Below are 57671 nucleotides of genomic sequence, written 5' to 3'. Positions count from 1 at the left end.
CTACTTAGAGCCGAAACGACCGCTGTATTCCAGCTAGAGTCGCGTGGTATGAAAGACTTAGTACGCCGCCTTAAGCCCGACTGCTTTGAAGATATGATTGCACTTGTGGCTTTGTTCCGACCAGGTCCACTGCAATCAGGCATGGTAGATAACTTTATCGACCGAAAACTGGGCCGCGAAGAAATCTCATACCCAGATGCGCAGTATCAGCACGAAAGCTTAAAACCAATACTTGATCCTACGTACGGCATTATTTTGTATCAAGAACAAGTAATGCAAATTGCGCAAGTACTAGCAGGTTACACGCTAGGTGGCGCCGACATGCTGCGTCGTGCAATGGGTAAGAAAAAACCCGAAGAAATGGCAAAGCAGCGTTCAACATTTGAAGATGGCGCAAGAAATAACGGCATTGACGGCGAGCTTGCGATAAAAATCTTCGACTTGGTAGAAAAGTTCGCAGGTTACGGTTTTAACAAATCTCACTCAGCAGCTTACGCACTCGTATCGTATCAAACATTGTGGATGAAAACGCATCATCCTGCAGAGTTTATGGCTGCTGTAATGTCGGCCGATATGGATAACACCGACAAAATAGTTATTTTGGTGGATGAATGTGAAAACATGAAGCTCACCTTATTACCACCAGACGTAAATGCAGGTGAGTTTAAGTTTACAGTAAACCTTGAAGGTGAAATTGTTTACGGCATTGGCGCGATAAAAGGCGTAGGTGAGGCTCCGGTTGAAGCAATTTTAGAAGCGCGTGCAAAAGGCGGCCCATTTAAAGATTTATTTGATTTTTGTGCCCGTGTTGATTTAAAACGCTTAAATAAACGTGTTACTGAAAAATTAATTTACGCAGGTGCTTTGGATCAATTAGGACCAGAAAAAACCCAATCTGGGCGTGCTACATTACTAGCCAGTTTAAAAGATGCTATGCGTGCGGCCGATCAACACAACAAAGCTGAGCAATTAGGACAAAGTGACTTATTTGGTTTATTAGCCACTGAGCCTGATGAAGTTGAACAAGCTTTTATTAAAGCCACAGGGCTTACTGATAACGAGTGGTTAGATGGCGAAAAAGAGACGCTAGGCCTTTATTTAACTGGGCATCCAATAAATCAGTACCGCCGTGAGCTTAGGCATTACACTAGCGGAAAAATAGTTGATTTACAGCCAACTAATCGTGATGTGTTTGCAACGGCCGCTGGTTTAGTTATTGCTTCTAGAGTATTAATTAATAAAAAAGGAAATCGTTGGGCCTTAGTAACTTTAGATGACAAGAGTGCACGGATTGATGTACGCTTGTATTCAGACGAGTTTGAAAAGTACCAAGATATGCTCCAAGTTAACAATATCTTGGTAATATCTGGACAGGTCAGCTTTGATAACTTCTCCGGTGGTATTACAATGACCGCCAGAGAAATAAACACCATTGCTCAAGCGCGTGAAAAGCGTATTAAAGCGATTAAAATGACGCTGAACATGGTGCAAATCGAGGCAGGTTTCTTCGATAAATTACAAAAAGTACTCGAACCCTATAAAATGGGAACGTGTCCGATCAAGGTTTATTACCAACGTCCAGATGCGTTGGCGCAATTAACTCTTGGAATCGAATGGTGTGTTACGCCAAGTGACGACTTAATCCATAAGTTATCACTAATGGCTGCGCAAGATGTAGAACTAGAATTTAACTAATTAGGTAGTTTAGAGCATGAGCCTCAATTATCTTGATTTTGAGCTTCCAATTGCAGAATTAGAAGCAAAAATTGAAGAATTACAAAGTATCAGCCGCGCTGGCGAATTAGACCTTGAGTTAGAAGAGGAAGTCAGCAAATTAAAAGAAAAAAGTGCCAAACAAAAACAGGAGATTTTTTCTAATTTAGGCGCTTGGCAAGTATCACAGTTAGCACGTCATCCGTTGCGTCCTTACACTCGAGATTATATCGAGCGCATTTTCACGGAATTTGACGAGTTTGCTGGCGATCGTACTTTTGCTAACGATCCAGCTATTTTAGGTGGCATTGCGCGTTTAGATGGCGAGCCAGTAATGGTTATTGGCCAACAAAAAGGTCGTGATACTGCTGAAAAAATTAAACGTAACTTTGGTATGCCAAAGCCAGAAGGTTACCGTAAAGCATTACGCTTAATGGAAATGGCTGAGCGTTTTAAAATGCCAATCATGACCTTTATTGACACACCAGGTGCATACCCAGGTGTTGGCGCTGAAGAACGTGGTCAATCTGAAGCAATCGCACGTAACTTAAAAGTAATGGCGTCACTTAAAGTGCCGACAATATGTACGGTTATTGGTGAAGGCGGTTCAGGTGGTGCATTAGCGATTGGTGTTGGCGACAGAGTTAACATGTTGCAGTACAGCACTTATTCTGTAATTTCGCCTGAAGGTTGTGCGTCTATTCTTTGGAAAAGCGCTGACAAAGCACCGCTTGCAGCAGAAGCAATGGGTGTAACTGCAGAGCGCGTTAAAGAGCTAGACTTAATCAACAACTTAGTTGATGAGCCACTAGGTGGTGCACATCGTAATTACGATGCTATGGCACGTAACTTAAAAGTACGCCTTAAGCGTGACCTAGCAGACTTACAAGCGCTTACGCTTGAAGAAATGCTTGATCAACGTTACAAACGTTTAATGTCGTTTGGTTATTGCTAAACACATTAATTGTTAAAAAAAGCCGCTTATGCGGCTTTTTTGCTTTAAAATGTTCAGAGTTTTTATATAAAAGTGCGTCCATATGCATACATCAGTAATTTATCAGCAGTTAAAAAAATCACTAAATAGCTATATTGAGCAAGGTAACACTGTTTTTACAGTGGCGCTTTCTGGTGGCGTTGATTCTGTGGTGTTGCTGCATTTAATGCGTACTTTAAGAGCTGATAACCCTGCAATTGATGTATCGGCTATTTATGTTCACCATGGCTTGAGCCAGTATGGCGATGACTGGCAACGCTTTTGTAAAAATGTGTGTATTGATCTTGATGTGCCTTTTAAAGCCGCAAAAGTTGTAATTGAGCAGCAGTCGCGTACGAGCCTTGAAGCCCAAGCTCGCGATGCACGTTATAAAGCACTTGATGAGCTAAGCCCACAAGGCAGCATTATTTTACTGGGCCAACATTTAAACGACCAAGTAGAAACGTTTTTACTGCGCTTAAAGCGAGGTTCGGGTTTAAAAGGGCTTGGCGCCATGCAACAAGTGCGTTTGCTGCAAAGTGGCCGTGTATGTTTTAGGCCATTGTTAAACGTCAAGCGAAGCGATATAGAAGCGTTTGCGGCGCGCTTTAGTATTAACCACATAACTGATGACTCAAATACAGATGAAAGTTTTGACCGTAACTTTTTACGCTCAAAAATAGTACCTGTGTTAGCCGAGCGATTTGCTGGGTTTGAACAATGTACAGCACGAAGTATTGAGCTGCTACAACAACAGCAAACATTGCTCGATGAATATACACAGCTTGATTTAAATAAGTGTATTAACGAGCACCAAGCACTGTGCATTAGCCAAATAAGCGAATACAGTGCAGCGCGTATTGCAAATATAGTACGTGCGTGGCTTGCATTATTTACACAACTCATGCCATCGCTAAAGCAGCTTGAGCAAATTATTAATCAAGCAATGCACGCAAAAAACGATACACAAATGCGTATTGATTTGCTCGATGGGCAAATACGTCGCCATCAAGGTTATTTGTATTTTGTAATACCAAGTGAAGTATTAACAGATAGTGAGCTGAATCATTCACAGCTAAAACTTGCTGACGGGCGCTTATTAATTAAAAGCACCGGTTTTGGAGTAAGACCTCCACACTCAAATGAGCAAGTAATAGTGCGCTTTAATTGCAATAGCGCACGTATTAAACCATTTAAAAAGCCTGGTAGTAATACAGTTAAGCATTGGTTTAAAGATGCAAAAATAGCGCCGTGGCTACGCGCCAGTGTGCCACTTATTTTTTATAATGATGAATTAGTTCAAGTGGTTGGTTGTTTTATAAGCGCTAAGCATGTTGATGAAAATGGTATTTTTTGGGAGTGTAAATAAATGAGTAAACAGCCGCATGTTGGCTTATCGTTAGTAACAAAAGCACCAATGGGTATGCTAATAACAGCGCTTATTGCTGTTATCGCTAATGTTTTACTTGAGTTAAATATAGTCACGTTAGGTTATGCGGTCGCTGGTGGGATTGCATCTGCAGTACTTTTATTAGCTTATTGGTTAGGTAAAGGTGGATTATTTTTTATTTCAGGCGTGAGCCTGCCACTGCTTTTAGTATTATTTACACCGCTTGCTACTATTACTGCATTACTTAATTTAATTAGCGGATTCTTTTTTGGATTCTGTGCTGCGTTGTTTATTTATAAATTGGTAAGTGCAAAGCCTAGCGGGGGAAGCTAGGCTTTTTTATTTAATGCAGTTAACTAAAGGCTAATATGCTTTTGCGCAGTTTCTACCTGATGCCTTTGCTTTGTATAAACCTTTATCGGCTCGAGCAAATATCTCAGTTTCGCAATCTTGGCTGTTAGCTAAAGTAAAACCAATACTGGTTGTTACTTTATATTTAGACATTAATGGCGATTTTCTTACTAGGCACATTATTCGCTCAGCAATTACTTTATTAGTAGTAAACTCTGGGTCTTCAATAAGTAAAGCAAACTCATCACCACCAAATCTAAATACCGAATCAGTGCCGCGTATGCTGCTACACAGTACTTTTGAAAACTCTTTAAGTGTATCGTCACCAATTTTATGACCGAAATTGTCGTTAACTTGTTTAAAGTTATCTAAATCAAGCAACATTAAACTAAATGGACGTTGGTAACGGCGACAGTTTTCGAGCTTTTGAAGCAAAAAGTCATTAAATTGACTACGATTATTTAAACCGGTTAACGCATCCTTTGTAGCAAGCTTTAGTACGCGGCTATACATCATCGCATTACGAAGTGGATAAACCAGCGCAGTATGTAATGTATGTAACTTTTTCTCAATTGCGTGACCAAGCGGGAATCTACTAAAGTAAATTAGCTGTCCTAGGTGTTCTTTGCCGATCGTCAAATCAAAAATATAGGGTGTACTATTTGTATCACTCTGTGATGTTTGAGCAGTACCTAAGGTAGACTGAAATTGCAATCCAGAAAAATTGAGCAATTGTTTTGCAAATTTAGCATAAATAGCAAGCACATCCTCGATTACTAAGCTTGTTTGTAGCTCTGCAACGAGTTCGTGCGTTTCTGTTATTTCATTTGTAGGTGAGTGTTCAGCCGAAAACGGCAAAAAATCACCGCGACCAGACACACGCTGCGTCAAAATATGGACGTTTTCCATTAAATTCTCCCCCGAGGGTGTTACTTTGCAATAACTAAGCTATTTTTGTGCCATATTTTAAAATTGCATGAAAAACATATGGTTGTTATATTTACTTACAAGCGACTAGTTTAATTTAAACGCGAGGCTGCATTTGCAAAGTATTAATGCTCAAATTTTTGGCTTATTAGTCGCGGCAGTTCTTTTTGTGTGGTTTTTTAAGCGCATTGGCTTGCCGCCTATTTTAGCGTACCTAGCAACTGGGGTTTTAGCTGGTAGTCATGGTATTGGTTGGCTTACACAATCTCACGAAATAGAGTTTGTGGCTGAATTGGGCATTGTATTTTTGTTATTTAGTTTAGGGCTAGAATTTTCTATTTCTCGGCTAATGGCAATGCGAAATCTAGTATTTGGTTTGGGCTCATTACAAGTAGGTATAACCAGTTTACTCTTCATTATTATTCTATATTGCTTAAACTTTTCATTACTCACCAGCTTTACCATTGGCACAATTATGGCGCTTTCTTCAACTGCTGTGGTTGTTAAGCTATTAAAAGAAACGGGTGAGCTTAATCAGCGCCGTGGGCAATTGGCTGTTGGTGTTCTACTTTTTCAAGATATTGCTGTCGTTCCTCTATTAATAATACTTCCTTTATTTGCATCAAGTGACTCTCAAAGTATTGGCTGGGCTTTAGCATTTGCCCTAAGTAAAGGCGCATTTGTATGTGTGCTTCTTTGGGCAATTGGTAAATGGGTATTGCCCATTGTATTTAAAGAAATAGCGCAAGTACGAACCGATGAGTTATTTGTGCTTACCACCATATTAGTCGCTTTATTTGCAGGCTTTTTAACGTATATGTTTGGCTTGTCTATGGCGCTAGGTGCTTTTTTAGCCGGAATGATGTTAGGTGAGAGTCATTACAGGCATCAGTTAGAGGCCGATATACGTCCATTTCGCGATATTTTAATGGGGTTGTTTTTTGTAACCGTTGGTATGCAGCTAGATATTTTATTTGTACTGGGGCATATCGTAGTAATTATTGGCGCCTTGCTGGGTTTACTGGTATTAAAAATTACAGTAGTAGCCTTTAGTGCGCGGCTAATGCATGAGCGAAACCAAGACTCACTCGCCTGTGGCATTATGCTGTGGCAAATGGGGGAGTTTGGCTTTGTACTTATTGCACTTGCTGGTCAGCATCAGTTATTAAATTCAGAGCAAGCTTCATTTTTAATTGCCCTTGGTGTGCTTTCAATGGCATTTACTCCATTTTTGATTGATAAAACGCCAGTAATTTTAAAGCGTTTAGGCATACTCGATCGCCCAAGTTTAGCGCTCGAGAGTGAGCCACAAAGCAGCACGCTTTATAGCGACCATGTTGTTATTTGTGGTTTTTCGCGTGTTGGACAAACTATAGCGCGGTTTTTAAAGCCCGAAGCAATAGACTATGTTGCGATTGAAAGTAACCCTATTTTGGTTCAAGAAGGTAAAGCCGCCGGTGAGCCTGTCATATTTGGCTATGTTAAACAAAAAGATATTTTAAAATGCGCAGGAGTAGAGCGAGCTCGCTTGGTTATTATTACTTTTACAGAGCTTGACCACGCACAAATTGTGATTGATGCCATAAAGCAAATAGCACCCAATGTTAAAATACTCATTCGTACCCGTGACGATAGCCAGCTAGATTATTTAAAAGCGCTAGGTGTAACCGAAGTAGTACCTGAGTCGTTAGAGGCAAGCTTAATGCTCGTGTCGCATGTGTTGTCTATGTCGGGCGTACCGATGATGCGTATTGTTCGCCGAGTAAGTAAAGAGCGACGTAATCGTTATCCATTAATGCAAAGTTTTTACGCGGGGTATTTTAAAGATAGCGAAGATGCCTCAACCGACCGATTAGAATATTTACACGTTGTAGTATTGCCTAAGCAAGCTTATGCCGTGAATAAAACAATTGAAGATCTAAATTTAGAAAAGCGGCGAGTACTGGTAAAAGCACTGCGCAGAGAAGGGGCCGAAATAGACACGCCATCAGCACAAACAACCTTATTGGCTAATGACGTTTTAGTGTTACAAGGTAAACCAAGGCGTGTTGAGCGGGTAGAGCACTACCTGCTCGACGGAATAGAATAACGTTTCTGTTTGGGCTTAATCTAGTTCTAAAAACTTGCGTATCTCCGGTAATTTTTTCATACCGTCTTCATAGCCAATTTGCATTAAATGCTGGGTGTAGCGTTTTTCAAACAATAGATAACTGGTTAAGCTCGATTGCGAATGTTTTTTAACACCTATGGTACGTAGCAATACTTTAATAGCCCATGGCATATCGTCGTAATACTGCGCTGCAATTGCGTTAAAGTTTTGCGATGGGTTAATTACAAAGGTATCTATTTGTTTAAGTTCTTGATGTTTATCACGAGCGGGTAATAGCCCTAATGTTCGGTTAACACGAGCCAAACGCTCTAAATCCGATTGCATAGTGTCGGTAAATACACTGTCTAGTAAATGCCCCGCAACAGCAGAGAGTCCAGGATAATGTGGCGAATAACCCGGCGGGTGTAATTCTTTAGGTTGGTCTACCCCAATAATAAATATTTTTTCAGCGCCTAAATGAATCGACGGACTCAGCGGAGAAAGTTGATGTATAGAGCCATCACCAAAGTAATGGTTATAAATATTTACACTTGGAAACACCATAGGAATGGCACTTGATGCCATTAAGTGCTCAACATTAATACGAGTTGCGCGGCCTTCGCGTTTAGCACGTTGCCAAGATGTTTGTGTATTAGATTGAAAAAATGCAACCGAGTCACCCGTTGTATAACTTGAGGCTGTAATAGACAGCGCATCTAAATAATTACGGTGTAAATTGCGCTCAATGCGGTGTAAATCTAAAATCTCGTTTAATAAACTACGCAGAGGGCGGTTATTTAGCAGACTCGCTGGCGGGTGGTTAATATGCTCTGACTGAAAGCTCGTTAAGATATTGCGAGCAATATGACCAAACACGCTTAAAAAGTCACTTTTATAGACCATAGAGGTTGAAAAGTTTTTCCAAACTGATTCGAGCTTTCGTACAGCCAAATGCGCACAAGAAGCGTAACATGCCAATGCAGCTGAGTTAATAGCGCCAGCGGAGGTGCCATTTATTACTCTAAATGGCAATGGAGCAGTACGAGGCATACTATGAGCTAGCGCTTTTAGCACACCGACTTGATAAGCTGCTCGTGCGCCACCACCTGTAAGTAATAAGGCAATTTTAGGTTTTTGTGGATCAACTTGCTTGATTTTCATATTGGTGGTTAAACTGTTCTACGTCTTTACTTTATTTATTAACTGTAAGTCTTTAAGCTAGAAGAATCAAAGGATAACTGCCCTAATGCTTATTACATTATTTAATCACCCAATTTAGTAGGTAACTTACTTTGCTATAATTGCCGTATTATAAAATGTCATAGTATTTGTGTAAGAATGAATTTAATCCACTTAGCGTACTCTAAGTGATATCGCATTTTAATTTTTATGGAGTTCGTATGTCAGATAAACCAGAAGCATCAGATGTTCAAAAACGTCCACCTAATAACAATATTCTTTTCGCCGTTATTATTTTAATAGTCGTAGCATGTGCGGCCGCCTTCGTATTGCTCACACCAAGTGACGAGCAAGAAACACGCACTGAGGTAGAGCCCGTAGTTAAAGAGCAACCTATGATGGAGCTTAAACCCGAGAACGACCCAGTGGTAGACGCGCCATCTGTAATGCCAGAAAAACCAGCCGAGCTTGAAGTACCAGTACAAAGCCCGAGTGAGCCGGAGCCTGAAGTAGAGCCACTACCAACACTTAACGAAAGTGATGCAGTTGTGGTTGCTAAAATGGATGAGTACCTAAGCGACTCAGTAATGAGCCTAATGGTGACCGACGATGTAATTCGCCGTGGTGTTGTATTTGTAGATAACCTAGCTAAAGGTAAGGTAGCTAAAAAGCACACGCCTGTTGTACAGCCAGAAGAGAAATTTAGCGTTAATGAAGGGGATATTCTCACAATTAACCCTAACAGCTACGAGCGTTATACCCCGTATGTGAAAATATTTACCAGTATGAGTGCAGCGCAAGCCGTTCGCATGTACGAAGAGTACAAGCCACTTATAAATAATGCATACAGTGAAATTGGTTATGGAGATGATGAGTTTAATCAAACGCTAACCGATGCAATCGATTTATTACTTGATACGCCAGAGCCTGAAGGTGACTTGCCGTTACTTCGCGATTCAGTGACGTATCAGTATGCGTTTTCGGAGTGGGAGCAATTACCTGCTGCGCAAAAACAGCTTTTACGTATGGGTCCAGAAAACATGAAAAAAGTAAAAGCAGCACTTCGTAATATAAAAGCGCAGTTAGAGAACAATTAATACGCACTAAAACAGCTAAATACACCGCGATTGTATATGAAGTATGCAATCGCACTTTCTTTTTAGATTATCCCTTGAATAACAGAGCAAAAGTAGAGATAATCCCTCCCGCGCCAACCAAGGCCCTCAATGGTAGTCTTATTGGTCCTCTCGCAACACTAGCAGGCGAACCTGGTCAGGCCCGGAAGGGAGCAGCCACAGTTTGTGACGTGTGTGCCGAGATGTGGCTGGTAAGACTGCCACCCAAATTCCTCATTTGGGTGTTTGAACTAATAAACTTAATTCCTCAAAAATAATTCCTCTAATTAAATAATACTATTTATTTATAGATTACTTTATAAATTACTTTATAGATTATTATGTTATTTTTGTTAAAAATATTACTAATAACTACATGATAGTATTAATTAAAAGTAAATTAACCTCCCTTTTAAACATGTTGCTCATCCTCGATTCGTAAATACGACTTAAGTCTAGATTGTGTCGTACGAAGTTAGGATTAGAATAATGTCAAATTTAGAGAGGAGCTCAGTATGCACTTGGAACGTATTCGCAATAGTAACCTGCACGACAAGGTGATGCCGGCAGAACAAGCAAGCCAATTTATTAAAGATGGAATGACTGTAGGGATGAGTGGTTTCACTCGCGCCGGAGAAGCTAAAGCAGTACCCAGAGCATTAATTGAGCAAGTCAAAAAAAATCCAATCAAAATAAATTTAATGACGGGTGCGTCATTAGGTAATGATCTCGACAAGCTATTAACAGAAGCGGGTATTTTAGCGCGTCGTATGCCTTTTCAAGTAGATAGTACTTTGCGTAAAGCGATTAATAACGGCGAAGTTATGTTTATTGATCAGCATTTATCTGAAACGGTTGAGCATCTACGAAATCATCAATTAACCATGCCTGATGTAGCTGTTATTGAAGCCGTCGCTATTACCGAAGAAGGGCATATTGTGCCTACTACATCGGTTGGTAACTCAGCCAGTTTTGCTATTTTTGCCAAACAAGTCATCGTTGAAATTAATATGCTGCATAACCCGAATCTTGAAGGTTTGCATGACATATACATTCCTTCGTATCGTCCTACTCGCCAACCAATGCCGTTAGTTAAAGTGGATGACCGAATTGGTAGTACTGCAATTCCTATCGATCCTGCAAAAATTGTTGGTATTGTTTTTACTAACCAAAGCGACTCGTTTTCTACCGTTACCGACCCAGATGAAGACACCGCATCTATTGCGCGCCATTTAGTTAACTTTTTTAAAGACGAAGTGGCTCAAAATAAATTGCCAGCTAATTTAGGTCCGCTACAAGCAGGCATTGGTAACATTGCTAATGCTGTAATGATGGGACTACTCGACTCTGACTTTAAAGACCTAACAATGTACTCTGAAGTACTACAAGATTCGACGTTTGACCTAATTGACGCAGGTAAGCTGAGCTTTGCATCGGGCAGCTCAATTGTGTTGTCTGAGCGTTGTAATGCGCAAGTATTTAATAACTTAGAGCAATACAAAGACAAGCTAGTGTTACGCCCTCAAGAAATTTCGAACCATCCTGAAATAGTGCGCCGTTTAGGGATTATTGCAATAAACACCGCGCTTGAGTTTGATATGTATGGCAACGTAAATTCAACACATGTGTGTGGCACACGAATGATGAATGGTATTGGTGGCTCTGGTGATTTTGCTCGTAATGCTCATTTAGCAATATTTGTGACTAAATCGATTGCTAAAAATGGCGCTATTTCAAGCGTAGTGCCTATGGCGAGTCATGTTGATCATAACGAACACGATGTTGATATTTTAGTAACCGAGCAAGGCTTAGCTGATTTACGCGGTTTAGCGCCGCGTGAGCGTGCTGTACAAGTTATTAAGCACTGCGTGCACCCAGATTACAGCGACGACATGTTAGATTACTACAATCGCGCTTGTGAGCGTGGTGGGCATACCCCTCATTTACTTGAAGAAGCATTTAGTTGGCATATTCGCCTTGAACAACAAGGCAGCATGAAAAAAGTATTTGCAGCAGATGCTCCAGTGCAACTTTCTGCATAAGCATTTTGGTTTATTAAAATTAAATTAATTAGCTTTATACTTACTTTTGAACCGCACTAGTGACAGCTCAATCAGCTTTGATTAGTGCGGTTTGGTATAAACTGTAAGTCCAAAATAATTTTATACCTACTCTTTGCATACCTTTCTTAATCACCTTCATTACTGTTATTTTATTTACTTAGGTTTAAGTGCTACTACCATTATTAGGTGTGTGATGTGCTTATTAAAAATACAGGTACTAAATGGCATTTTATAGAGGACTAGAAGAGTAACCTTACAGTAAAACCATTTAAGTGCTTGGTTTATATTTTACCTGAAGGTTTTGGGTCTGATTTAGCATATTGGGTAAATACGTGCGTTAACTTTGTAGAGTCTTTGCCGCCCAAACCTTTTAAAAAACGACCCGCACTTAAGTAAATTAGCGAAGTATCACCTTAATTAAAATAAGCACTGCAATCAAATTACTGGCGCTATGAGTATGAATACCGCATAATTGAGCGACTGCTCACTTATGTGTTTTTTACTTATGTATGATTCATACTGTTTCAAAAGACGCTTTAAATTTTTTAGTAAATAAAAGAGAGAATGTAATGATTAAAGTAAGCGTACTATACCCTAATAATGAAAGTGCTACTTTCGATATGGACTACTACTGTAAAACACATTTACCCCTAGTTGCAGAGTTAGTTGGTAAAGCGCTTATATCAAGTAGTGCAGATGCAGGTTTAGCTGGTGGCGCACCGGGCGAAGCGCCAACTTATATTGCTATGGGGCATTTAGTGTTTGAATCGGTAGAATCTTTTCAGCAAGCCTTTGCACCTCATCAAGAAGTAATAGCGGCTGATTTAGTTAATTTTACTAACGTGTCTCCAGTAATTCAAATTAGCAATATTGCTGGGTAAATTACACGCTAAAACTAATTTAAGAATTACTTAATAACCCCTACTGTATTTAATACAGTAGGGGTTTTATTTTAACTGCAATAAAAGGGCTAGCGCTCTGTTTTAACTAATATTAGTTCTAATATTTAGATGTATTAAATCCGCTCCTGTGTTGATTATGAAAATGATAAAAGTTATCATTTAGGTTGTTAGCTATCTACACTTCTCCCAGGAATTATCATGTTTAACCCTAATTATTTGGCATTAAGTATTGCTGCGTCTTTATCTGTTTTTTCTAATATAGCTTTTTCACAACAAAACGACGACATTGAAACTATTGAAGTAACTGGCCGTGCCCAGCAATTTTACTTAGAGACCGAAAGTAAAATTGGTACTAAAACTAATTTAGATCTTATTAAGCTTCCGCAATCGGCTCAGGTATTAACCGAGCAACTTATTATTGACCAAGCAGCGCGTGACATTACCGATTTGTACCGATCTATTGCGGGAGTGAGCGAATATAGCTACTCAGGCGTAACTTTTCGTGGTTTTAGAGATGACGCAAATGTATTTTACGATGGTGTGCGTGGCGACCCATATTCGGGCTTTGGTGTACCGCAGTTATTTAATGTAGAACGTGTTGAAGTATTAAAGGGGCCAGCCTCTGCTTTGTATGGCGGTGGCGAACCTGGTGGGATGATTAATTACGTAACCAAAAAACCAAGCTACTTAGAAAAGCGCGAATTAAAGCTCACCTTGGGTAACTACAATACGCGTGGCGCATCACTCGATATGACAGGTGGTTTAAGCGATACAATGGCTTATAGGTTGGGTGGTTTTTATGAAGAGCAAGACAGCTTTCGTAACAATGCAGACTCAAAAAACACCGAGCTAACAGGTGGATTGTTATTTGATTTAACAGATTCAACAACCCTAACCACAAGTGTTGACTACATTAAACAAGACCTAGGCGGTAACCGCTTACGGGGCGTACCGGTAGATGACAACGGCAACTTTTTAGTTGACCCAAGTTATAACGCTAATGAAGCGGTTGATTATCAAGATATGGAAGCGTTGGTGCTTCAAGCCGAGATAAGTCATTACTTTAGTGATGATTTTTCTGTAAGTAGCACACTGCGTTACATGGATAACGAACGCGATCAAGGCTACCATGAGTCGCAAAGTTGGGTAGATGTAAATGGTGATGGCGAAGCAAACATTGATGACGAAACCATCAAACGAGAATACCGTAAGCAATTTCGTGCCAATAAAGAAGCAAGTATAACCACCGACTTTGTTTATAACTTTGGAAAAGGACAATTAACCCATCAGTTTTTATTTGGTGGTGATTACCACACCGTTGATACCGAATATGACTACTTTCGTGCCCGATATGAGGCCGATGGCGTCGCTAATTTAAATATTTTTAATTTAAACTACGGTGAAACCGACCCAAGCACTTATAACCTCACCGACATGAACCGCGATGGCGTTGATACTGACCGATTTGGTGTATATGCACAAGACGTAATTAGCATAGGCGAGCAGTGGACAATAATTGCAGGTTTACGCTATGACCATTTTAAAGAGTTTAATCAAGAAACTGGTTTTAGTTACTCAGATAACGATATAACGCCGCGCGTTGCTGTTACTTATCAGCCAGTAGAAAACACATCGGTATATATTAACTACTCAGAGAGCTTTAACCCTACATCGTCAGCCGACCAAGAAGATGTAGAAGGCGAAGGTAATTTAGAACCAGAAACCGGCAAGCAAACAGAGCTGGGTATGAAAAACCAATGGCTCGACGGCAAAATAATGAGCACCTTTGCAATTTATCAAATTAATAAAGAAAACGTGGTAATGAGCAACCCTGACGATACGGGAGCTGGAGATGGCATTGCTGCACTTTTAAATATAGGTGAAGTAGAAAGCCGAGGGTTTGAAACAACTTTAGTCGGCGATTTATCAGCGCACTGGACCGTAACGGCTAACTACGCATACAACGATACGCAAGTGGTAGACGGCGTAACGGGTGATACGCTTTCAAATACATTTGGAGATGGTTCGCGCTTTGCTAATGCGCCACGCCACCAGGCAGGTTTATGGACTCGCTACGCTATTGATTCAATTGACTCATCAATTGCCTTTGGTGCAAATTACGTAAGTGAGCAACTGAGTACCGGTGGTCAAAAAGTAAAACCATTTACCGTATTTGATATGAGCTGGACGAGTCGCTTTGACAACGTATTGCTGAGTGTAAATATTAATAACCTGTTTGATAAAGAATACGCGGTTAGTGGCTTTACTGAGCGTAATGGCCACTTTCCCGGCAGCCCTCGCGAAATTATTGGGCAAATAACCTACAAGTTTTAATACTTATTAGCGCGAGAGTTACTCGCGCTTTTTTTTAAGTGTCGCCTTGCACCTTTTTATCACTATTAAATTTAGCGGCCTCTTGAGTCGTGTTAATAGCCGTAATAGGGAAGGGAATTACAATACCTTCTTTTTTATAGCGTTTATGCAAGGCTTTTATAAAAGCAGATTTAACCCAAAAGCGATTAAAGTATTCTTTAGCTCTAAGCATTACCGTAAAGTTAATGCTTGATCTATCAAAGGTATGAAAAACCACAAAGGTATTGTAATCATCAACGCCCCATTCGTGTGAAATAAGTATTTCACGAGCTACTTCAAGTGTTACTTGTTCAACAAATTCTAAATCTGAATCGTAATGTACACTTATATCAACAGGTACGCTTAGCTCTTTTTCAGGGTAAAAGTAATTAATAATACGCGACTTAGATAATTGGCTATTAGGTATAATAATCATATTGTTAGGTAGCATTTTAACCCATGTAGAACGCCAGCCTATATGATCAACAAAGCCTTGCTCCTTAGATTCAAGCTCAATAAAATCACCCACCCTTATAGGTTTATCTATTACTAGCTGCACGCCAGAAAAAAAGTTTTCGAGGGTAGGTTGCAAAGCAAGGGCAACAGCCAGTGATGTAATACCTAACGAGGCAATAATTGGCGTAATAGAAATACCTAACGTGCCCATTAATACCAGTAATCCCACTGACGATAATGTAACGCGTATCACGCCTTTAATTATGCTTTTTGAATTAAAAACCACGGCAGATTGTTTACCATAGTAATTAATAGTGCCAATAATAAAGCGGTCTAAAAACATAATAAGTGCAAGCAGAGCTAATACAATATTAATGCTATTAAAAGGGATCTGTTGAGAAATAGAAGTACTAATAATGAAGGTGTCGTGCTCTAAAATGGTGAGTTGCACAATAATTGTGCACAGTGTTAGCGGCTTAGATATTGACTCTATTAGTAAAGTATCGAATATAAATTTGGTTTTTGAAGTCCATTTTTTTAGCCAGTACATTACAAAAAAACGAATTAAAAACAGTAGTATAGCTATAAGTAAAAGAGAGGACGCTGCGCCTAACCAAGGTGTGTTGTTAGAAAATTCCAGCGCTTTATTTAGCATAACTTAAACCTGTTCAATATAGTTTTATATATTGCAGCAAGTTATGTACCTTTGTTTGGGTAAAGTAGCTGCCGAGTTTAGTCGGCAGCAAATATTATACTTTTTTGGCTAACCACATACCGCCTAGGACGGCTGCAAAAAACAATAAAAACTCCATTTTAAGAGATACCAATTGAACCAAACCCGGGCCTGGGCATATACCACTTAAACCCCAGCCTAAACCAAAAAGTACCGAGCCGATAATTAAGCGTGCATCAATTTTTTTTAAATCACTTAAATTAAACGTTCCTGAAAGAAGTGGCTTCTCTTTTTTTGCAACCCATAACCATGTCAGCATCATTATTAGCATGGCAACAGCCATCACTATAATTAAGCTTGCGTCCCATTGGTTTCCATAGGTAAGAAAGTTAATCACTTTAGCAGGGTTTGTCATCCCGCTAATAATAAGTCCTAAGCCAAATATAAAGCCTATAACAACCATCATAATTGCTTTCATTATTTATCCTACAAGGTTTGCTGTAATGAAGGCGACAAGCATAAATGTGCATGTTGCAACCCAAGAGCGAGTAGAAAAGCGCGACATGCCGCACACACCATGGCCACTTGTGCACCCATTAGCTAACGTTGTACCAGCGCCAACTAAAAGCCCTGCAACAACAATAAGCCAAGGCGGTAATTGCAATTCGCCTTCTAATAAAGATGGCGCAAATATCCTTACGGCCACTCCTGCCAACAACAACCCTAAAATAAAGTATAACTGCCAACGAGAGCCTGAATTTGCTTTAGCGAATACAGACTTAACAATGCCTGATATGCCCGCAATTTTTCCGTATAAAACCAGTAATAACGTACACGCTATACCTATTAATGCCCCGCCTATTGCAGCCGATACTGGGGTGAATTCTGTTATCATTTTTAAATTTCCCAAACAACAGAAACGCCTAAACCGGTTTGTTTCATTTCGATTGATAATTGTTGATTAGGTGCTAAGTAGTTAGCACCCGTTACTTTTTTTGCTGGCGAATAAAAAGCCATAGCATTTAATTGTACCTTGTTGGTAAAAGAATGGCTAAAGCCAGTAGTAAAATGCCACTCTTGAACACCCGGCGCTAAAGTATTTAATATAACTTGAGAAGAAGGAATAGGCTGCTCGGTGTAAGACACCCCAAAACGAATCTTTTGTTGCGATGTACGCTGCCATTGATAACCAAGCTTATAAATAGTCATATCGTTCCAGCCAAACCCAGCGCCGGCGTTAGCTCCTAAAGGCGCTGACATTAAATTATTGACTGGATTTGCAATACTTTTTACTTCGCTGTAATTTATTTTTTGCCAATCAAATACAACCTGATTACTTGGGGTAAGCTTGTAGGCTGCGCCAAGTTGAAACGAACTTGGTAGATCAAATCCGCCTTGCTCTGCAAACAAACCTTTATAGCTATCAAACTCTTGCATAGACACTGATGAGCGGTAACTTGCCCCCCAGCTTAATGACGAATTTATATCTTGGCTAATACCCAGTTGAATGCCTAGGCCTGTGCTTGTATCGGTACCATTATCAGTGAGCGCCTCTGGTGATTGCGAAAAAGGAGCAAAGTTCCCAAGCCCTTGTGCTTCAAACTGTTGCACCACGTAAATAGGGGATACACCAAGGCGTGTTTGTTCATTCAACTTATAGCTTACTGTTGGGCTAATAAAGAGTTGTTTTAAATCAACGCCTGTTGTACCAGCGTAAAAGGTCCCCTCAGGAGAGGATTCTGCGCCGTACTCGGTATTCATACCGCCGTTGCCATACACTAATAAACCAATATTTACTTTTTCATTTAATTGATGGCCAATAGCAAACTCTGGAATTGCAAATACGGTGTTGTCGCTTTTTTGTGTTTTTGCTTCAAGATAAAATGCGCCAGGGTAAAAAGTATCTACTTTTGATGCAGTATATTTTCGTTCAGGTGAAAAAAGCTCTAAGCCCAGTGATAGCTCTGTTCCTTTAGGTAAAAAAGTTGCTGGATTATTAGCGCCAGACATTAACTCTTCTGACAGCGCTACACCTGCACCAGCCATGCCTTTGTGGGTCATGCCATAGCCGTGAGTAAAATAACCATTAGTAGCAAATGCACTGAACGAACCTAACGCGCACGTTAAAGCTAAGCCTGAAATTAACTGTTTTTTCATTTTAGTAAATACATAAAGTTGGAATGGGCGGACAATAGCTAATTTTTGATATTCTAAAAAGGAATTTAAATAGATTAGTTATAATAAAAGGTAATACGGCAATGGTTATAAAGTTAAAATAAATGAGCGTAGATTGCCATTCAACCTTAGCTTAAGTTAAAAGGTTCGCTAACGTATTGAGCTGTAGTGATATTTAAGTATGCAATCGGTAGCTATACGCTTTGGTATTAAAAGTGTGCTGGTAAAAGGAGCGTTTACGTATTAACAGCAGTTTAAAATATATTTATTAATTAACGTTTAGCTCATCCAAACAATCACTCTTAAATAACGCCATTGTATGTAAAAGCAAAGCGGCGATTAATATCACCGCTTTTAAAAATTACATAGATTCGAGCGTTTTACCGCTTGTTTCTTTAATATATTTAACAACAAAAAATATGCTTATAAGTGCCGATAACGCATAAAAGCCATAAGCACCGGCAAGGCCAATGTTAGCCAGCATAATAGGGAAGGTCATGGTAATTGCAAAGTTAGCAATCCACTGCGCACTGGCAGCAACGGCAAGGGCAGCACCACGAATACGGTTATTAAACATTTCGCCCAATAATACCCATACAATTGGGCCCCAACTTAAGCCAAAAAACACCACAAATAAGTTAGCCATAATAAGCGCAAACGTACCCATGTTATCGCTAAGTGCAAGTTTGCCTGCTTCATCAAGGCCTGCACTGCCAAATATATAAGTAAGCGCGCTTAAGCTAATAAACATACCAATACTGCCTACTAATAGCAGTGGTTTACGGCCAATTTTGTCAACTAGGGCAATGGCAATAAAGGTCGATACAATATTAGTAGTACCTGCGAGTACATTTATAAATAGCGATTGCGACTCATCAAACCCAGCGGCTTGCCAAAGCTCAGAGCCGTAATAAAACACCACGCTAATACCTACAAATTGCTGAAATACACTAAGCGCAACACCTACCCAAACAATTGGGTGTACTTTTTTACTGTTATCAATAAATAAATCACGAATGCTTGGCTTTGTATCGCTATGCAATGAGCGTTTAACATCGCTTATTTGCGCATCAACATTGTCGTTCGATATTTTACTAAATACCGCTTTTGCATCATCCACTTTACCTTGCGCCACTAAATAACGAGGCGACTCGGGAATAAACAAAACACCGACTAAAAACAACACAGCAGGCACAAGCTCAGCCCAAAACATCCAGCGCCAAGCGGCTATATCAAGCATTAAAATATTTTGTGCACTGCCAGCTGCATCAGCAATTAAGTAGTTACTTAAAAAAGCAGCAAATAAACCCAGTACAATAGCGAGTTGTTGTAGTGTAGCTAAACGACCACGAAGTGCTGGTGGCGCAACTTCAGCAATGTAAGCTGGCGCTAATACCGATGCCGCACCAATACCTAAACCACCAAATAAACGGTAAAAAATAAACTCCGCAGAGCTTTCGCTAATGCCCGACCCAAAGGCACTAATGGCAAAAATAATCGCGGTGATGATCATAATTGCACGGCGACCAAATTTATCAGCCAGCGGCCCCGCAGCAAGTGCACCCAAGGCACAGCCAAGTAACACAGACGCTACATTAAAGCCCGTAGCTACACTGCTTGAATTAAATGCATTACCGAGTGCCGACACTGTGCCGTTAATAACGCCTGAGTCAAAACCAAATAAAAAGCCACCAATAGCAGCAACGACCGATATAAATATTACGTAAAAAAGTGAGCACGTGTTTGATGTGTGCGCCGAGCTATTATTCCTCGGCGATAAAGATGATGTCATGATTGTGTGTCCTGATTTTTATTATTGTGTACTGTACTATATTGAAGCGCTTGGATCTGCGTAATTTAAACGAATTTTATCTGGGCTAATTCTTTCATAACTAATATTAAAATTATTATTTAATACTTCTAATAAGCCCTTAACATCGCCTGTTTTAAACATACCAGCGACTTGTACCCTTGTTAAACGCTCATCATCAGAAAGCTCAAAGTCTATATTCGTATATCGACTAATCTCGGCCATGGCATCGGCAAGAGATTCGCCTCTAAAAATAAGGCTTCCTTTACGCCAAGAAAGACTAGCAGCTACGTCTATAGGGTCTACTTTTTCAACGTGCTTAGCTATTTTACCTTTGAAACTTAAATCGAGCTTTTCACCTTTAGAAACTGCTGTAGAGTTATTTGATAAAAATTTACCAAGCTTATTTGTTCCATTTTTTTGGAGGCTTGATGGTTGCGAACTACTTTGTTCGGCAACAAGCACTTTTCCATCAGTGACTATTAATTCTATTTGTTTTTCACCCACTTCAACATTAAACGCAGTGCCTACTGCCTGAATAACTTTATCACCAGCAATAACACTTAAAGGCCGTGCCTTATCATGCGCCACATTTATATGTATCTCCCCCCGCAGTAAGTTAATTACTCGAGAGTCTCGGGTATATCTTATTTGTACAAAACTATTAGTGTTTAATGTAATTTCACTTTTATCTGGCAAAATTATGTCTTTGCTTTCACCTACACCCGTTTGAAAGTTAAGTTGCTTAGCGACAACAGCTGACTGATTAACGGGATAAAAAAATGAAAAATTAAATGCTTCTTGAAAAAAGCTAAGTGCAACAGCCAATAAAACAGAAGCGGCCGTTGCACCTAACCACACAGGGAGGCGTTTTTGTCTAGATTGTGATTGCGGGAATAGATCAGATAAGCGGCTGAGTTCACCCATCTTGTCCCATAGGTGTGCAACTTCAAGTAATACTTCGACGTTTTTATATGACTGAGCTAACCATAGCTGCAATGCGTCTTTTTCGGGTTTAGTTAAACCTCTATCGAGCTTAGCAAGCCATTCACTTGCACAATCAAGGCGTGCGTCTTCGACTGCCTTATTATTTCGTTCGTCTATATGGTGGACATTACTCATGACTACCCCCTGCACTTTTTTGTGAAGAAGAGTTAGGTTTGCCATACACACTTTTTTCAGATTGTCGCATAAACTGCGTACAACGTTTTACGCCGGTTGCTATATGTTTTTCCACGGTACTTTCACTAAGGTTTAATTGAGCAGCAATTTCTCGCTGCGAATAACCATACACTTTTTTTAATACAAACACTTTACGGCATTGAACAGGCAAAAGCCTGACAGCTTCACAAAAATTTGAAAATTCGCAATCGGTAAGCGCATTTTCGTACATTTCGTCTTTCTGATGTTCCGTTAAGAGTTGCTCTAATGCTTCCATGTTGTCGATACTATCGACTAGTCGTATATTGGCTTGCTTTTGATAATCGAGCGCTAGGTTACGCGCCGTTTTGTAAATAAAAGATTTTGGTGAGCAAATGTTTTCAGTGTTTTTTATTTGACAAATTCGCACGTAAGTTTCTTGCACAATGTCTTCAATTTCATGTGGAGGCACTATGCGTGCCACTACATTTGAGAGACCTTTGCGCGAGGCCAGATAAGCCTTATAAAATAGTGTGTCTTTTGTCATTGAGTGTGTGTCTCGTGTGTGTGTGGTTTTGGCAATTGTTGTTATTGTTTTGCCATTACAGCTTAAGACGATTGGTAATAAAAAATCCGCTACTCAATTTTAAAATAAATTGTTTTTCTATTTGTAAAATTGCAGGCACTATCAATCCTTGTTGTTAAAAGCTTGTAATTTGAATACCAAGTGTACTACAGTTTTTCAAATTATTAACACGTATAGGCTAGCTCTATAATTATACGTGTTCATATAACCAATTAATTAATATAGAAATATATTTAACTTTTTTAGTTGAAACCCCACAACATAATTTTTTTGCACACCAAAAAATAATAAAGGTTTAGTAATAATAAGTATGGCTAGTCAAAAAAATAAATTATTTGAAAAAAATAAAAAATATTTATGGAGGAAAATAAAAAGTCACTCGTCTTCATACTGTGTATGGCCAAAAACTATACGCATGGAATGTATACATTTGCCACTTTGTTTACCGCTATATGTGCTTGTTTTTAGCTTAGTCACCACAGAGGTGAAAGCGAGCTCGGTAGACGAAAAAGCAATGTTTAACATTCCTCGACAAAGGGCCGATTTATCGCTAATAAATTTTGCCGAGCAAGCCGATATTACTTTGCTTTTTCCGTTGGATAAAATTCAACAGTTACAAACAAATACTATTACTGGCGAGTATTCAATAATAAATGCATTACAGACTTTACTCGATAGTACCGGCTTGCAAATGCAAGTTAGCGAAGATGGGCAAATTTCTATTTTAATAGACCCTAGCTTCGAGAGAACTGACAACATGGCTAACTATAAAAAAAATGGCGTGTCCAGTGCAGTGCTTGCTGTACTAAGCACAATGGCAACGCTCCCTGCATTAGCAGAAACAGCAGCACAAGAACCAGAAATAATTGAAGTACGCGGAATTAGAGGCTCGCTTGGTCGAGCCATGGATGCAAAAAGAGAAGCCGGTGGCGTGGTTGACTCCATTTCAGCAGAAGATATTGGTAAATTTCCTGACACAAATCTAGCCGAGTCTTTGCAACGTATTACTGGGGTTTCAATAGACCGTTCAGGCGGCGAAGGGCAGCTTATTACGGTGCGTGGTTTTGGCCCGCAGTTTAATACTGTACTAGTAAACGGACGCCAAATGGCATCAGAGAATCAAAGCCGTGCATTTAGCTTTGATACCATTGCATCAGAATTGGTTAAAAGCCTAGATGTATTTAAAACCTCAACGGCCACTATGCAATCTGGTGGTATTGGCTCAACAGTAAACGTTAATACGGCACGTCCATTTGCGATTAGTGGCTTTAAAATAGCGGGTAGTGTTAAAGGTATTTACGATGAAAATAGCGAAGAAACCACACCAGAAATTTCAGGGTTAATTAGTAATACATTTAATGATGACACACTGGGTTTGTTGTTTGCCGTTTCTCGTCAAGAACGCGAAACACGCTTAAATCAGGCACAGGTAGACGGCTGGTTAGAAAACGTGGGCGTCCCAAATCCTCAAACTCAAAGCGGGCAAGCATACACCGGTAATATTTTCTCGCCACGTAATTACGATCATAAAGTTACTACAGAGACACGTACACGCACTAATGCAAATTTAGTTATACAGTATGCACCTTCAGATGATTTAGTTATCACTGCTGATGCGCTCTATTCAGATTTTGATGTAGAAGCAGACACAACGTCTTACGGGCACTGGTTTACAGCTCCAAACTTAGAAGGCTTTGGTGATGCTGCAGGCCCAACCGTTGATGAAAATGGCACTGTGGTTGATTTATATCAAGAGGTAGGCCTTGCCACCGATATGCACGCTAAAAAGTTTGATCGTTTAACCAACTCTAGCGCATTAGGTTTAAACTTTGATTGGCATGTAAACGATAACTTAAATATGAAGTTTGATTTGAGCCACTCAAAAGCCAAGCGTGAGGCTAATAATGGCGGTGGCGATCAGCTATCGTTGATTGGCTATGCTAACCGAGTTCGATTTGAAGTGGATGGCGGTATCTTACCTTACGCGAGTGAGTTTGCCTCTGCTAACCCTAACATTTATAGCGGCCAGCAAGAGCTGGACGGTGTTGCTTATAACCCTGCAGTTGCACCTGATGGCGTATCAAATCATTTAGATACAGCCAACAGCCGTGCACACGTAATGCTTCGCCGTGGTTGGGCTGTAGAAGATACTGTGGATCAGTTTCGTTGGGATAGCATTTGGCATAACGATGGCAGCTCAGGCCTAGTTTCGGTTAAATTTGGTACTATGTATTCAACTGAAACTAAAAACCTTGATCGTTGGGACAACGAAGGCGTAGGTATTCACTGTACCTTTTGTGGTTACCCAGATGACCCAAGTATGGATGGCTTAGCGCAATTTGTATTTGACGCAGGAGATGACTTTTTAGGTGATGTGAGCGGCAGCGGTCGTATGCCAACGTCATGGCTTGCACATGATGGAGAGGCAAACTTTGCGTACCTTGAGCAAATAGCTGCGGCGAATGGTCAGCCTATTAGTTTTGATGCAGTTAAACGTAATAAGTCGTTTGAGATAACTGAAGATACTTTCTCGTTTTATACAGAATTTGATTTTGAAGCTGAACTTGCAGGCATGCCTTTATACGCCACAGCGGGTTTTAGATATGAAAGCACCGATGTAAAAGTAAAGGGCACAGATGAGCCGGTTAGCGCGTTAACTATATTAGATAAAACAGAAATGCTTGCTAATTTCGGCGCCGTAGAAAATATTTCAGCAAGTTCAGATTACGAAGCGATTTTACCTAACTTTAGCGTAAAGCTTGAAATAAGCGATGAGCTAATAGCACGTGCTGCTGTATCACAAACAATTACGCGACCAACACTCGATAGTATGTCGCCTGTAACAGTAATTGAAACAACGCGCCAAGGGGGCAATTTAACATCAAGCTCTGGTAACCCTGCGCTTGAGCCATTTACCTCTGATAACTTAGATTTATCATTAGAGTGGTATTACGCTGATGCCAGTTATTTATCCGCTGGTTACTTTAGAAAGAATGTTGCTAACTTCATTATCAATACCACTGAAGATTTAACCTTTGAATTGTCTGACGGCGAATTGTTGACTGACCCCTCAACAGGTAACGATGTAGATAACCCTGACGCTGCTGACTCGACGGCTGTATTTACAAACACATTACCAAATAATAGCGAATCGGCGATTGTTGATGGCTGGGAAATAGCCTTACAGCATAGTTTTGATAGTGGCTTTGGTTTTATGGTTAATGCAACATTTGTTGATAGTGATGCAGAGCTAGACCCTGCAGATATAACTCAAGTATTTGCATTAACAGGCTTAAGCGACTCTTATAATGTGGTTGGCTTTTATGAGAATGGCCCATTTCAGGCGCGTTTAGCCTATAACTGGCGCGATAGCTTTGTACAGTCACTAACACAGTTAAATGGTGATGGTGTGACGATAGTTGAAGACTATGCACAATTCGATGCCAGTGGCAGCTATGATATTACCGAAAATGTATCGGTGTTCTTTGAGGGTATAAACTTAACCGAAGAATACGTACACAAACGTGGTCGCTTCTCTAATCAATTACTAATGGTTGAAGATAGCGGGCGACGTTTTGCGTTAGGTGTTCGTGGAAGTTTCTAACTTAAATAATAAAAGTGGCTTTTACATTTAGTAATAGCCACTTTTTAAATACGCCTTTATAGGTAACAAGCATGAACCAGCAAAATAAAGAAATAAAAACAGTGGTTGTCGTTGGTGGTGGTATAGCAGGCTGGCTAACAGCTGGTCGATTAGCGGCGCACCATAAAAGTAATACCCCCGATGGTCTTAATGTTGTGCTAGTTGAATCTCCAAATGTACCAATTATAGGTGTTGGTGAAGGCACTTGGCCTACCATGCGTAGTACATTAATAGCACTTGGTATTAGCGAAACCGATTTTATACGCGAGTGTGAAGCAAGCTTTAAGCAAGGAGCAAAATTCGCCAAATGGGTGGATGGCAGCGATGATGATTTTTACTATCACCCATTAGTTCTGCCGCAGGGCTTTTCAAAAACCGATATGGCAGGGCATTGGTTAAATAACACAGCAGAGTCAACGTCTTTTTCAAACGCAGTGTGTTACCAAGAAGCTATTTGTGAGCAAGGGCTTGCCCCTAAAACAATTCGTACACCAGAATATGCTGCTATAGCCAATTATGCCTACCATTTAGACTCTGCAAAATTTGCCGTTTTTTTACAAAAACATTGTACGCAGCAGCTAGGCGTTAAACATATTTTAGCTGATGTAACGCAGGTCAATAGTGCTAAAAATGGCGATATTGCAAGCGTTACTTCAAAGCAACAAGGTGAAATTAGCGGTGATTTATTTATCGATTGCACTGGTTTTTCATCATTGTTATTAGGCGAGCATTATAAGGTTCCTTTTCAGCCCTGCGATGATGTGCTGTTTATTGATACCGCCTTAGCAGTGCAAGTCCCTTATGAAGATGAAAATGACAGTATTGCATCTCACACAATTTCAACAGCGCAAGAAGCGGGCTGGATATGGGATATAGGATTACAGCATCGCCGTGGGGTGGGCTATGTGTACTCCAGTAAGTACAGTACCGAGTCGCAAGCAAGGGAAAAGCTTAGAGAGTATGTAGGCGATAAAATAGAGTCGTTAACAATTAGAAAAATCCCTATTAAAAGTGGCCACCGCTCACATTTTTGGCAAAGCAACTGTGTTGCGGTTGGGCTTTCGGCTGGTTTTTTAGAGCCACTAGAAGCTTCTGCATTGGTATTAGTAGAAATGTCAGCACAAATGATCAGCGAACAACTTCCCCATACCCGGGATATTATGGATATTACCGCCAAACGCTTTAATGAGACGTTTACCTATAGGTGGGAAAAAATAATCGACTTTTTAAAGTTACATTATATATTATCAACCCGTGACGATAACGCATTTTGGAGCGATAACAGAGACCCTAAAACGATTCCTCAAAGCTTACAAGATCTAATGAAACTATGGCAATACCGCGCCCCTGCTGATCACGACTTTACAAGTAACAATGAGGTGTTTCCAGCTGCGAGTTATCAATATGTTTTATATGGTATGGGCTTTAAAAGTGACTACAGCACAACTGCCTATATGCTTGAAGACACTGTTTTTGCTAAAAGTCAGTTTGATAAAAATAAGAGCATGATAAACCAAGCTGTAACTAACTTACCTAGTAACCGAGAATTATTAAATAAAGTTAAGAATCATGGTTTTAGCACTATTTAGCTTAAAAATTTACACATAAAAACAATAAAGAGACACACATGGAAAATTTAGTCGCATTAGAACAAAGTGCTCATCAGCACATAAAAATAGACACACAAAAGGCACAATCACACGCAGAAAACATTAATATGGTTCCTGTTGTTATGGCGGAACTAAACCAAATTGCTGTTCAGCAGCCTATAGTTTTTGCAAAAAACTCAGAAACAGGGGAGTTTACACTCAATGCTTTATTAGGCTTTGAGCAACATGAGAACTTGTTTTATCAGAACTCGCAGTGGCAGGGTGTGTATTTACCGCTTCAATTACAGCGTCAGCCATTTTTTGTTGGTGATACTCATGCGCAGCAAACTCAATACCCTGTGTGTATTAATTTAAATAGCCCAGCAGTCGTTAATAATCGATCGCAAAGCCAGAATAATTTAGAACCAATTTATACCCAAAGCGCAGAAGAAAGTAGCTATTTCAAACAAATAAAGCAGTGTTTAGGGCATTTACTACAGGGCGAAATAGACAATAAAAAGTTAATTGATACCTTGTTACAGCATGATCTACTGCAGCCATTATCGCTTGAGGTAACGTTTCAGAACAGTCAAAAAACAAAGTTAAACGGCCTATACACTATTAACCAAGAAAGACTCGCACAACTTAATAGTGATCAAATTACACTTTTACATCAAAGCGCTTTATTACCCGCTATTTATACTGTTATAACCTCACTTGGCCAAATATACCCATTGATAGAGCGTAAAAATGCAGTGCTTAATTTAGCTGATGATTGATTTTAAACTAAACGAAAATATGGCGTTACACATACATACTGTAGGGGAAGAGAAAACCCCTATTATTGTTATTGATGATTTTGTAAATAATGTAGATGCGCTTATTAATTTTGCTGTGTTTTCTCAAAGTGCTAGAGAAGCGTTTTGCGCACAAGAAAGTGATTTTTACCCAGGAGTAAGAAAAGCAGCACCGCTTAGTTATATCGAGCGGTTAAAAGCGCTTGCGCCAATTATTAATTCACACTTTGATATGGCGGATAAAAGCGAGTTCGATGTAATTCTTTCTGCTTTTTCAATTGCATGCACTGAGCCTGATAAGCTCAGGCCAATACAAATGCTCCCTCATTTTGATACACCTAATATAAATCAACTTGCTATAGTGCACTTTTTATGTGATGAAACTCATGGTGGCACTTCATTTTATAAGCATAGAGCCCTAGGGTACGAACGTATAACAAAAGAGCGGCTTATGCTTTATAGGCAAGCTATTAAGCAACAAGCCATGGCGCAAAAGCTTCATAAAAATCCACAATATATAAATGGAAGTACAACTTTGTTTGAGCAAGTTTACAGTGTAGAGGCAAAGCTAAATCGCGCAGTTATATACCCAAGTAACTTATTGCATTCCGGTAATATAAACGCGTCTAATGGTTATGCCTGTGACCCAGTTAATGGGCGTTTAACTATCAGTAGCTTTGCTGTTTTACGCTAGCTTTTTTATTACCGACTAAAACTCTCAAAGTACTCTTTTTGCAATTCTATAGTAAGCGCTTTAGGGCGAATGCCTTGTACTAGGCTGTATACTTCTTCTTTTGTGTAACCTGCCGAATTTAAAATAAGCGCAGCGACTAACCCTGTGCGGCCTGTACCGCCTTTGCAATGTATGGCAATGGTTTGTTTGTGATGTATGGCCTGTAATATGTCGATTTTATGGGTGTTCCAGCTTGATGTAAAAGGCTGTTTGGGTGCTTCGTCGTCATTTATAGGTAAATGAAACCAGGTTATATCGTGCTTATTGCACTCACTATTAATTGTTTGTACGTTGTTTTTTTCAAGCTCCTTTTGAGGCATAAGTGAAAGCAGCAAGTTAGCGCCAGCCGCTTTTAATGTGGCGATTGAATCCGCTAGGTTTTGTGTTTTTGTACTAGGGCCTGCTTATCTTTCGAGGTTAACTTTGCAGCAGCATGTTTGGTTTTTAGGCAAGGCAGAGCTTATGCAGTGTGGTGGTTTCCCATAAATAGGCGATAACGCAGTATAAATGCCAAACATGCGCTGCCCGAAGGGCTGACGAATCCCCAAAACGTGACAGGCACAGCAATTTATGATCTTATGTAAATCACCACAACCCACATTAAGTCACAACTGCTATGCCTGAGACATCAGTTTGCCATAAGTACTTTAAACATGCATTAGCGCCATTCAATAATGCCAGAGTAAAAACATTACTAAGCTGCAGTAATGCATTAATTTCGGGCAATAAACTTACCTTAACTGAAATCGGCAGAAATTTGTCTGGCGCTGTGGATGTAAAACATAAAATAAAACGCGTTGATCGCTTCTTAAAAAATACTCACCTCTACAATGAAAGGGTCGCTATCTATGAAGCATTAGCTCATCCTATTATTGACTCTTTACCCATGCTTGCAATTGCCGTTGACTGGAGCGGTGCCTGTGGTCACGACTATCACTTACTGCGAGCAAGCTTACTTGTGGATGGGCGCTCTATCGTGATTTATAACATGATTGTTGAGCAGAAGGATTTTGATAGCCCAGCAACCAACAGCCTGTTTTTAGATGAACTTTATGAAGTGCTTGGACGACATCCTAGTGTCTATATTGTAACAGACGGCGGCTTTCTTACGCCTTGGTATAGTAAAGTACGCGAACTTGGTTGGCATATGATAGGTCGATTAAGAGGCTCAATGAAGTGTAAACTAGCCATGCAATCACAATGGCATACATTAAAACAACTTAGGGCTGGTGCCAGCGATATACCTAAGGCGTTAGGTCAAGCACGACTAACTCAGTCCAGCCCGACAGCATGCGATGCATTTTTACACGTATATCATGGAAAAAATAAAGGAAGAAAAGGAAAAAGCAGATTTACGAAAGATACAAAAATGTATCAAAACTTAGCTAAAGAGCCATGGTTACTCGCGACATCAGACAATACAATGACGAGTAAGCGAGTAGTTGGTTTATATAGTAAAAGAATGCAAATAGAGCAAAATTTCCGCGATGACAAAAGTTTGAGATATGGTTTTTCGTGGCGTTTTAGTAAAAGCACCGGCATAAATAGAATAGGAATATTATGCTTGATAGCCACAATAGCGAGCACTGCGTTATGGTTTATAGGGTGTGAAGCAGAAAAAAGAAAGTGGCATATAAAATTTCAAGCAAATAGCGTTAAGAATCGCCGAGTTCTTTCATTTTTAACCTTAGCCAAAAGTCATAAAGCTATGTAAGAGACGTATTACACAAAGCTATATAGAAAAAAGTTTAAAAAACTTTATTTTGAATTACGAAAAAGAGGCCGCTGGATAAAGTGGGGATCCCTCAGCCCGAAGGGTTCTGCCTAGGGGGGATTGACTCTTTGTTGCTCTGCTTTTACTTAGCCCACTAGGTTACAAGCCTCGCGCCGCGATTAAATCCCCCCTAGATTGAACAAATTTAATCCTGAAAGGTCAGCAGGCCCTGAGCAAGGCGTAAAAATAATATTTGCGCCGTTATTGAGTGATAAAATATCGTACGGGTGCGCGCTCATGGTAAGTCCTTTATTTTTAATGAATTTGCTTTATAAGCTCACTATAGCGTGTTTTAGTTACAAGTTTAAGATTGAATAATAAGCATAAATGCTGGATACTGTTTTTATATACAGTTATGGCGATATTATGAAAAAAGAATTACCAGCAAAATACTATTTAGCGCATTTTAGAGAGCTTATTGAGTTTGTAACTAGTAAATGTATGCATTTACTTGAGCCCAAGCACCGCGAATTTATTAGTAAAATTAATCAGCTAGATGAGCAAAGCCAATGCATGTTGGCGCGTGTGTACTCGCGAAAGCCTTATTTGGTGCAGGCGCAATCGCTTAATTATGAAGAAATAACCTCGCCGCATCAGGCTATTTATACGCTAAAAAAAGCGGGTATTTTATTTGAGCCAAACGAGCAGCATTATTCGCAGCTTTTAGCGCACTTAACTAAGCCTTCTTTGGTTGAGTTGCTAAGTAATTACAGTGAGCAAATAAGCTTTAAAAAGAGCGCCGCTAAAGGCGCGCTGGTGGATATTGCGCGTGAGTTTTTTAAAGCATGCCCACAAGAGCTTGCGCCACTTTATAGCCAGTATGTAATTAACAACCGCAGTGATTACTACGAGTATTTTGAGTTTTTATTTGCAGGCAAACTAAGCAGTGGTGATGTGAATCATCAAAACCGTTTTGTAATGCGAGACTTAGGCTTAACCGCTACGCGCGAAGGACACAGCGAGAGCTTGTCGCGCTTTGAAACACTTGACGAAGCGCAATCAAACTATTTATTAAACCGTTACTGGTTAGCATTTAAAAATATTACAGATGAGAGCGACTATGTTGCTTTAGCGTCGCAGGTTTTAGTGCAAGCTGCACATGGTGCAATTGCCGTTGTATTAAAAAACAAACTATTAGTTAGGCTTTATAGGCAGCTAAAAACAGTTGATAGCGAACTTGCTTTTAGTTTGCTTGAAGGGTGCGTGGATGATAGCGAAGCACAAGAAATTCAAATAAGAGAGCAATACAGGCTTGGCAATAAAGAGTGGGTAAAAGCTCGATTAGAAGCCATTATCGAAAACCCACTTACTGATGATTTACTTTATTTTGCTGACGATTTTTTAATGCGTAAGTTTAATAAAAAAACACGTTCGCGTTTAAGTGCCATGCTTGCCGATACTCAGTGCGTTCTAGAAATAGATGAACTGTACCGAGGTGAAGTAGAGCAGGGCGTAAACGATTATTATACTCGCCAAGGTATGCAGGTCTTTAATACCGAAAACACGCTTTGGCAAAGTTTGTTTGGTTTAGTATTTTGGCATGAGTTATTTGTGGAGTCACCTTATCCGCCATGCAATGAGTTTGATATTTATCCGCAAGTATTAAGGCTTGGTAATTTTTATGAAGCGCAGCAAACACAGATTAATGAGCGCTTAGCTCAGTGCCAAACGTCGCAAGCATTACTTAATTTAGTATGCAAACATGCAGCGCAATACTTTGAGCAACCTAACGGTTTGTTTAGATGGCGCAGCAATTTATTAGAGCCACTAGAGGAGCTTATTTTAAATAGCCCTATTAAGGCGCTAATTGCGCACTTAACAGCTATGAGTAAACATTATTTACAGCTAAAAGACGGCTACCCCGACTTAATGGTCATTAATAATGGCCAAGTACATTTTGAAGAGGTAAAAGCCCCTGGCGATAAGCTTAGGCGCAACCAACTTACCACCATAGATAATTTAAAAAATGTGGGCTTTACAGTACATATTGCTGCGGTTAAATGGTTTGTAGATCCAAACCGTGTTTACAGCGTAGTTGATATAGAAACCACCGGCGGCTTAAAAGGCGGTAACCGAATTACCGAAATTGGCATAGTTAAAGTACAGCACGGTAAAGTCATTGATACTTGGACAAGCTTAGTTAACCCCGAGCGCCATATACCTGGCTTTATTACGTCATTAACCGGTATTAGCGATAGCATGGTACGCAACGCGCCAGTATTTGCCGATATAGCCAAGCCGCTATTAGATAAACTCGCAGGCAGTATTTTTGTAGCCCATAACGTTAATTTTGACTACGGCTTTATTAAAAAAGAATGCGAGATGGCAGGGCACTTTTTTAAAATGCCAAAAATGTGCACCGTGGTTGAATCGCGCAAAGCGTTTAAAGGCTTAAAGTCGTATTCGCTTGGTAATCTCTCATCGCATTTTAATTTAAATTTAACCAGCCATCACCGCGCACTTGCTGATGCAACGGCTACTGCTGAGTTATTGTTACTTATTCAGCAATCCCAATTTAATTAAAGAGTTTGAGAAAAAGTACAGCTTAATAATTTAAAGACGCAAGATATTCATGGCACATTCATTTTTGGTGTTCAATTGTGTATGATTAAATAATTACTCATAAACAAACCCTGAGCGGTCTATGAGTAAGTTAAATAATACACATTGATGGTGCGAGTAGTCGCTTTTTCAAAAATAAATAAGGGAATTTATGAAAATAGCATTATTAGTAGTGATTACTATTTTGTTAACTGGGTGTACTTATACTGATGAATGCTCTGAAAATAAGCTTTTGTATGGTTACACAGAGGATAAAATTGATAATAGTAATTATCGAGTAAGGTTTAGGAATAAGGCGAGTGAGTCGCGTGATGCTAGTAATTTTGCTTTATTAAAAGCAGCCAAACTTACCCAAATACAGGGCTATGATTGGTTTGAGGTGACTAAAAAAGAAGTTTTTGTAAATCCTAAATTAGATGAATGTGGTTTAATTGCTAGGTCAAAAACTGAAGATTTATCCATAAAATCAAGTAATGAAATATACACGCTAATAGCTATTAAGATGGGTAAAGGGATTAAAACAAAAGTGACTAGCTATGATGCGCAAGGTGTAATCAACGATCTAGCATCGAACATGGAATAGTAGTTTAATAATAGGGCTCCAGCGTTTTTTTGTAGTATAAAAATAGAAAAAATACCATATCTATAGTTATAAATAGTGTGATTAAAAAGGTAACTGTTAGTATTGGGTGGAGTTAATATATTTAATTAATTTTAAAACAACTTATAAGTTAGTGTCATACAGACTCTACAATTTTCCTCTATCAGAGCAACAGCAATAATTCGATGAAATAGTTGCTCTATACAAACAGCAATATGGTTTAAAAGTACAAAATATAAGTTGTCAAAAATCAGTAGGCACTAAACATCGCTTTAACGAAGTGAAAGTTGATTGTGAGAAATACGAAGTCGTTGTAACAACTTACTCAATTGAGTTGGTTGAGTAAAACTAACTTTCAGTTTGCTTTTTTTCAAAGTCGCTTTTAACTATTTCAAGTGCTTTGAGTACTTCCTTTGGAGCAACATCGTGTTGCTCTAGTATCATAATTAAATCTACTGCAAGTTTAATATGTGTAGGGGCTTGATCAAGCGGGCTTGTCATTTAACTCTTTCTTTTTTGATATTTGGCTAATGGCGACATTTATTGCTGTTTGCACACGTTGCTCCATATGTATACGTTCTGATTGCGGTAAATAAAACGCCATATCTACATCGTAGCGAATATATCGTGGCGGGAGCTGATTTAGTACCGTACAACAAAAGTCAGCCATTACATCTTCACCATATTTTTCATCAAGTTTAAGTTTGATGATTTCTTCAACTACAATCTTTTCGTAATAGTTGTGTATGTCTTCGTGTAATCGCATATTCCCACCGCTTTAAAATAATCCGTTTAACTGAGTCTATACTAAGGCTTACTATAAATCGATAGCGGCTTTAAATAGTTGTTTATGAACATTAATTAGTGAACTCAAATTACGCTGATAACCGCCGCCTAAAGCGCACATTAGTGGGATTTGATGTTGCTTACAGAAGTTGAGAACAAACAAGTCGCGCTCATATACGCCATTGAGCGATATATTAAACAAGCCTAACTCGTCTTTAGTGTAAATATCAGCGCCTGCATTATACAAAATAATATCAGGGTTATGTATGCGCACGCAAAAATCGAGCGCTTGCTTTAATGTAGCAAGGTACTCATCGTCGGCTGTTTTAGCGGGCAATGCAAAATCGTAAGTGGATTGCTGTTTATTACGAGGGAAATTTTGCTCACAATGAATTGAGCAGGTAATAATTTGGTCATGATTTTGAGTGATTTGTGCTGTGCCATCGCCTTGGTGTACGTCGCAATCAAAAATTAAAACAGTGTCGGCTTGCTCTGTATTTATTAAATGTACTGCTGCAATAGCTAGATCGTTAAAAATACAAAAACCGCTACCGTAATCACTGTATGCATGATGATAGCCACCACTTAAATTAGCCGAAAAACCATGTTTTAGCGCGTGTTCACTACTTTGGATGCTTGCCCCAACTGATAGTAATGTGCGCTCTACCAATTCATTTGAATAAGGAAAGCCCATTTTTTTTATGGCTTTATTGCTAAGAGTCCCATTTAAAAAGTCATCTATATAACGTTGGCTATGACATAGCGAAAGTTGAGATTTGGTTGCTTTTTTAGGCTCTTGAAAGTGAATAGCCGAAACACCTAGATTTTCTATTTCGGTTTTAAGTAACTGATACTTTTGAATAGGGAATCGATGACGTTCTGGGAGTATAAGGTCGGAATACAATGGATGATAATAAAGCTGCATAGTAAAGTGCGCCTTAACGCAGCTGCTGTTTTTCTACTTGTTGTATTTTGTCCTCGGTGGCAGAAATTGCTTTTCTGCAGCGACCTAATCGAGCGTGTGTGCTTAATATTTCAAGGTTAAGTTTTTGTGCTTTAGCTGGCGAGGCTTTATCCATTTGCATCTTACGTTCTTCAATCATGAGTACTAAACGGCGTTCAAACTCATGGTTTTGTTTTAATTCATCGTAAAGCTCATGCGATGATTGCATTATTTTTTGTACAGCGTGCTTATAAACAGTTTGCTTAGGGCGAGGTTTATAATGGCTTTTGTTTTCTTTAATCCAAATAGGCGTTGATTTAATAACATTGAATACAGCTTGTACCTGAGCTCCTATACGTTCAAGCGCGTAGGTATAAGCATGGCGATGCTCGCTTGGCGGTAATCGTGACACTTCGTCTTCTATTTCTATTACGTAATCGACTAGGTTCATGCTTTTTGTACTAAAAACGGCGCGGTCAAACAAGCTAGGTTGTGCTTGCATGTAACGATTTTTAGAAAAAAGTTTAGCTTTATCAAATTGCTCAGCTTGTTGTTTTAGCGTTGCAACTTGTTGGCGTAGTTTATCTAAAGCTGTAGGGTGCATATTAAAAGTAAGCCTCATAAATTAGCTTTAATGCTAAAAGTATAACCATAGTATTAAATACAGGGCGAATAAATTTGCTACCAAACCGTATTGCTGAATGCGCTCCAATCCATGCACCAAGCATAATAAAAAAGCCCATAGTAATGCCAAGTAAAAAGTTTACATGTCCGAGTGCTACAAAGGTAATGAGCGATATAAAGTTTGAAACAAAGTTCATTGAACGCGCTAAACCACAATTGAGTAGCAGATTCATTTTATAAAGCATGCCATTAGAAGCAGTCCAAAAAGTACCCGTACCTGGGCCTGCTAAACCATCAAAAAAGCCTAATGCTAAACCCTGTAGCCATTGTTTTATTTTCATCGCTTTGTTGAGTTTAGGCAGTTCATCGCCTTCTGTGGTACTTAAATTACCAAATAAGCTATAGGCGGCAACTAAAATAATAATAATGGGTAGTAGTTTGTTTAAAAAATCGATACTTAAATGATCAACAATAACAGTACCTATCAATGCACCTATTGCAGTAGCTATGATGGAGACCGCCCAAAATTTCGGGCTAAATAAATTCTTTTTATAGTACGTATAACTAGCTGTTAAGGAGCCAAAACTAGCCGCGAGTTTATTGGTGCCTAATGTTAAATGTGGAGGTAAGCCTGCAGTTAATAAAGCGGGCACAGTTAACATGCCACCGCCACCGGCGATAGCGTCTATAAAACCTGCGGCAAGTGCAACAGCACATAAAACAGCCCAGGTTGTTGGATCGAGTGCGAGTTCAAACATTAATAATCTATTTGTCTTTTAAAAGGTGGTAGGGTGTCGAGCATGGCTTTACCGTATCGCTTAGTAACTAAGCGTCTATCGAGAATAGTAATACAGCCTTCATCACTCTCTTTTCGCAGCAGTCTACCACAGCTTTGCACCAATTTCTTTGCGGCGTCTGGTACGGTAATCGTTAAAAACGGGTTGCCACCTTTGCTTTGTACAAACTCTGCTTGCGCTTCTTCTATTGGCGAAGTAGGTACCGCAAACGGAATTTTAGTAATTATTAAGTTCTCTAAATATTTCCCAGGTAAATCAAGGCCTTCTGAAAGGCTTTGTGTTCCAAATAAAATACTGCCTTTGCCTTCATCTACATTTTTGGTGTGTAATTTAAGCAACGCTTCTCGCGACATCTCACCTTGTACTAATAAGTTAAAACCTTTTGTTCTAAGAAACTTTGTTACGTGGTCCATTTGCCAATAAGAAGCGAATAGTACAAGGTTCGCTTTTTTATCATTTAGGTACTCTGGTAATGTTTTAGCTAGGTGATCACTAAAGTCTTTATCGGTTGGTTCTACTTTAGATACCGGAATACGTAAAGTGGCTTGTTTGGGGTAATCAAAAGGAGAAGGTACTTTAATAAACTTAACGCCCTCTTCTTTAGCAAGTCCTGTTTCGTAAGCAAAGTGATCGAACGAGCCCAGTGCACTTAATGTAGCAGAGCACAAAACAGCGCCCGCGCATTCTCGCCACAATTTATCTTTTAGGTAGTAACCGACTTCGATAGGGCAGTCGCTTAATAAGTGATCGTGATGGCTTTTGTATTCAAGGCGTTTTATCCACCGTGCATGAGGAGCACCTTCGCCTTTTTTTGCGTAACTAAACCATAGTTTGTTTAGTTGCTCTAAGCGGTTTATATATTGCCCGCTTTCGCCTAGTATTGGGTCGGCAACGTAAGGTTTTATGTCGCCATCACTTACATCTTGGGTAAGGGTGTCGTGCATTTTGTTTAAACAGCGCAGCGCATCTTGCGTGGCTTCGCTTATATCTTTTGCTTTACTGTGCAGCGATTGTGGAATTTCACCGTGTTCAAAGCGATAAGTATCGTCTTTTGAGTATTCAAAGTCGGCATTATCAAGAATATCGCGAACTACTTTTAAATCTTTATTCGCGTCATTAATGCTGTCGCAAAGTTTAAAGTTTTGCCCAATAGCTCTTTGCCCCACTAAAACCTTCGCCATTTTCCCGCTAAACTTGGTGAGCTTATCAAGCCATTCTATCGTGCCTTTGATTGTTGCTGCGGCCGATGAAAAATCGCGTGTTATATGTGCTAAATGGTGCGCTTCATCAATAACGTAAATGGTGTTGTCGGGCTCTGGTAAAATTTTACCACCGCCTAAGTCTAAATCGGCAAGTAATAAAGAGTGATTAATTACCAGTACATCCATTTGCATTAATTGATTACGAGCAAGCTGAAACGGACACGTTTGATGGGCCTTCATTTGGCGTTGGCATGAATGTTTATCGCACGCTATTAAGTTCCACACTCTATCGGGTACAGTATCGGCCCAGCTGTCTCTATCGCCTTGCCATTTTTTATTTACGTAAGCGTTATATAACTCATTTAAACATTTGGTTTCCATTGCGCTCAATGGTGAAGTAAGCGTTGGCATAAAGTCCATTTGTGTTTGGCTATCGCCGTTTACAGCATTATGTAATTTGTGGGCACAAATATAACGATGGCGACCTTTTACCAAATCAAATTTAAAGTCGAGGCCTGAATGCTTTTTAAAAAATGGGAGTTCTTTTGCTATTAATTGTTCTTGCAGTGCAACGGTTGCGGTAGAAATAACGAGCTTCTTTTTTTGCGCTAAGGCAAGCGGTAATGCGCCTAAACAATAGGCAAGAGACTTACCGGTACCGGTGCCTGCTTCAATTACGCAAATGCGCTGCTTTTTATGGTATTCGCCAGCAAGCGTTTTTGCTATTTCGGCTACAAGGTAGTTTTGACTGCTACGAGGGCGATAATCGTTTAGGTTGCTAGCCACATGCTGGTGTACTTGCCTAATTGTTTTTTTTAGTGAGTCAGAAAGCATGGGATGATTTACCTAAAGTATGTATATAATTACAGTGCTATGGATTTTAGAGTTATAAGAGTGTAACTACAAGAAGTGATGAGATTAATTTAGCAAATAAAGTATCTGAGTGTTTATTTAGGTTGAATGTATGGCTTTAAAGCATTTTGAATTAAGTAAAAACTTACATACATATGAATAAGGTTTAGTAATAATGTACTTAACAGCCGGTTTTATTGTTTCTTCACATGCTTATGATACTGCTAGCGGCATCTGCTACGAAGCGTGGTTTTGTAGTGATAAAGGGCCTATAAAAACTATATCAGTTAACGAAAATGCGCTGTTTTTTATCAAAAGTAAAGATGCTGAAATAGCGCATGAAATATTAGCAGCTGAGTCACTTATCTTTAATATTAAAAGTCTTGGGTTAAAAAACTTTCAGCAAGAAGATATGTCGGCCTGTTACTTCAAATCACTAAAGCATTTTTATTCTGCTGCTAAAGCTTTAAAGCAACGTGGAGTTGTATTATTTGAAGAAGATATTCGACCAATAGAGCGCTACCTAATGGAGCGTTTTATAAAAGGAGGTGCTTGGATAACGGGTAATGTTTTTTATCAAAATGGTTATACATTAGTAACAGAGGCAAAATTAAAAGCAAATGATGAGTACTCCCCAACTCTTAATAAGCTGTCGTTAGACATTGAATGTAACGAAAGTGGCGTTTTGTTTTCTGTTGGACTTGTGGGCTGTAATTTAGACTGTGTTTTAATGATTGGCGAGCCAGATAGAGAAGCTGAAAACCTAGAGTTTGATATTATTTGGTGTGTAGATGAGGCTGAGCTGTTAAGGGGGGTAGAGCATTTTATTAAGCTTAGCGATCCTGATGTCATAATTGGGTGGAATGTAATTGAGTTCGATTTTTCGGTTATTCATGAAAGAGCTGAAGCACTAGGCATTAAGTTATTACTGGGTAGGGGAGATCAACCTTTATATGTTCGCAAAGGACACTTTACTCGAGTATCGATCCCTGGGCGATGTGTGGTTGATGGAATAGACACTTTAAAAAATGGTACATATAGCTTTGAGAGTTTTTCTTTAGCTAACGTTTCAAATCAAGTGTTGGGTGAGTCCAAATTAATCGACACGGCTAATAGTCTGCAGGAAATTATTAGGCAATTTAATGAAGATAAGCTTTCTTTAGCAAAATATAATCGACAAGATTGTATTTTGGTAAATAAAATTTTTGATAAATTAAAGCTACTCGATTTTTCTATTATAAGAACAAAGCTCACAGGATTAGAGCTTGAAAAAAAGGGCGGCTCTGTCGCTGCTTTTATTAATATGTATTTACCATTACTGCATCGCAGCGGTTATGTTGCCCCTAATATGGGCGATCATGGACTTACATTTGAAAGCCCAGGCGGTTATGTAATGGAGTCTATTCCTGGGCTTTATAAAAATGTCATTGTTTTAGATTTTAAAAGCTTGTACCCCAGTATTATGCAAACTTTCTACATTGATCCACTTGGACTGATAGAAGGTTTAAAAAATCCAAACCAAAGTGTGCAGGGTTTTAATGAAGCCCTATTCTCGCGAGACAAGCATCACTTACCTTTACTTGTTAAAAGCTTAGCGTCCCAAAGGCAGCTCGCCAAAGACAATCAAGATCAAATGCTTTCTCAAGCAATTAAAATAATAATGAATAGCCTATATGGTGTTTTAGGCTCTAAAGGTTGCCGATTTTACGATCCCAGGCTCTCAAGTTCAATTACACTTAGGGGGCACGAGATCATGCAAACCACCCGAAAATGGATTGAAGAGCTAGGTTATGAGGTTATTTATGGCGACACAGATTCAATATTTGTAAAAGTAAATGAGCGCTTAAATGCCACACAGTGTAATGAAATAGGTAATGATGTGATGCAAGTTATTAACAAACGCTGGTCTGATAGCATTAAAACTCGCTTTTCGTTGACCAGTTATTTAGAAATAGAGTTTGAAACCCATTACAGTCCATTTTTTATGCCAACCATAAGAGGAAAAAAAATAGGCTCAAAAAAACGTTACGTTGGCCAAATTGATAAAAACAACGCCAAGCAGCTCATTTTTAAAGGAATGGAAACCGTGCGCAGCGATTGGACCCAGTTTGCACAAGAGTTTCAAACCGAACTTTTTAAAACATTATTTGATCAACAATTTGAAATAGAGCAATTAAACGACATTATAAAAAGCTACACTAAAAAACTATACGCAGGGGAGTTTGATAAAAAACTTATATACCGTAAACGTTTAGGCCAAAATTTAAGTGACTATGTAAAAAATATTCCCCCGCATGTGCAAGCAGTAAAAAAATATAAAGCGAATAACCCCTACTTTGATGTAAAGCGCGGCCAAATAATAGAATATGTTTATGCTATTAATGGCGCTGAAATTTACAATGGAAACAACACCCTCAATTACCCTCTTTATATACAGCGTCAGCTAGAACCAGTTGCCGATATGATTCTAAGCGCACTTGGCGTACAGCCAAACTCAACCCAAAGTACTTTATTTTAAGCTTAATAATCAGTAAAAAATTAAAGTGTAAAGCTGATTAAAGAAGCTGTTTACAAACATTCACATGCCGAAAGTTAACAAGTATGATTTTAATTAAACTACAGCTAAAAATAACATCAAAGTAAATTACTTTCAAAACAACAGGTTATTTTATCTCGCGGATTCAAATCTGAAGTGCATAACGTTTAGGCGGCTTTAGCCGCCAAGTGATCCTGCATCAATTTTGCAGGCGTTTCAAATCCAAGTGTCTTCCTCGGACGATTATTAAGTTGCTCAAGTACTGGTATAACTTGCGCTGGTGTTACCGCCTTAAAATCTGTGCTCTTCGGCCAATACTGACGTAGTAATCCATTCGTGTTTTCATTCAATCCGCGCTCCCATGAGTGATAAGGGTGAGCAAAATAAACAGGAACACTTAAAGCCTCTGTGATTTGCTCGTGATAAGCGAACTCTTTTCCATTGTCAGCCGTGATGGTATGAAGTGCTGACCTATATGGCCTTAATAGTTCTATCGTCGCCGTAGTGACGGCTTGTGCTGTTTTTCCTGCCACCTGAGTTGATACAGTGAATTGGGTAACCCGCTCTACAATGGTAACAAGGGCGCCTCGATGACCTTTGCCTATGACGGTATCTATTTCCCAATCTCCGATTCGGCCTTTCTCATCAACTATTTGTGGGCGCTCTTCAATGCTAACGCGATTTTTTATTTGCCCTCGGTTTGTTTTACCATGACTGCGCTTGTGATATTTCTTACCGTGTCGGCGCAGATGTAGGTATAACTCACCACCTGCTTTTTTATCTTCCCAGATATACAGATAAATGCATTCATGGCTGACAGACCGTTCACTTTCTTTGCGTAACCATCCCGTTATTTGTTCAGGACTCCACTTCTCATTAAGCTTCTGGGTAATTAAAGCTATCATTTCAGGTGTCATCTTAAGCGGTTTTCTTACACTTCTTCGACGAAACAAAGCCCGCTCATGAGCTTGTTTGTGTCTGTAACCTCGCTTACCTGTATTTCTAGAAAGCTCTCTTGAAATCGTAGATTGCGATAAATTAGTTAGCTCAGCAATACTTTGTTGCGTAAAACCACTTTTCTTTAGAACGGCGATCTGGCATCTTTGCGCATAGGTCAGTTGTTTGTAATGTCTCATTGTAAAATCTCTTGCCGGAGAAAAAGCAGTTAGCTTATGAGCAACTGACCACTTTATCTAGCCAAAACAAGTTATGCACTTACAATTTGAATCTAGGGATATTAATGGTTATTACAGTATTAAAAAAGAAGTTGAGCCTCTTTTAGGTGACACTGACTTAGCTTATGATTGCTCTGGTGTTATTAGTACAGATTGTTTTGCATCACCTAAGTGGCGTCATACGTCTAACATAAATTATCTTCGTGATGATTGGCGTGTTGGTATGAAATGGCGTTATTACGGAGCGGTTGATTATGAAGGCGCCGCAGATGTTTCATTAATTGATAATGATGGTATTGGTTCATATAGTTTTATTGATGTATCAGGTAGCTACTCATTTACTGAGTACCTTACTTTCACTGGTGGTATAAACAATATTTTTGATAAAGAACCTCCAATGGTAGGTAATACAGTTGCATCGAATGCAAATACTGTAGCTGGCTTTTATGACACATTAGGTCGATTTGTTCATGTAAGCTTTAACTTGAAGTTCTAACATAAAATAAAATTAATTATTAAAAAGCCCATAGTTATACTATGGGCTTTTTTTATGTAGATGTATTTAATTGGTGTTTTTTTAGGTGGAATTTAGTAACACCGTTGTAAGTGAATGTGAACAAAAGGGCTTTTAAAGTTAAACAACTGTTGACCTTATGGTTCGATTGATACTATTATTCTATTCAAAATAGGTTACATAGCATTTACTGCTGTCCTATTTTTTATTAAAACAACGAAAAAATAAAATAGTATTCTTGGGAGAATCAAATGTTAAATAATCAAGTTTCAAAAGCTGTTCGCTTAGCGATTGCTTTTGGTGCAGCATCAACAGCTGCATTTTCAGCAAGCACAATTGCTGCTGAAGAAGGTGTAGAAAAAGTAGAACGTATTCAAGTAACAGGTTCGCGTATAAGCCGTACAGATATGGAAACTGCTGTGCCAGTAACCACCTACTCTCTAGATGAGATAAAAGCAACTGGAGCACCAACATTGGAGCAGTTTGTTCAACAGTTGCCAATAATCAGTGGCGGTTCGTACGGTAGTAACGTTAATAATGGCGGTAATGGTAGTGTGTCTATGAACCTACGGGGTTTAGGTGCTACTCGCACTTTAGTGCTACTTAATGGCCGCCGTTTCAGTGGTGATATCTCTGTTATTCCAATGGCTGCAATCTCAAGGGTTGATGTTTTACGTGATGGAGCATCCACAATTTATGGGTCAGATGCAATCGCAGGTGTTGTAAATTTTATTACGAATAATAATTTCACCGGAGCAGAAATTGAATTTCGTCATCAACAAACAAGCGAAAATGACGGTAAAACATCTAACATTTCTTTTATTACAGGCATTGAATCAGATAAAGGTAATATAGTTTTCTCTGGTGGTTATGAACAGCGCGATGCTATTTATGGTGAAGATCGTAATTTCTCAAAATGTGTCCGAGGTGAAAATATCACTAATACGAATGCAGATGGCAGTGTAGAGGGGGAAGTAATATGTGGCGGTGGCTCAGCAACAACTTCTCCAGGATCATTTTCAATTCCAGGAGTTAGGGGGACATTTGTTAAAGGTGATGATGGAAAACCTCGAGCAATTGAAGATAGCGATAGATATAATTATGCAAGTACGAGTATTATTTATCAACCATTAGAAAAGTATAATCTTTTTGGTGCTGCAAATTATGAATTAGTTGATAGTGGCTTTTCTACAGTAGAGTTCTTTTCAGAGGCATCGTTTACACATCGTTTAAACAAAACAAGATTAGCCCCGGTAGGAACATTCTGGAGTATGCCTGTTCCAGTAAGTAATCCAGGGAATACTTTTGGGACTGATGTAAATGCACAACGCCGTTTAACTGAATCCGAAGGACGAACTTCAGATTTTTCAATTACTGAATACTTAATAACTACAGGATTTAAAGGCGAGTTTAGTAATGGATGGTATTGGGATACTAGCTATACATACAACAGCCGTCGTAGAACAGAAGAAATTGGTGGTAGAATTCACCAAGAAAGAGCTAACACATTAGTCGACCCAGCTTTGTGTTCTGCAAACAGTAGTTGTCCAGGTGTTTGGGACCCGTTCCAAGATGGTACATTAACAAAAGAAATGAGAGACTGGATAATAGTCCCAATGAGTTCAACAAGCAGAGCTGAAGACACACAGTTGCAGTTTAACTTAGCAGGAGAGACTAGCTTTGAACTACCTGCAGGAACTATAGCGTGGGCTACGGGTTATGAACATTTAACAACTCATTATACATCTGTACCAGACGGTGCTGCTGGGCTAGGTGCTATCTACGGAGTTGCTGCTGAAGGCACTGATGGCGGCTATACTACGTCAGCCTATTATGCAGAAGTAAATATTCCAATATTAGCAGATATGCCCTTTGCAGAACGATTAGATTTCACAGCCGCTGCACGCAGAACAGATGTAAGCCTAATTAATGATGCAGAAGTTACAACAAAATATGCTATTGAGTGGCGTCCAAATTCAGAACTTTTAGTGCGTGCGAACTTATCTGAAGGTTTTAGAACTCCAGGTGTGAGTACATTATTTGCTCCTCGTGCAAACTCTGCAGTTAGCTATACAGATCCATGTGTTAAGTATGGATCTAACCCAAATGCAAGTGCTGAATTAAAAGCCAACTGTGCTGCAGATGGTTTACCTGCTGATTGGACTCAATCAAATCAACAGTCAGGTTCATGGGTTGGTGGTAATCCTGATATAGGTCCAGAGAAGTCAACAAGTAAAAATATAGGCATTGTATGGGCACCTGAATATATAGAAAATTTTAGTGTTGCATTAGATTTCTATGATATTGAAATTAAAGACATTATTGGTGAGTTATCTATTGGAACAATTGGTAGTGAATGTTACAACAGTGCAAATTTTTCATCGCCATTGTGTGAGCAAATTAAAGGGCCTGCAGCTTATGGTACAGTTGGTGGGGAAAGACGTGACTCATCTGATAGCTTAAGTGGTGTCGATTTAGCAACACAAAATTTAGGTATATTTAATTCTAAAGGAATTGATTTTGATTTTAAATATGGACTAGATGCATTTGGTGGAGAGCTTAAATTCAATCTGAATGGTACTTATGTAATTGATCTTGACCATAATGAAGCCGAAGGACTTGCAACTACTGAATTAGTTGGTGGTTATGGAGCGGACGTTGCGAATGGCGGTCGAGGTGCATTCAATGATATTCGAGCAAACTTCAGAACTACTTATTCTAAAGATGATTGGGGTATTACTCATACTATTCAATATCAAAGTGATGTTGATGACTATGCAAAACCAGCTGGGGTATTATCAAGTCACGTAGGTTCAGTTGCTTATAATGATATTAATGGTTTTTATAGCTTCGAAAATTTAATATTGAGCTTAGGGATTAATAATATCTCGGACAAAGAGCCACCATACGTAAGTAATGGGGATAATGGTGCGCTTATTCGTGTGCACCGTTTAACTGGGCGTGAATACTATATTAAAGCAACATTTAAGTTTTAAAGGTACTATTTTTTAAATTTAATAATCGGTCCTAGTATTTATTAGGACCGATTTTTATATTTAGCTACTTTACTTTTGATGTACATATTCATTTACCTCCAAAAGTATCATATCTCAATTATAAAAATTAAGTGGCCCAGTTAAACTTGTTATTTGTTAAACTTCCTCTCACTTCAAATTCAATAACTTCCTCATGACCTACACCCTAAGACCTTACCAGCAAGAAGCCGTAGAACGTACCGTTTTACACTTTAGAAAAACCAATGATCCCGCAGTGATAGTATTACCTACTGGTGCGGGTAAAAGTTTGGTAATTGCTGAGCTTGCGCGTATAGCTAAACAAAAAATATTAGTACTGGCGCATGTTAAAGAGTTAGTAGAGCAAAACTCACAAAAGTATAAAAGCTTTGGGCTTGAGGCGAGTATATTTTCCGCAGGACTCAAAGAGAAGTCGTTAATCCACCAAGTTACTTTTGCCAGTGTGCAGTCGTTATCGCGTAATCTAAATAAACTTAATGAGCACTACTCATTACTTATTATTGATGAGTGTCACAGAGTAAATGGCGAAAAGAAAAGCCAATACGGAAAAGTTATTAATGCACTTAAATCTCACAACCCTGAATTAAAAGTATTAGGTTTAACCGCGACGCCTTACCGATTAGGGCTAGGCTGGATTTATCAGCATCATTACCATGGCTTTGTGCGTGGCAATAAAGAGAGTCCATTTAAAAGCTGTATTTTTGAATTACCGCTGCGCTATATGATCAAACATAACTATTTAACGCCCCCTAAAGAGGTTGATGCTGCGATTAGCCATTATGACTTTTCATCTTTAACTAGCAATGCATTTGGACAATATAGCAATGAGGATATGAATGCGCTGTTAAAAAAATCGACCCGAGCAACTCAAACAATTTTACAACAGGTTATACAATACAGTGAAAATCGTTACGGCGTGATGATTTTTGCAGCTACGGTTATGCATGCACAAGAGATAATGACTTATCTACCAGAGGATCACAGTGCGCTGATCACGGGGGATACCCCGAATAGCGAACGCGATAAAATAATAAAGCAGTTCAAAGCTAAACAGTTAAAATATTTAGTAAATATATCAGTATTGACGACGGGCTTTGATGCTCCCCATGTTGATTTTATAGCTATTTTACGCCCAACGGAGTCAGTAAGTTTATACCAGCAAATTGTCGGTCGAGGCTTGAGGTTGGCAGAAGGTAAAAACGATTGTTTAGTGATTGACTATGCGGGTAATGGCTTTGACTTATTCTACCCAGAGGTTGGAGATAAAAAAGGCGATAGTGATAATGAACCTGTGCAGGTACTTTGCCCAGGTTGTGGGTTTGCGAATATATTTTGGGGTAAAACAGACTCCACTGGAAAAGTAATAGAGCACTTTGGCAGGCGTTGCCAAGGCCTGTTAGAAGATGATGAAGGTAGAAAAGAGCAGTGCGATTATCGTTTTAGGTTTAAAGAATGTGAGCAGTGCGGCGCCCAAAATGACATTGCGGCACGTAAATGCCATGATTGCGGCGCGGTAATGGCCGACCCTGATGATAAGTTACGTAATGCATTAAACTTAAAAGACGCACTTGTGCTTCGATGTAGTGGGTTATCGGTTACTCAAATTAAAGATGAACTTATTAAAGTAACGTATTTTGATGAAGATGGCGCAAGTTGCGATGAGGTATATAATCTCGCAAATAAAGGCGGGCAATTTATATTTAATAAGCAATTTGGTCTACGAGTAGGGCTTGGACAAACACCTATTAATTTTAAAACTGCAGCGCAAGTAGTAAGCGCACAATTTGAATTAGTACCACCAGATTTTGTTATTGCACGAAAAAGCAAAAAGTATGGTTGGAAAGTGGCTGATAAGCTATTTGACTATAAAGGTAACTTTAGAAAGGCAAATCAGTTAAGCCGCTAAGCTTAACTGACAGGATATTTTAAACGAAAGGTAATTAAGCTTCTTCACCGTCCATTAATCCCCAGCCGTCGCCGTAGCCATTAAAGCTATTAGCAATGCTTTCAATGTATTGCTCTGCTTGGCCTAGAAGGGTGTGCTCTGGCACCATTTGTACTTGAGTGATTACTTCCCAAACGCCAGTGTCTTTACATTTTTCAAGTTCAGCCTTTTGAACTAATGCATCAGAGACTATTTCTTTAGCAAATTTTTCAGCATCGGCTTCTTGTTCAAATAAAATAAAAAAATCGACTTGGTGCATTTTATTTAAATCAATGCCAGCAGCGGCTATTTCGGCTAAAAGTTGGCCGTTATCATCATCAGGGAATTGCATTAAAAACTCATTTAAAATTAATTTTTTATTCGTAGGCCCTATTGTAACTAAAATATTGTCTTAACGCGTACTAATTTTAATTATGCTGATACTTATTCAAAGTTAAATTACGCGTTAGATTGTCATTAAGTTAATGTGTTGCTCATTGTGGCTATGCTAATATGCGCGTAATCAGCCAGTTTTATGTAAGATATTAAAAGTAAGGATATTTACTTGTTTATTAAGTTTTTACGTTGCATATGTGTTGTGAGCGCTTTAATTGCGACAAATAGCTATGCGGCAGAAAAAGTCATAGAAGATTACGAAATTGAAGGGTTAAGTGGCGATTTAGAAAATAACGTCGCACTTTACCTTAAGCAATTAATTGGTGAAAAACCCACTCGTACACTTCGCCGTTATGCTCAAAAACAAGTACAAAATAGCATCAAAGCACTTGGCTATTATAGCCCGACCGTCGAGGTTATTTATGATAAAGACGACAGCGAGCTAATTGTTAAAGTTGAACGGGGGCCTGCAACTCGCATAGAAGCAATTAATATTACGCTAAATGGAGAGGGTCAAAGCGATACTCAATTACAGGCATTGATTAAAAGCAATCACTTAAAGCAAGGTGATGTTTTAAATCATGGTAGATACGATTCTGCTCATAAAAAAATAGAATCTATGCTATTGGAGCTTGGCTATTTTGATGCAAAGTGGCCAGCGCGCAAATTAGAAGTGTCACTTAAGAAAAATAGTGCTGTTATTACTTTTGTAATTGATACTGGGGTTAGATATCAGTTTGGTGATATAAAAATAGCTAGTAATACGCCTGCTGAAAAATACATACGCTCGCTTGCGCCTTTTACTCAGGGTCAACCTTATAAATCAACACATATTGCTGACTATAATTTGGATTTATCAAGCACCCCTTATTTTGCAAGTGTGCGCGTTTACGCCGATATTGCTGCGCGTAAAAACAGCCAAGTACCTATTAAGGTAGATGTGTTGCACAAGCCTGCAAATAGCTATGAAATTGGCGGCGGTTTTAGTACTGACTTAGGGCCCAAAGTGCGTTTTAAATGGAGTAAACCGTGGATAACAGAAGACGGCCATTATCTCGAAACTAATTTAAATGTGGCGCAAAAGCAGCAAGATATTTCCATGGCTTATACCATTCCAGTTGATGATCCGAATGATGATTTATGGCGTTTTTCTGTCGGATATAAATTAGAGGATGAACTAACAAACGATACCTACAGTGAAATACTCACGGGGCAAATTCAGCGCCAATGGTTAACCGAAAATAAGTGGGTGCGTACTGCATTTTTACGCCGCGACCAAGAAACCTACCGCATCGGTGATGAAGAGGAAGAAAGCACAGAAATGTTAATGCCGGGCATTAGCTACGCCCGCAAAAAATCAAAAGGCGGCACGACTCCATACTGGGGAGAGCAGTGGCTTATATCTGCTGAGTTTGGCTTAGATGATGTGCTTTCGAGTACTAATCTGATTAGGGTACAAATGCAACATGCGTGGTTACGTACTTACTTAGATAAGCATTTAGTGTTTTTAAAAGCAAATGTTGGTGCAATGTTTGTTGATGATATTGAAAACGTACCTTACTCACTGCGCTTTTATGCAGGTGGCGATCAAAGTGTTCGTGGTTTTGCGTATCAATCAATATCGCCAGAAAATGATGATGGCGACCTCATCGGTGGTAAATACTTACTAACCAGTACAATAGAGTACAACTATCAGTTTGCTCAAAACTGGCGCGCAGCTTTATTTGTTGACGGTGGTACTGCGACGAATGATTTTTCTGATGATTTTGAAGTAGGCGCTGGTTTTGGTTTTCGCTATTTAACACCCGTTGGCCCAGTGCGTATAGACCACGCTTGGGGATTAACAAAAGAAAGTAAAAGCACACGTTTAAGTATTACCATAGGGCCAGAAATTTAATGTCAGTATTAAAAAAGATAACAGCCGCCGTAAGTGCTATTTTTGTCACGTTAGTTGTTGCACTATTTTGTTTGTTATTTACCGCACCCGGTAATCAATTTATTGCTTATAGTGCAAACAAAGTGGTAGATGGACTACATATTGAAATTAAAGATGGCCGTTTTATTTATAATGATGCCTTTAATGTTCGCTTTACTAGCAACGGATTGGATTTTAATGCACAACAATTGAAAATTGATTTGTTTTGGTGGCAGTGCGATGGAATTTGTATAGATAACTTAAGTGCTCAATCTATAAATTTAACATTACCAAAAACTGCAGAGTCACAAGAAGAAGCCGCTGCAGAGCCGCTTGAAAAAATCAGCTTACCTTTTAATATTGCTGTAAAAAACATTGCGATAAACAAATTTACTCTAGAGCACCCAAGTGCAAACGTAAGCGTTAATCACTTTAAACTCTCAGCAAAAGCAGAGGGTTCAAAGCTGACGGTTAAAAGCCTGAATATTCCCACCATACTTGTTGCCTTAAAAGAGCAAGAACAAGATGCGAAAACACAAACGGCGCAAAATACTCAAGCGCCTTTAACGCACCTACCCGCATTGCCTAATATAGAATTTACTTCGCCACTTGATTTAGTTGTTGAAGACTTTGAAATAGCTAACATTACGATTGAGCAAAACGAAGCCCAACATGTTATTGAAAACATCTCGCTGCAATTAAGTGTGGAAGATGCGGTTATTAATTTAGAGTCATTCTCAACAAAGTATGAACAGTGGCAGCTTAATACGCACCTTAATGCTGAGCTTGCAGGGAATTTGCCCGTAAAAGGGGATATTGTTTTACAAAGTGACGAGCATCAAGCCAATTTGCAGTTGAATGGCGACTTGTCAAACCTAAACCTAAATTTAGAAACGCAGGGACAATACCCGCTTAGTTTAACGGCAACGGCAAATTTAAAGCAGAAAAACTATCCGTTTGAGTTAAATGGAAAAATTAAGCAGTGGCTTATTGATGCACAAAGTAATGAGCTTAAAGTGCGAAATGTAAGTCTCAATGCACAAGGTAATGCTGACGACTATCAGCTTAGCTTGCAGGGGAATAGCCAATTAGGTGCGTACCCAGCTGTTGACTTAAATACCCAATTAAAAGGCAGTCTTACCAAAGCAACTTTACAAGCGCTAAGCATTAAAGCAAACGAAAGCAGTGCAACTATAAAAGCCAATGTTGATTGGCAAAAAGGCATACTGGTTAACTTTAATGGCACGCTTGCTAACTTAAAAGCGCAGTATTTAACTGATGCCGCTACCAGTGATATTTCAGGACAGTTTAAAGGCTCGTTTAATGCAGCTGACGACAAGTGGCAGCTACAAATGAATAATACAAAGTTAAACGGGTTACTTAACGACGTGCCACTAGAATTTGCCTCAAACTTTAAGCTCGACAACACGTTAAAAGCTAATATTGATAGCTTTTATTTAAGTAGCGGCACCAATAAATTAGCACTAAGTGGGCAAGTTGATGACACTTGGCAGGTTGATGGCAAAGTAACACTAAAAAGTGATGAAAAAGCTAATATCCCATTTACTGCTGACGGCAACGCAAATTTAAAAGTGAGAGGGGAGAGGTTAACGCCGTCTGTTGATTTAGCACTAATACTCGATCGCTTTATTTTTGATGAAATAAACATTAATAAATTATCAGTAAAAGGGCAGTTAGATACCGCTGCCGATTGGCAAACCGATGTATCGGTAAGTGTTGGTTCGGCGCTGGTGGCCGACCAACAAATTAATAGTGTTAAAATTGATGCCAGCGGGGATAAAACAGATCACCAACTTACGGCATCTGTAGATGCCGAGCAAGGCAGTATAGAGCTTGAAGTTAATGGCAAAATTAATAATACCACTTGGAATGGCGAGCTTAGTAATGTAACGCTTAGCGATAAAAAGCTTAGTTTTAGTAATACTAAAAATATTGCCATTATGGTTAATACGCAAAGTGGCGACTTTGATGTAAGCGCGCATTGTTGGGCATCTGAGCAAAGTGAATTATGTATAGACACGCTAGCGCAATCAAAAAAACTTGGTCAATTAAATGCGAAGCTAAGCAACTTAGCACTTGAGGAACTTAAGTATTTTTTACCTAATAGCATTCGTACTCGCGGTAATATAGCTGGCGATGTAGCACTTAATTGGCAAAGCGGTGCGCTTAAAACATTACGCGCAAATATCGATTCTAGCGACTTAGAAGCGGTGCTTACCTCGGAAGAAGATCGTTTTAAATTACCAATCGAAACTTTAACTATTAGTGCGTTTTCGGACTCTCAAAGTGGCAAGCTTGAAGCTAATTTAGAATCAAGTGTATTAGGCAAAATTAATACACAAATTAATATCGATGATATACAAGATACGCAAGCGCTTAATGGCACCATTAATATCGATAAAATACTCCTTTCAGACTTACAACCTTTTCTTGAAACGCTCGAGCAGTTAAAAGGTGATATTAGCGGAAAGGTCGCGTTAGCTGGTACGTTAAAAGATCCTTTATTAAATGGCGAGCTTAATGTTAGCGATATTAGTTTAGAGGGCGAGCAACTACCTATAGCGCTGCAAAAATCAAATATAAACGTATTGTTTGATAAAACAACGGCCACAATAAAAGGCAACTTAAACGACAACCAGGGCGGTAAAATAAATCTCACCGGTGACGTTGATTGGCAAGGTGCGCAACCTGCTGTAAATGTGGCGGTAGTTGGCGAGCAGTTTTATGTACGCGCGCAGCAAGGGGTTACTTTTAAAGTATCGCCGGATTTAAAAATAGGCTTGGCTAATAATGCACTCAAGCTTGCTGGTGAGGTAGTTGTGCCTTACGGTCGTATAATGATTGAAGAGCTCCCAGAGGGCGCAGTGCAAGTTAGCGATGATGAAATTATTGTTGATCAAAAAACCGAGGCCACCGAAACAGTTCCGTTTGATTACGACATAGATTTAAAAGTGATTGTTAAAAACGATGTAAAAGTAGAATCGTTTGGCTTGGAATCAAAAGTTGCGGGTGATTTAGCGATAAAAATGAGTCAAGGTGCACCAATTATAGCCACAGGTGAGCTTAACTTAATTGAAGGTACTTACTTAGCCTTTGGGCAAGATTTAATAATCAGCACCGGGCAAGTAGGTTTTAGCGGTTCAATTGAACAACCATTTTTAAATATTAAAGCAATACGTAACCCCGATACGACTGCAAATGGTGTCATTGCAGGGGTTACGCTTACGGGTAATGTTGAACAACCAACGCTTAAAATATTTTCTGAGCCTGCGATGGATCAAGCACAAGCACTTGCATATTTACTTAATGGCCAGCCTTTAGGTGATGGAGAAAGTTCGTCAAGCGATGCTATGCTTACACAGTTATTACTCTCTCAAGGTGTTAGCCGCAGCGAAGGGGTTGTTTCTAAGGTCGGTGAAACCTTTGGGTTGTCAGATGTAAGTTTAAGCTCATCAGGTAGTGGTGATAGCACCAAAGTAGAAATATCAGGTTACGTAGCACCCAGTTTGCAAGTTAAATATAGCGTGGGTGTATTTGATTCGCTCAGTGAGGTGGCTGTGCGTTATCAGTTACTTTCACAGTTATACATAGAAATAACGAGCGGCCTATATCAAAATGTTGATGTGCTATATAAGTTTGATTGGGAATAACCAAAACTATAATAATTATAAGGATATAAGCGATGAAAAAAATTATATTGCCGGCTTTGCTTAGTGTTTTATTGAGTGGTTGTGCTCAACAACTAGGTAATGGTGTTGCTAATCAAGAGCTACCTGTATTGAGCGCGAGTGAGGTAATTGCTAGTGCAACAGATAATGATTGGCGAGTCGTGAACGCTCAAAATATTTTAAAGATAACGCTGCCAACGGGCGATGCGTATATTGAACTTAATGAACAGCTTGCCCCAAAGCACGTTCAAAATATTAAAAAGTTAGCGCGAGAAGGGTTTTATAAAAATACTAGCGTTTATCGGTTTGTTGAAGGTTTTGTAGCGCAAGGCGGGGACAGCTCGGGTAAAAAGTTAATTAAAACGGCAGATAAAACAGTCCCTGCTGAGTTTTATTTAACAACAAACAAACCACTTTTAATTACTGAGCTAAATGGCGACGGATATGCACCAGTTACTGGCTTTTTAAACGGCTTTGCAGTTGCTCAAAACTCAGCCCATACGCAAACATGGCAAGTGCATTGTAGTGGCGTGTTTGCCATGGCGCGCGATAACGATATAAATAGTGCGAGTACGGAGTTTTTTGTAACGATAGGGCAAGGCCCGCGCTACCTTGATAAAAACATTACGGTGTTTGGTCGAGTGCTAGAAGGTATAGAGCATTTTAACCGTTTAGCGCGTACACCAACTGAAGGTAAAGCATTTAACCCAATTACAAATATACAAGTGCTTGGCGATATACAAAGCGATAAAAGTATATTTAAAGTGATGAAAACAAACTCACCTGTGTTTAAAAACTTAATCAGTGCTCGTAAAAACCGTAACGAACCTTGGTTTGTGCAGTCTTACAATTATGTGGATGTATGCGCGATGCCTATACCGACAAAGCGTATCGATTAGCGCAAACCAATATTAAAAAGGAGCCTAGGCTCCTTTTTCAATACTTATATTCCAGTTTAAAATAACCTACTGACGATTAATTTTAACTGCAAATGGCGTATCGTTATAATGCGTAGAGCGATACGGGTTTATATCAAGCCCACCACGACGTGTATAACGCGCGTAAACCTCTAACTCTTTGATATTAAGTTGTGTTGTTAAATCGCTATAAATACGCTCAACACACTGCTCGTGGAATTCGTTATGCGTTCTGAACGAAATTAAATAACGCAGTAACGACTCGCGACATATTTGCTCGCCAGTGTACCGTATAATTACACTTGCCCAGTCAGGCTGAGAGGTAATTAAACAGTTCGATTTAAGTAAATGGCTGTAGAGCGTTTCAGTCACTACTTCATCGCTTTTTGCTTTAAGTGAATTAGCATCAATATCGTAATTACTAATCTCAATATCTAGCTCATCAATACATTCACCTGGCAGCGCTGTACATGGTAAGCAATTGTAATCATCAGGATTATATAAAGTCACTTTGACAGGGCTGTTAACCGCGTTTGATAAATCATCAATTAAATGCTGTTTTACTACATCAATGCTTTCAAATCGGGTTTGGTTAAAGCTATTTAAATAAAGTTTAAACGACTTTGACTCAATAATATGACTGCTTTGGCATTCAAAGGTAAATAAGGCCACGGCAACTTGCGGTTTGCCTTTAGCGTTTAACCACGATAGTTCATAACCAGTCCAAATGTCTTGGCCTTTAAATGGCAGCTCTGCTTCGTCAATATTTAAAGCATCACGATTTAGTTTGCGCGCAATAGGGAAAAGCAAGCTTGGCGTGTACACATCTACATACTCAGTAGATTGGCCTAATACGCTACCTTTAAGGTCTGGAGAATTGCTGTAATCTGTCATGTTTGCTCTTAAATAGTTACAATAGGGACATTATATCTAATTTAAATGAGTTTCACAGTATGTCTGTTGCATTGCTTATAGAACAACTTCATCAAAAATTTAGCGAAAAGACCCTTAAAAATACCGCAAAGTACCCACTTATAGCGCACGATGAGCAATGGCCAAGCCCATCAGAAGTTGGCGAGGTTGACGAGCAAGGAAACATTCAATGGCAGGGGGCGCACCAGCAACCAGCAGGTTCACTGAGTGATTTAGCTAATGCACTAGAGCTTGAGTTTCCAAAAGAGCTTAGCGAGTTATATGGGCATATGTACGGTGGAAGTATTTTAGCTGTGATTGATGGGCATCAAGTTGAATTACTACAGGCGTGGAATAGTGACGACTTTGACATGCTGCAACAAAATATAACGGGTCACGTTTTAATGAAACGCAAACTCAAGCAGCCAGAAACGGTATTTATTGGGTTAACAGATCAAGATGATTTACTAGTAAGTGTATTGTTGCACTCTGGAGAAGTATGTTTAGAGCATGTAGGCAAAAACACACACCATGTACTTGCTCCCAACATTAATGCTTTTTTAAAGGCATTAGAGGTTTAAAACGTATTTAATAAATCAGCTTAGCGTTATCACTAAGCTGATTTTAAGCGCCATTACTGGGGCGTGTTGACCTTTCGTGATTGATTTTGCAGCTGTATGTTTGGTTTTTAGGCAGGCAGAGCCTATGTAGTGTGGTTATTCCCCATAAATAGGCGATAACGAAGCATACATGCCAAACATGCGCTGCCCTTTGGGTTCTTTCTAGGGACGATTTACTCTTTGTTGCTCGGTTTTTACTTAGCCCACTAGGTTACAAACCTCGCGCCGCGATTAAATCGTCCCTAGATTGAACAAATTTCAATCCACAAAGGTCAACACGCCCTAATGGTTACTGAAAATCCCACGATATATTAGACACTAAGCCACATGGCTCACATCTAAAGTCGAATAATCCAAACCACGATTCAGATAATTTCCAATCGCCATTGCAGCTAGGGCATTTTCGTTCAAGCTCAGACGCTTTATCTACGCCGCCCACACGATATAAATAATAGTAAGTTGGTTTTTTGGTTAAAAAACTAATTCGCTTTGTTATGTCTTTTCCGCGTCTGTATAAATCGCTTTTAATACTCGATATTTCTTCAAGTGCCGGAAACTCACAACGGGTTGCGCCGTTAATTTGAATTTGATCGCAGGCTTGCCAATCTTCTTGCCATTTAATCAGTGTTTTGTAGTCACCATTAGCAATTGCCGGAATACGAAATAACGGCACAGGCAAAAAGTCATCTCCACAATAAAGCGGGCTACACGTATGCACATAGGTTGTGTATAAAATATAACTTGATGGTTCTGTACAGCAATCAGCTCCGTTGGAATGTATATCTTGTCCAATCACTTTTACTTTTGGCGCAAGTAATCCAGCACTATGTAACTTTTCGATACTGTGCTTAACAAACGGGCTGTTATTTAGCGGGTGCATTGCATCTTCGGTCGGGCACATAACACGGGTAATAAAAAAGCCGTCTTTTAAAACGGTTGGAAATTCTTCACCCATTATTTGACCATTAAAACGCAGTGCATTTACTAAGCGGTTTATTGCCTGTTCGGCTTGTTCTAAGGTGGTGTCTTGGTAGCAATCAAAAGTTAAATCAACAACGAACATTTATAGTCTCAAATTATTTTTGTTCTAGCAGTGCAAGAAGTTTATCGAGCTTTTGCTCAATTCTATCTAATTGACTCGTTTTAAGCTCAGTATTATCTGACTGCTGTGGGTTTCTCATGAAGTTATTAATTGAATCAGGATTATTTTTATATTGGCTTACTGCTGCAATAATCATCGG

General features: G+C 39.2%; 44 protein-coding genes, 1 other RNA gene and 2 pseudogenes (2 of these 47 running past the window's edge). 25 read left to right on the top strand and 22 right to left on the bottom strand.

The window, feature by feature from the left end; genetic code table 11:
• The 4 genes from dnaE to RB214_RS11195 all read left to right on the top strand — a co-directional run.
• Window positions 1-1695, top strand: the final stretch of a protein-coding gene (dnaE, locus tag RB214_RS11210) for a DNA polymerase III subunit alpha (protein WP_309166940.1). 1797 nt of this gene lie to the left of the window's left edge; the window shows 1695 of its 3492 coding nt (coding positions 1798-3492); its start codon lies off the left edge, out of view; it ends in the stop codon at window positions 1693-1695.
• A 16-nt stretch (window positions 1696-1711) separates the two neighbouring features.
• A complete protein-coding gene (gene accA, locus RB214_RS11205; RefSeq protein WP_002958297.1) occupies window positions 1712-2668 on the top strand; it encodes an acetyl-CoA carboxylase carboxyl transferase subunit alpha in 957 nt (318 codons plus the stop codon).
• An 82-nt stretch (window positions 2669-2750) separates the two neighbouring features.
• On the top strand, window positions 2751-4055 hold the full coding sequence (gene tilS, locus RB214_RS11200) for a tRNA lysidine(34) synthetase TilS (protein ID WP_309166937.1): 1305 nt from the start codon (window positions 2751-2753) through the stop codon (window positions 4053-4055).
• Entirely contained in the window at window positions 4056-4409 is a 354-nt protein-coding gene (locus RB214_RS11195; RefSeq protein ID WP_182195842.1) for a hypothetical protein, read from the top strand. It abuts the gene before it with no gap.
• A gap of 30 nt (window positions 4410-4439) precedes the next feature.
• Here the strand turns inward: RB214_RS11195 and RB214_RS11190 are convergent, their stop codons facing one another.
• The gene (locus RB214_RS11190; RefSeq protein ID WP_182195845.1) at window positions 4440-5336 is read right to left on the bottom strand and encodes a GGDEF domain-containing protein; all 897 of its coding nucleotides are present in this window, start codon (window positions 5334-5336) and stop codon (window positions 4440-4442) included.
• A 133-nt stretch (window positions 5337-5469) separates the two neighbouring features.
• Between RB214_RS11190 and RB214_RS11185 the strand changes: the two genes are divergently transcribed.
• Complete coding sequence (locus RB214_RS11185; protein WP_309166932.1) at window positions 5470-7443, top strand: monovalent cation:proton antiporter-2 (CPA2) family protein; 1974 nt, start codon at window positions 5470-5472, stop codon at window positions 7441-7443.
• A gap of 15 nt (window positions 7444-7458) precedes the next feature.
• Here RB214_RS11185 and RB214_RS11180 read toward each other — a convergent pair whose 3' ends face one another.
• Window positions 7459-8604 (bottom strand): patatin-like phospholipase family protein, encoded by a 1146-nt coding sequence (locus tag RB214_RS11180; protein WP_309166930.1) that lies wholly within the window; start codon window positions 8602-8604, stop codon window positions 7459-7461.
• Window positions 8605-8843: 239 nt separating this feature from the next.
• Between RB214_RS11180 and RB214_RS11175 the strand changes: the two genes are divergently transcribed.
• The 5 genes from RB214_RS11175 (at window position 8844) to RB214_RS11155 (ending at window position 15036) form a co-directional block, all read left to right on the top strand.
• Window positions 8844-9719, top strand: coding sequence for a DUF3014 domain-containing protein (locus tag RB214_RS11175; protein ID WP_309166927.1), 876 nt, complete (start codon window positions 8844-8846; stop codon window positions 9717-9719).
• Window positions 9720-9858: 139 nt separating this feature from the next.
• Window positions 9859-9955: signal recognition particle sRNA small type (ffs, locus tag RB214_RS11170), an RNA gene on the top strand.
• A gap of 297 nt (window positions 9956-10252) precedes the next feature.
• Window positions 10253-11779, top strand: a complete 1527-nt coding sequence (locus tag RB214_RS11165; RefSeq protein WP_309166925.1) for an acetyl-CoA hydrolase/transferase family protein — start codon at window positions 10253-10255, stop codon at window positions 11777-11779.
• A 590-nt stretch (window positions 11780-12369) separates the two neighbouring features.
• Window positions 12370-12681 carry an EthD family reductase gene (locus RB214_RS11160; RefSeq protein WP_002958288.1) on the top strand — a complete coding sequence of 104 codons (312 nt, stop codon included), beginning with the start codon at window positions 12370-12372 and terminating at the stop codon, window positions 12679-12681.
• 219 nt (window positions 12682-12900) lie between these two features.
• Window positions 12901-15036: a TonB-dependent siderophore receptor gene (locus tag RB214_RS11155; protein ID WP_309166921.1), complete on the top strand. Its 2136-nt coding sequence runs from the start codon at window positions 12901-12903 to the stop codon at window positions 15034-15036.
• Between the two features lie 34 nt (window positions 15037-15070).
• On the opposite strand, the gene RB214_RS11150 is transcribed toward RB214_RS11155, so the two are convergent.
• The 7 genes from RB214_RS11150 to RB214_RS11120 form a co-directional block, all read right to left on the bottom strand.
• Window positions 15071-16165 carry a mechanosensitive ion channel family protein gene (locus RB214_RS11150; RefSeq protein WP_309166917.1) on the bottom strand — a complete coding sequence of 365 codons (1095 nt, stop codon included), beginning with the start codon at window positions 16163-16165 and terminating at the stop codon, window positions 15071-15073.
• A 94-nt stretch (window positions 16166-16259) separates the two neighbouring features.
• Window positions 16260-16661 carry a DUF6691 family protein gene (locus RB214_RS11145; protein ID WP_002958285.1) on the bottom strand — a complete coding sequence of 134 codons (402 nt, stop codon included), beginning with the start codon at window positions 16659-16661 and terminating at the stop codon, window positions 16260-16262.
• 3 nt (window positions 16662-16664) lie between these two features.
• A complete protein-coding gene (locus RB214_RS11140) occupies window positions 16665-17078 on the bottom strand; it encodes a YeeE/YedE thiosulfate transporter family protein (protein WP_309166910.1) in 414 nt (137 codons plus the stop codon).
• A gap of 2 nt (window positions 17079-17080) precedes the next feature.
• Window positions 17081-18340 (bottom strand): outer membrane protein transport protein, encoded by a 1260-nt coding sequence (locus tag RB214_RS11135; protein ID WP_309166907.1) that lies wholly within the window; start codon window positions 18338-18340, stop codon window positions 17081-17083.
• Between the two features lie 379 nt (window positions 18341-18719).
• Window positions 18720-20150, bottom strand: a complete 1431-nt coding sequence (locus RB214_RS11130) for a sugar porter family MFS transporter (protein WP_309166905.1) — start codon at window positions 20148-20150, stop codon at window positions 18720-18722.
• 36 nt (window positions 20151-20186) lie between these two features.
• Window positions 20187-21290 (bottom strand): FecR family protein, encoded by a 1104-nt coding sequence (locus RB214_RS11125; RefSeq protein WP_182720641.1) that lies wholly within the window; start codon window positions 21288-21290, stop codon window positions 20187-20189.
• Window positions 21283-21855 (bottom strand): RNA polymerase sigma factor, encoded by a 573-nt coding sequence (locus tag RB214_RS11120; protein WP_002958279.1) that lies wholly within the window; start codon window positions 21853-21855, stop codon window positions 21283-21285. Before RB214_RS11120 ends, RB214_RS11125 begins: the two co-directional genes overlap by 8 nt.
• Window positions 21856-22204: 349 nt before the next feature.
• Between RB214_RS11120 and RB214_RS11115 the strand changes: the two genes are divergently transcribed.
• The 4 genes from RB214_RS11115 (at window position 22205) to RB214_RS11100 (ending at window position 28617) form a co-directional block, all read left to right on the top strand.
• A complete protein-coding gene (locus tag RB214_RS11115) occupies window positions 22205-25498 on the top strand; it encodes a TonB-dependent receptor (RefSeq protein ID WP_309166899.1) in 3294 nt (1097 codons plus the stop codon).
• Window positions 25499-25569: 71 nt separating this feature from the next.
• Window positions 25570-27126 carry a tryptophan 7-halogenase gene (locus tag RB214_RS11110; RefSeq protein ID WP_309166897.1) on the top strand — a complete coding sequence of 519 codons (1557 nt, stop codon included), beginning with the start codon at window positions 25570-25572 and terminating at the stop codon, window positions 27124-27126.
• Window positions 27127-27164: 38 nt separating this feature from the next.
• Window positions 27165-27905 carry a SapC family protein gene (locus RB214_RS11105; RefSeq protein WP_182674402.1) on the top strand — a complete coding sequence of 247 codons (741 nt, stop codon included), beginning with the start codon at window positions 27165-27167 and terminating at the stop codon, window positions 27903-27905.
• On the top strand, window positions 27898-28617 hold the full coding sequence (locus RB214_RS11100) for a DUF6445 family protein (protein WP_182754840.1): 720 nt from the start codon (window positions 27898-27900) through the stop codon (window positions 28615-28617). The genes RB214_RS11105 and RB214_RS11100 overlap by 8 nt, the downstream gene beginning before the upstream one ends.
• 8 nt (window positions 28618-28625) lie before the next feature.
• On the opposite strand, the pseudogene RB214_RS11095 reads toward RB214_RS11100, so the two are convergent.
• Window positions 28626-29054 (bottom strand): annotated as a pseudogene (locus RB214_RS11095) (dual specificity protein phosphatase family protein); the annotation flags it as partial.
• Between the two features lie 218 nt (window positions 29055-29272).
• Here RB214_RS11095 and RB214_RS11090 point away from each other — a divergent pair.
• Window positions 29273-30370: an IS4 family transposase gene (locus RB214_RS11090; protein ID WP_309166892.1), complete on the top strand. Its 1098-nt coding sequence runs from the start codon at window positions 29273-29275 to the stop codon at window positions 30368-30370.
• Window positions 30371-30597: 227 nt separating this feature from the next.
• On the opposite strand, the pseudogene RB214_RS11085 reads toward RB214_RS11090, so the two are convergent.
• Window positions 30598-30669 (bottom strand): annotated as a pseudogene (locus RB214_RS11085) (protein phosphatase); the annotation flags it as partial.
• Window positions 30670-30757: 88 nt separating this feature from the next.
• Between RB214_RS11085 and RB214_RS11080 the strand changes: the two are divergent.
• Together RB214_RS11080 and RB214_RS11075 are read left to right on the top strand one after the other, a co-directional pair.
• Complete coding sequence (locus tag RB214_RS11080; RefSeq protein WP_309166890.1) at window positions 30758-32953, top strand: exonuclease domain-containing protein; 2196 nt, start codon at window positions 30758-30760, stop codon at window positions 32951-32953.
• 190 nt (window positions 32954-33143) lie between these two features.
• Window positions 33144-33575 (top strand): hypothetical protein, encoded by a 432-nt coding sequence (locus RB214_RS11075; RefSeq protein ID WP_309166889.1) that lies wholly within the window; start codon window positions 33144-33146, stop codon window positions 33573-33575.
• A gap of 366 nt (window positions 33576-33941) precedes the next feature.
• Here the strand turns inward: RB214_RS11075 and RB214_RS11070 are convergent, their stop codons facing one another.
• From RB214_RS11070 to dinG, 6 genes are read right to left on the bottom strand one after another with little or no spacing between them, the layout of a single operon-like run.
• Window positions 33942-34094: a YbaM family protein gene (locus RB214_RS11070; RefSeq protein WP_309166888.1), complete on the bottom strand. Its 153-nt coding sequence runs from the start codon at window positions 34092-34094 to the stop codon at window positions 33942-33944.
• Window positions 34078-34359 (bottom strand): late competence development ComFB family protein, encoded by a 282-nt coding sequence (locus RB214_RS11065; RefSeq protein ID WP_309166885.1) that lies wholly within the window; start codon window positions 34357-34359, stop codon window positions 34078-34080. The genes RB214_RS11070 and RB214_RS11065 overlap by 17 nt, the downstream gene beginning before the upstream one ends.
• Before the next feature lie 51 nt (window positions 34360-34410).
• Entirely contained in the window at window positions 34411-35304 is an 894-nt protein-coding gene (locus RB214_RS11060; RefSeq protein ID WP_309166882.1) for a histone deacetylase, read from the bottom strand.
• Window positions 35305-35317: 13 nt separating this feature from the next.
• The gene (locus tag RB214_RS11055; RefSeq protein ID WP_024599783.1) at window positions 35318-35926 is read right to left on the bottom strand and encodes a primosomal replication protein; all 609 of its coding nucleotides are present in this window, start codon (window positions 35924-35926) and stop codon (window positions 35318-35320) included.
• Between the two features lies 1 nt (window position 35927).
• Window positions 35928-36704 (bottom strand): TSUP family transporter, encoded by a 777-nt coding sequence (locus tag RB214_RS11050; RefSeq protein WP_309166876.1) that lies wholly within the window; start codon window positions 36702-36704, stop codon window positions 35928-35930.
• On the bottom strand, window positions 36704-38779 hold the full coding sequence (gene dinG, locus RB214_RS11045; protein ID WP_007584036.1) for an ATP-dependent DNA helicase DinG: 2076 nt from the start codon (window positions 38777-38779) through the stop codon (window positions 36704-36706). The genes RB214_RS11050 and dinG overlap by 1 nt, the downstream gene beginning before the upstream one ends.
• 193 nt (window positions 38780-38972) lie before the next feature.
• On the opposite strand from dinG, the gene RB214_RS11040 reads away from it, so the two are divergent.
• A complete protein-coding gene (locus RB214_RS11040; protein ID WP_309166873.1) occupies window positions 38973-41315 on the top strand; it encodes a DNA polymerase II in 2343 nt (780 codons plus the stop codon).
• Between the two features lie 185 nt (window positions 41316-41500).
• On the opposite strand, the gene RB214_RS11035 is transcribed toward RB214_RS11040, so the two are convergent.
• Window positions 41501-42469 (bottom strand): IS30 family transposase, encoded by a 969-nt coding sequence (locus RB214_RS11035; protein ID WP_309166872.1) that lies wholly within the window; start codon window positions 42467-42469, stop codon window positions 41501-41503.
• A 73-nt stretch (window positions 42470-42542) separates the two neighbouring features.
• Here RB214_RS11035 and RB214_RS11030 point away from each other — a divergent pair, with 73 nt between their 5' ends.
• The 3 genes from RB214_RS11030 to RB214_RS11020 all read left to right on the top strand — a co-directional run bounded on the left by RB214_RS11030 (window position 42543) and on the right by RB214_RS11020 (window position 47963).
• A complete protein-coding gene (locus tag RB214_RS11030; protein ID WP_309166871.1) occupies window positions 42543-43004 on the top strand; it encodes a TonB-dependent receptor domain-containing protein in 462 nt (153 codons plus the stop codon).
• Window positions 43005-43273: 269 nt separating this feature from the next.
• Entirely contained in the window at window positions 43274-46018 is a 2745-nt protein-coding gene (locus RB214_RS11025) for a TonB-dependent receptor domain-containing protein (protein WP_309166869.1), read from the top strand.
• A 193-nt stretch (window positions 46019-46211) separates the two neighbouring features.
• Entirely contained in the window at window positions 46212-47963 is a 1752-nt protein-coding gene (locus RB214_RS11020) for a DEAD/DEAH box helicase (RefSeq protein ID WP_309166868.1), read from the top strand.
• A gap of 34 nt (window positions 47964-47997) precedes the next feature.
• On the opposite strand, the gene RB214_RS11015 is transcribed toward RB214_RS11020, so the two are convergent.
• A complete protein-coding gene (locus tag RB214_RS11015) occupies window positions 47998-48333 on the bottom strand; it encodes a ribonuclease E inhibitor RraB (RefSeq protein ID WP_165744040.1) in 336 nt (111 codons plus the stop codon).
• A 213-nt stretch (window positions 48334-48546) separates the two neighbouring features.
• Here RB214_RS11015 and RB214_RS11010 point away from each other — a divergent pair, with 213 nt between their 5' ends.
• Genes RB214_RS11010 through RB214_RS11000 form a run of 3 tightly spaced genes read left to right on the top strand, consistent with a single transcriptional unit; the run spans window position 48547 to window position 54880 of the window.
• Window positions 48547-50274, top strand: a complete 1728-nt coding sequence (locus RB214_RS11010; RefSeq protein ID WP_309166866.1) for an autotransporter assembly complex family protein — start codon at window positions 48547-48549, stop codon at window positions 50272-50274.
• The gene (locus tag RB214_RS11005; RefSeq protein ID WP_309166864.1) at window positions 50274-53963 is read left to right on the top strand and encodes a translocation/assembly module TamB domain-containing protein; all 3690 of its coding nucleotides are present in this window, start codon (window positions 50274-50276) and stop codon (window positions 53961-53963) included. The genes RB214_RS11010 and RB214_RS11005 overlap by 1 nt, the downstream gene beginning before the upstream one ends.
• A gap of 32 nt (window positions 53964-53995) precedes the next feature.
• A complete protein-coding gene (locus RB214_RS11000; protein WP_309166862.1) occupies window positions 53996-54880 on the top strand; it encodes a peptidylprolyl isomerase in 885 nt (294 codons plus the stop codon).
• A gap of 66 nt (window positions 54881-54946) precedes the next feature.
• Here the strand turns inward: RB214_RS11000 and queF are convergent, their stop codons facing one another.
• Window positions 54947-55792 (bottom strand): NADPH-dependent 7-cyano-7-deazaguanine reductase QueF, encoded by an 846-nt coding sequence (gene queF / locus RB214_RS10995; protein ID WP_309166860.1) that lies wholly within the window; start codon window positions 55790-55792, stop codon window positions 54947-54949.
• 59 nt (window positions 55793-55851) lie between these two features.
• Here queF and syd point away from each other — a divergent pair, with 59 nt between their 5' ends.
• The gene (syd, locus tag RB214_RS10990) at window positions 55852-56391 is read left to right on the top strand and encodes a SecY-interacting protein (RefSeq protein ID WP_309166858.1); all 540 of its coding nucleotides are present in this window, start codon (window positions 55852-55854) and stop codon (window positions 56389-56391) included.
• Window positions 56392-56719: 328 nt separating this feature from the next.
• On the opposite strand, the gene RB214_RS10985 is transcribed toward syd, so the two are convergent.
• Both RB214_RS10985 and RB214_RS10980 read right to left on the bottom strand, forming a co-directional pair.
• Window positions 56720-57493 carry a Zn-ribbon-containing protein gene (locus tag RB214_RS10985; RefSeq protein ID WP_309166856.1) on the bottom strand — a complete coding sequence of 258 codons (774 nt, stop codon included), beginning with the start codon at window positions 57491-57493 and terminating at the stop codon, window positions 56720-56722.
• A gap of 13 nt (window positions 57494-57506) precedes the next feature.
• Window positions 57507-57671, bottom strand: partial view of a hypothetical protein gene (locus tag RB214_RS10980; RefSeq protein ID WP_165728585.1) — the 3' portion only. It continues 102 nt past the right edge of the window; 165 of the gene's 267 nt are visible here — the last part of the coding sequence; its start codon lies beyond the right edge, outside the window; its stop codon occupies window positions 57507-57509.

It is taken from the genome of Pseudoalteromonas sp. HL-AS1 (genome assembly GCF_031198785.1).
Classification (GTDB): domain Bacteria; phylum Pseudomonadota; class Gammaproteobacteria; order Enterobacterales; family Alteromonadaceae; genus Pseudoalteromonas; species Pseudoalteromonas distincta.
Note: the sequence above shows the minus strand (reverse complement) of the source record. Positions and strands in the feature narration are given on the sequence as shown.

Excerpts from the sequence above, each read along its gene's own strand:
- accA (WP_002958297.1), top strand. The coding sequence starts at position 1,712 with ATGAGCCTCAATTATCTTGATTTTGAGCTTCCAATTGCAGAATTAGAA.
- tilS (WP_309166937.1), top strand. The coding sequence starts at position 2,751 with ATGCATACATCAGTAATTTATCAGCAGTTAAAAAAATCACTAAATAGC.
- RB214_RS11195 (WP_182195842.1), top strand. The coding sequence starts at position 4,056 with ATGAGTAAACAGCCGCATGTTGGCTTATCGTTAGTAACAAAAGCACCA.
- RB214_RS11190 (WP_182195845.1), bottom strand. The coding sequence starts at position 5,336 with ATGGAAAACGTCCATATTTTGACGCAGCGTGTGTCTGGTCGCGGTGAT.
- RB214_RS11180 (WP_309166930.1), bottom strand. The coding sequence starts at position 8,604 with ATGAAAATCAAGCAAGTTGATCCACAAAAACCTAAAATTGCCTTATTA.
- RB214_RS11175 (WP_309166927.1), top strand. The coding sequence starts at position 8,844 with ATGTCAGATAAACCAGAAGCATCAGATGTTCAAAAACGTCCACCTAAT.
- RB214_RS11165 (WP_309166925.1), top strand. The coding sequence starts at position 10,253 with ATGCACTTGGAACGTATTCGCAATAGTAACCTGCACGACAAGGTGATG.
- RB214_RS11160 (WP_002958288.1), top strand. The coding sequence starts at position 12,370 with ATGATTAAAGTAAGCGTACTATACCCTAATAATGAAAGTGCTACTTTC.
- RB214_RS11155 (WP_309166921.1), top strand. The coding sequence starts at position 12,901 with ATGTTTAACCCTAATTATTTGGCATTAAGTATTGCTGCGTCTTTATCT.
- RB214_RS11150 (WP_309166917.1), bottom strand. The coding sequence starts at position 16,165 with ATGCTAAATAAAGCGCTGGAATTTTCTAACAACACACCTTGGTTAGGC.
- RB214_RS11145 (WP_002958285.1), bottom strand. The coding sequence starts at position 16,661 with ATGAAAGCAATTATGATGGTTGTTATAGGCTTTATATTTGGCTTAGGA.
- RB214_RS11140 (WP_309166910.1), bottom strand. The coding sequence starts at position 17,078 with ATGATAACAGAATTCACCCCAGTATCGGCTGCAATAGGCGGGGCATTA.
- RB214_RS11135 (WP_309166907.1), bottom strand. The coding sequence starts at position 18,340 with ATGAAAAAACAGTTAATTTCAGGCTTAGCTTTAACGTGCGCGTTAGGT.
- RB214_RS11130 (WP_309166905.1), bottom strand. The coding sequence starts at position 20,150 with ATGACATCATCTTTATCGCCGAGGAATAATAGCTCGGCGCACACATCA.
- RB214_RS11125 (WP_182720641.1), bottom strand. The coding sequence starts at position 21,290 with ATGAGTAATGTCCACCATATAGACGAACGAAATAATAAGGCAGTCGAA.
- RB214_RS11120 (WP_002958279.1), bottom strand. The coding sequence starts at position 21,855 with ATGACAAAAGACACACTATTTTATAAGGCTTATCTGGCCTCGCGCAAA.
- RB214_RS11115 (WP_309166899.1), top strand. The coding sequence starts at position 22,205 with ATGGCTAGTCAAAAAAATAAATTATTTGAAAAAAATAAAAAATATTTA.
- RB214_RS11110 (WP_309166897.1), top strand. The coding sequence starts at position 25,570 with ATGAACCAGCAAAATAAAGAAATAAAAACAGTGGTTGTCGTTGGTGGT.
- RB214_RS11105 (WP_182674402.1), top strand. The coding sequence starts at position 27,165 with ATGGAAAATTTAGTCGCATTAGAACAAAGTGCTCATCAGCACATAAAA.
- RB214_RS11100 (WP_182754840.1), top strand. The coding sequence starts at position 27,898 with ATGATTGATTTTAAACTAAACGAAAATATGGCGTTACACATACATACT.
- RB214_RS11090 (WP_309166892.1), top strand. The coding sequence starts at position 29,273 with ATGCCTGAGACATCAGTTTGCCATAAGTACTTTAAACATGCATTAGCG.
- RB214_RS11080 (WP_309166890.1), top strand. The coding sequence starts at position 30,758 with ATGCTGGATACTGTTTTTATATACAGTTATGGCGATATTATGAAAAAA.
- RB214_RS11075 (WP_309166889.1), top strand. The coding sequence starts at position 33,144 with ATGAAAATAGCATTATTAGTAGTGATTACTATTTTGTTAACTGGGTGT.
- RB214_RS11070 (WP_309166888.1), bottom strand. The coding sequence starts at position 34,094 with ATGACAAGCCCGCTTGATCAAGCCCCTACACATATTAAACTTGCAGTA.
- RB214_RS11065 (WP_309166885.1), bottom strand. The coding sequence starts at position 34,359 with ATGCGATTACACGAAGACATACACAACTATTACGAAAAGATTGTAGTT.
- RB214_RS11060 (WP_309166882.1), bottom strand. The coding sequence starts at position 35,304 with ATGCAGCTTTATTATCATCCATTGTATTCCGACCTTATACTCCCAGAA.
- RB214_RS11055 (WP_024599783.1), bottom strand. The coding sequence starts at position 35,926 with ATGCACCCTACAGCTTTAGATAAACTACGCCAACAAGTTGCAACGCTA.
- RB214_RS11050 (WP_309166876.1), bottom strand. The coding sequence starts at position 36,704 with ATGTTTGAACTCGCACTCGATCCAACAACCTGGGCTGTTTTATGTGCT.
- dinG (WP_007584036.1), bottom strand. The coding sequence starts at position 38,779 with ATGCTTTCTGACTCACTAAAAAAAACAATTAGGCAAGTACACCAGCAT.
- RB214_RS11040 (WP_309166873.1), top strand. The coding sequence starts at position 38,973 with ATGTACTTAACAGCCGGTTTTATTGTTTCTTCACATGCTTATGATACT.
- RB214_RS11035 (WP_309166872.1), bottom strand. The coding sequence starts at position 42,469 with ATGAGACATTACAAACAACTGACCTATGCGCAAAGATGCCAGATCGCC.
- RB214_RS11030 (WP_309166871.1), top strand. The coding sequence starts at position 42,543 with ATGCACTTACAATTTGAATCTAGGGATATTAATGGTTATTACAGTATT.
- RB214_RS11025 (WP_309166869.1), top strand. The coding sequence starts at position 43,274 with ATGTTAAATAATCAAGTTTCAAAAGCTGTTCGCTTAGCGATTGCTTTT.
- RB214_RS11020 (WP_309166868.1), top strand. The coding sequence starts at position 46,212 with ATGACCTACACCCTAAGACCTTACCAGCAAGAAGCCGTAGAACGTACC.
- RB214_RS11015 (WP_165744040.1), bottom strand. The coding sequence starts at position 48,333 with ATGCAATTCCCTGATGATGATAACGGCCAACTTTTAGCCGAAATAGCC.
- RB214_RS11005 (WP_309166864.1), top strand. The coding sequence starts at position 50,274 with ATGTCAGTATTAAAAAAGATAACAGCCGCCGTAAGTGCTATTTTTGTC.
- RB214_RS11000 (WP_309166862.1), top strand. The coding sequence starts at position 53,996 with ATGAAAAAAATTATATTGCCGGCTTTGCTTAGTGTTTTATTGAGTGGT.
- queF (WP_309166860.1), bottom strand. The coding sequence starts at position 55,792 with ATGACAGATTACAGCAATTCTCCAGACCTTAAAGGTAGCGTATTAGGC.
- syd (WP_309166858.1), top strand. The coding sequence starts at position 55,852 with ATGTCTGTTGCATTGCTTATAGAACAACTTCATCAAAAATTTAGCGAA.
- RB214_RS10985 (WP_309166856.1), bottom strand. The coding sequence starts at position 57,493 with ATGTTCGTTGTTGATTTAACTTTTGATTGCTACCAAGACACCACCTTA.